This is a genomic window from Sphingomonas alpina, from assembly GCF_014490665.1.
GTDB lineage: Bacteria > Pseudomonadota > Alphaproteobacteria > Sphingomonadales > Sphingomonadaceae > Sphingomonas > Sphingomonas alpina.
The window spans coordinates 1,717,998-1,775,668 of record NZ_CP061038.1 but is presented as its reverse complement, the minus strand read 5'-3'; the positions used below and the strand labels follow the sequence as shown (position 1 = coordinate 1,775,668).

At 64.2% G+C, this 57,671-nt stretch carries 41 protein-coding genes, 1 tRNA gene and 1 pseudogene (2 of these 43 cut by a window edge); 26 read left to right on the top strand and 17 right to left on the bottom strand.

Annotated features, from left to right (window positions below):
* Both mfd and H3Z74_RS08110 read left to right on the top strand, forming a co-directional pair.
* Window positions 1-2,882 carry the 3' portion of a transcription-repair coupling factor gene (gene mfd / locus H3Z74_RS08115; protein WP_187763392.1) on the top strand. It extends 574 nt beyond the left edge of the window, so only the last 2,882 of its 3,456 coding nucleotides appear in the window; the start codon falls outside the window, past its left edge; its stop codon occupies window positions 2,880-2,882.
* A 352-nt stretch (window positions 2,883-3,234) separates the two neighbouring features.
* Entirely contained in the window at window positions 3,235-11,160 is a 7,926-nt protein-coding gene (locus H3Z74_RS08110; protein ID WP_187763391.1) for a hypothetical protein, read from the top strand.
* A gap of 34 nt (window positions 11,161-11,194) precedes the next feature.
* On the opposite strand, the gene H3Z74_RS08105 is transcribed toward H3Z74_RS08110, so the two are convergent.
* A complete protein-coding gene (locus tag H3Z74_RS08105; RefSeq protein ID WP_229726971.1) occupies window positions 11,195-12,481 on the bottom strand; it encodes an aminotransferase-like domain-containing protein in 1,287 nt (428 codons plus the stop codon).
* Window positions 12,482-12,651: 170 nt separating this feature from the next.
* On the opposite strand from H3Z74_RS08105, the gene H3Z74_RS08100 reads away from it, so the two are divergent.
* A complete protein-coding gene (locus tag H3Z74_RS08100) occupies window positions 12,652-13,974 on the top strand; it encodes an alpha/beta hydrolase family protein (RefSeq protein WP_187763389.1) in 1,323 nt (440 codons plus the stop codon).
* Window positions 13,975-14,017: 43 nt separating this feature from the next.
* Here H3Z74_RS08100 and H3Z74_RS08095 read toward each other — a convergent pair whose 3' ends face one another.
* The 6 genes from H3Z74_RS08095 to H3Z74_RS08070 form a co-directional block, all read right to left on the bottom strand.
* Window positions 14,018-15,529, bottom strand: a complete 1,512-nt coding sequence (locus H3Z74_RS08095; protein WP_187763388.1) for a tryptophan halogenase family protein — start codon at window positions 15,527-15,529, stop codon at window positions 14,018-14,020.
* Window positions 15,530-15,646: 117 nt separating this feature from the next.
* On the bottom strand, window positions 15,647-16,975 hold the full coding sequence (locus tag H3Z74_RS08090; protein ID WP_187763387.1) for a cation:proton antiporter: 1,329 nt from the start codon (window positions 16,973-16,975) through the stop codon (window positions 15,647-15,649).
* Window positions 16,976-17,499: 524 nt separating this feature from the next.
* On the bottom strand, window positions 17,500-17,823 hold the full coding sequence (locus H3Z74_RS24860) for a UrcA family protein (RefSeq protein WP_390901788.1): 324 nt from the start codon (window positions 17,821-17,823) through the stop codon (window positions 17,500-17,502).
* A 112-nt stretch (window positions 17,824-17,935) separates the two neighbouring features.
* A complete protein-coding gene (locus H3Z74_RS08080; RefSeq protein WP_187763385.1) occupies window positions 17,936-20,014 on the bottom strand; it encodes an ABC transporter permease in 2,079 nt (692 codons plus the stop codon).
* Window positions 20,015-20,360: 346 nt separating this feature from the next.
* On the bottom strand, window positions 20,361-21,041 hold the full coding sequence (locus H3Z74_RS08075) for an ABC transporter ATP-binding protein (RefSeq protein WP_187763384.1): 681 nt from the start codon (window positions 21,039-21,041) through the stop codon (window positions 20,361-20,363).
* Window positions 21,042-21,051: 10 nt separating this feature from the next.
* Window positions 21,052-22,305 carry an efflux RND transporter periplasmic adaptor subunit gene (locus H3Z74_RS08070; protein WP_187763383.1) on the bottom strand — a complete coding sequence of 418 codons (1,254 nt, stop codon included), beginning with the start codon at window positions 22,303-22,305 and terminating at the stop codon, window positions 21,052-21,054.
* A gap of 235 nt (window positions 22,306-22,540) precedes the next feature.
* On the opposite strand from H3Z74_RS08070, the gene H3Z74_RS08065 reads away from it, so the two are divergent.
* The 4 genes from H3Z74_RS08065 (at window position 22,541) to H3Z74_RS08050 (ending at window position 26,263) form a co-directional block, all read left to right on the top strand.
* The gene (locus tag H3Z74_RS08065) at window positions 22,541-23,062 is read left to right on the top strand and encodes a response regulator transcription factor (protein ID WP_187763382.1); all 522 of its coding nucleotides are present in this window, start codon (window positions 22,541-22,543) and stop codon (window positions 23,060-23,062) included.
* Complete coding sequence (locus H3Z74_RS08060; protein ID WP_187763381.1) at window positions 23,052-24,389, top strand: sensor histidine kinase; 1,338 nt, start codon at window positions 23,052-23,054, stop codon at window positions 24,387-24,389. Before H3Z74_RS08065 ends, H3Z74_RS08060 begins: the two co-directional genes overlap by 11 nt.
* 142 nt (window positions 24,390-24,531) lie before the next feature.
* Window positions 24,532-24,924 (top strand): hypothetical protein, encoded by a 393-nt coding sequence (locus tag H3Z74_RS08055; RefSeq protein WP_187763380.1) that lies wholly within the window; start codon window positions 24,532-24,534, stop codon window positions 24,922-24,924.
* 403 nt (window positions 24,925-25,327) lie between these two features.
* Window positions 25,328-26,263 carry a retropepsin-like aspartic protease gene (locus H3Z74_RS08050; protein ID WP_187763379.1) on the top strand — a complete coding sequence of 312 codons (936 nt, stop codon included), beginning with the start codon at window positions 25,328-25,330 and terminating at the stop codon, window positions 26,261-26,263.
* A 137-nt stretch (window positions 26,264-26,400) separates the two neighbouring features.
* Here H3Z74_RS08050 and H3Z74_RS08045 read toward each other — a convergent pair whose 3' ends face one another.
* Window positions 26,401-26,832, bottom strand: coding sequence for a YybH family protein (locus tag H3Z74_RS08045; protein ID WP_187763378.1), 432 nt, complete (start codon window positions 26,830-26,832; stop codon window positions 26,401-26,403).
* A gap of 242 nt (window positions 26,833-27,074) precedes the next feature.
* Here H3Z74_RS08045 and H3Z74_RS08040 point away from each other — a divergent pair, with 242 nt between their 5' ends.
* On the top strand, window positions 27,075-27,689 hold the full coding sequence (locus H3Z74_RS08040) for a DedA family protein (protein WP_187763377.1): 615 nt from the start codon (window positions 27,075-27,077) through the stop codon (window positions 27,687-27,689).
* Window positions 27,690-28,022: 333 nt separating this feature from the next.
* Here H3Z74_RS08040 and H3Z74_RS24760 read toward each other — a convergent pair whose 3' ends face one another.
* Window positions 28,023-28,922 carry an EAL domain-containing protein gene (locus tag H3Z74_RS24760; RefSeq protein WP_326838808.1) on the bottom strand — a complete coding sequence of 300 codons (900 nt, stop codon included), beginning with the start codon at window positions 28,920-28,922 and terminating at the stop codon, window positions 28,023-28,025.
* Entirely contained in the window at window positions 28,897-30,018 is a 1,122-nt protein-coding gene (locus tag H3Z74_RS24755; protein WP_326838807.1) for a diguanylate cyclase domain-containing protein, read from the bottom strand. Before H3Z74_RS24755 ends, H3Z74_RS24760 begins: the two co-directional genes overlap by 26 nt.
* A gap of 172 nt (window positions 30,019-30,190) precedes the next feature.
* Here H3Z74_RS24755 and moaA point away from each other — a divergent pair, with 172 nt between their 5' ends.
* From moaA to H3Z74_RS08020, 3 genes are all read left to right on the top strand, one after another.
* The gene (gene moaA / locus H3Z74_RS08030) at window positions 30,191-31,201 is read left to right on the top strand and encodes a GTP 3',8-cyclase MoaA (protein WP_187763376.1); all 1,011 of its coding nucleotides are present in this window, start codon (window positions 30,191-30,193) and stop codon (window positions 31,199-31,201) included.
* Window positions 31,198-31,977 (top strand): NAD kinase, encoded by a 780-nt coding sequence (locus H3Z74_RS08025; RefSeq protein ID WP_187763375.1) that lies wholly within the window; start codon window positions 31,198-31,200, stop codon window positions 31,975-31,977. Before moaA ends, H3Z74_RS08025 begins: the two co-directional genes overlap by 4 nt.
* A gap of 51 nt (window positions 31,978-32,028) precedes the next feature.
* Window positions 32,029-32,103: transfer RNA gene (locus H3Z74_RS08020), tRNA-Asn, on the top strand.
* Between the two features lie 64 nt (window positions 32,104-32,167).
* Here H3Z74_RS08020 and H3Z74_RS08015 read toward each other — a convergent pair.
* Window positions 32,168-32,992 (bottom strand): LysR substrate-binding domain-containing protein, encoded by an 825-nt coding sequence (locus H3Z74_RS08015; RefSeq protein ID WP_187763374.1) that lies wholly within the window; start codon window positions 32,990-32,992, stop codon window positions 32,168-32,170.
* 187 nt (window positions 32,993-33,179) lie between these two features.
* Between H3Z74_RS08015 and H3Z74_RS08010 the strand changes: the two genes are divergently transcribed.
* The 5 genes from H3Z74_RS08010 (at window position 33,180) to H3Z74_RS07990 (ending at window position 35,933) form a co-directional block, all read left to right on the top strand.
* The gene (locus H3Z74_RS08010) at window positions 33,180-34,025 is read left to right on the top strand and encodes a TolB family protein (RefSeq protein ID WP_187763373.1); all 846 of its coding nucleotides are present in this window, start codon (window positions 33,180-33,182) and stop codon (window positions 34,023-34,025) included.
* Window positions 34,026-34,029: 4 nt separating this feature from the next.
* Window positions 34,030-34,473, top strand: a complete 444-nt coding sequence (locus H3Z74_RS08005; protein WP_187763372.1) for a RidA family protein — start codon at window positions 34,030-34,032, stop codon at window positions 34,471-34,473.
* A gap of 23 nt (window positions 34,474-34,496) precedes the next feature.
* Window positions 34,497-34,907, top strand: coding sequence for a GFA family protein (locus H3Z74_RS08000; protein WP_187763371.1), 411 nt, complete (start codon window positions 34,497-34,499; stop codon window positions 34,905-34,907).
* Window positions 34,908-35,248: 341 nt separating this feature from the next.
* Window positions 35,249-35,428: a hypothetical protein gene (locus H3Z74_RS07995; protein WP_187763370.1), complete on the top strand. Its 180-nt coding sequence runs from the start codon at window positions 35,249-35,251 to the stop codon at window positions 35,426-35,428.
* Between the two features lie 13 nt (window positions 35,429-35,441).
* Window positions 35,442-35,933 carry a methylated-DNA--[protein]-cysteine S-methyltransferase gene (locus H3Z74_RS07990; protein WP_187763369.1) on the top strand — a complete coding sequence of 164 codons (492 nt, stop codon included), beginning with the start codon at window positions 35,442-35,444 and terminating at the stop codon, window positions 35,931-35,933.
* 11 nt (window positions 35,934-35,944) lie between these two features.
* Here H3Z74_RS07990 and H3Z74_RS07985 read toward each other — a convergent pair whose 3' ends face one another.
* Complete coding sequence (locus H3Z74_RS07985; RefSeq protein WP_187763368.1) at window positions 35,945-36,370, bottom strand: GNAT family N-acetyltransferase; 426 nt, start codon at window positions 36,368-36,370, stop codon at window positions 35,945-35,947.
* Window positions 36,367-36,930 (bottom strand): TetR/AcrR family transcriptional regulator, encoded by a 564-nt coding sequence (locus H3Z74_RS07980; protein ID WP_187763367.1) that lies wholly within the window; start codon window positions 36,928-36,930, stop codon window positions 36,367-36,369. Before H3Z74_RS07980 ends, H3Z74_RS07985 begins: the two co-directional genes overlap by 4 nt.
* A gap of 82 nt (window positions 36,931-37,012) precedes the next feature.
* On the opposite strand from H3Z74_RS07980, the gene H3Z74_RS07975 reads away from it, so the two are divergent.
* Complete coding sequence (locus H3Z74_RS07975; protein WP_187763366.1) at window positions 37,013-37,921, top strand: SDR family oxidoreductase; 909 nt, start codon at window positions 37,013-37,015, stop codon at window positions 37,919-37,921.
* A gap of 59 nt (window positions 37,922-37,980) precedes the next feature.
* On the opposite strand, the gene H3Z74_RS07970 is transcribed toward H3Z74_RS07975, so the two are convergent.
* Complete coding sequence (locus H3Z74_RS07970) at window positions 37,981-38,880, bottom strand: SDR family NAD(P)-dependent oxidoreductase (protein WP_187763365.1); 900 nt, start codon at window positions 38,878-38,880, stop codon at window positions 37,981-37,983.
* Window positions 38,881-38,927: 47 nt separating this feature from the next.
* Window positions 38,928-39,668: an SDR family oxidoreductase gene (locus H3Z74_RS07965; RefSeq protein WP_187763364.1), complete on the bottom strand. Its 741-nt coding sequence runs from the start codon at window positions 39,666-39,668 to the stop codon at window positions 38,928-38,930.
* Window positions 39,669-39,795: 127 nt separating this feature from the next.
* Here H3Z74_RS07965 and H3Z74_RS07960 point away from each other — a divergent pair, with 127 nt between their 5' ends.
* The 9 genes and pseudogenes from H3Z74_RS07960 (at window position 39,796) to H3Z74_RS07920 (ending at window position 55,948) form a co-directional block, all read left to right on the top strand.
* The gene (locus H3Z74_RS07960; RefSeq protein ID WP_187763363.1) at window positions 39,796-40,698 is read left to right on the top strand and encodes a LysR family transcriptional regulator; all 903 of its coding nucleotides are present in this window, start codon (window positions 39,796-39,798) and stop codon (window positions 40,696-40,698) included.
* 195 nt (window positions 40,699-40,893) lie between these two features.
* Window positions 40,894-42,192, top strand: coding sequence for a hypothetical protein (locus H3Z74_RS07955; RefSeq protein ID WP_187763362.1), 1,299 nt, complete (start codon window positions 40,894-40,896; stop codon window positions 42,190-42,192).
* Window positions 42,193-42,204: 12 nt separating this feature from the next.
* The gene (locus tag H3Z74_RS07950; RefSeq protein ID WP_187763361.1) at window positions 42,205-43,089 is read left to right on the top strand and encodes a FecR family protein; all 885 of its coding nucleotides are present in this window, start codon (window positions 42,205-42,207) and stop codon (window positions 43,087-43,089) included.
* 125 nt (window positions 43,090-43,214) lie between these two features.
* Window positions 43,215-44,876, top strand: coding sequence for an acetolactate synthase large subunit (locus H3Z74_RS07945; protein ID WP_229726969.1), 1,662 nt, complete (start codon window positions 43,215-43,217; stop codon window positions 44,874-44,876).
* 141 nt (window positions 44,877-45,017) lie between these two features.
* On the top strand, window positions 45,018-46,451 hold the full coding sequence (locus H3Z74_RS07940; RefSeq protein WP_187763360.1) for an aldehyde dehydrogenase family protein: 1,434 nt from the start codon (window positions 45,018-45,020) through the stop codon (window positions 46,449-46,451).
* Window positions 46,452-46,650: 199 nt separating this feature from the next.
* Window positions 46,651-47,997, top strand: a complete 1,347-nt coding sequence (locus tag H3Z74_RS07935; RefSeq protein WP_187763359.1) for a multiheme c-type cytochrome — start codon at window positions 46,651-46,653, stop codon at window positions 47,995-47,997.
* Between the two features lie 173 nt (window positions 47,998-48,170).
* Window positions 48,171-50,129 carry a heme-binding protein gene (locus tag H3Z74_RS07930; RefSeq protein ID WP_187763358.1) on the top strand — a complete coding sequence of 653 codons (1,959 nt, stop codon included), beginning with the start codon at window positions 48,171-48,173 and terminating at the stop codon, window positions 50,127-50,129.
* Window positions 50,130-50,131: 2 nt separating this feature from the next.
* Window positions 50,132-51,964 carry a hypothetical protein gene (locus tag H3Z74_RS07925; protein ID WP_187763357.1) on the top strand — a complete coding sequence of 611 codons (1,833 nt, stop codon included), beginning with the start codon at window positions 50,132-50,134 and terminating at the stop codon, window positions 51,962-51,964.
* Window positions 51,964-55,948, top strand: a pseudogene (locus H3Z74_RS07920) (LVIVD repeat-containing protein). The gene H3Z74_RS07925 and the pseudogene H3Z74_RS07920 overlap by 1 nt, the downstream one beginning before the upstream one ends.
* Before the next feature lie 21 nt (window positions 55,949-55,969).
* On the opposite strand, the gene H3Z74_RS07915 reads toward H3Z74_RS07920, so the two are convergent.
* Both H3Z74_RS07915 and H3Z74_RS07910 read right to left on the bottom strand, forming a co-directional pair.
* A complete protein-coding gene (locus tag H3Z74_RS07915; RefSeq protein WP_187764227.1) occupies window positions 55,970-56,818 on the bottom strand; it encodes a phosphodiesterase in 849 nt (282 codons plus the stop codon).
* Between the two features lie 14 nt (window positions 56,819-56,832).
* A protein-coding gene (locus H3Z74_RS07910) for a cytochrome c3 family protein (RefSeq protein WP_187763356.1) crosses the window boundary here: on the bottom strand, window positions 56,833-57,671 show its final stretch. Its footprint extends 973 nt past the window's final position; only the last 839 of its 1,812 coding nucleotides appear in the window; its start codon lies off the right edge, out of view — the gene reads right to left on this strand; its stop codon occupies window positions 56,833-56,835.

Here is a 57,671-nt window from a genome sequence, read left to right as displayed (position 1 = left end):
TCCGCACTTTCGATCCCGCCGATCAGCGTACCACCGGCCGCATCGATGGCTTCACGTTGCTTCCCGCCTCGGAAACCCTGCTCGACGAAGACAGCATCAAGCGCTTCCGCAGCCGTTATCGCGAGCGCTTCGGCGCGACCGCGACCGGCGATCCACTCTATCAGGCGATCAGCGATGGCCGTCGCCTCGCCGGGATGGAGCATTGGCTGCCGCTGTTCGAAGAAAAGATGGCGACCTTGTTCGACCATCTCGGTGACGAAGCCGTCCTGGTCCGCGACGCTGGTGTGATCGGCGCGGCGGAGCAACGGTTCGAAGCGATCACCGACTATCACGCCAACCGCGTCCGCGCCCAGTCAAGCGACCCGGGCAGCTATCGCCCGCTTCCGCCCGACGCGCTGTATCTGACTGCCAAGGACTTCGCCGAACGGCTTGAACAAGCCCCGACCCATCTCACCACGCCATTCCATGAACCGGAAAGCGCCACCGTGCTCGACTTCGCGGTCGACGGGCCGCGCGATTTCGGGCCGGAACGCAACAGCGGCGTCAATATCTACGAAGCGGTGGTCCATCACCTCAACACGCTGAAAAAGGACGGGCGCAAACCGATCCTCGCCAGCTATTCGAGCGGATCGCGTGAACGCTTTGCCGGGCTGCTCAAGGATCATGGCGCATCGCATCTGTCGCTGGTCGATACCTGGCAGCAGGCGCTTGGTGTCGGCACCGGTGGTATCGCGCTGATCATCCTGCCGCTCGACCACGGCTTCACCACCCCCGATGTCGCGCTGCTCACCGAACAGGACATGCTCGGCGACCGGCTGGTGCGCCGCGCCAAGCGCAAGAAATCCGCCGATGCCTTCCTTGCCGAACTGGCGATGCTTACGCCCGGCGATCTCGTCGTCCATGTCGATCACGGCATTGGTCGCTATGAGGGCCTGACCTCGATTCCGGTGGGCCAGAGCCCGCATGACTGCGTCGCCTTGAGCTATGCCGGCGGCGACAAACTGTTCGTGCCGGTCGAGAATATCGACGTGCTGTCGCGCTACGGCTCGGACAGCGAAGGCGCGAGCCTCGACCGGCTCGGCGGCGAGGCATGGCAGCGGCGCAAGTCGAAGATGAAGGAGCGCATCCGCGAGATCGCGGGCGACCTGATCGCGACCGCGGCCGAACGTGCGCTCCGTCCAGCCGATGTGATCGAACCCGATGGCGGCGGCTATGCCAGCTTCGTCGATCGCTTCCCGTACGAAGAGACCGACGATCAGGACCGCGCGATCAACGATGTGCTCGCCGATCTTGCCAAGGGCACACCGATGGACCGGCTGGTCGTCGGCGATGTCGGCTTCGGCAAGACCGAGATCGCGCTGCGCGCCGCCTTTGCGGCAGCGATGGCCGGGCTGCAGGTCGCGATCGTCTGCCCGACCACATTGCTCGCGCGCCAGCATTTCAACAATTTCACCGCCCGGTTCGAAGGCTTCCCGCTCAATGTCGGGCGCCTCTCCCGCCTCGTCACCGCCGGAGAAGCCAAGACCACGCGCGAAGGCCTTGCCGCCGGCACGATCGATGTCGTGGTCGGCACCCATGCGATCCTCGCCAAGTCGGTCGAATTCAAGCGGCTCGGCCTGGTCATTGTCGACGAGGAGCAGCGCTTCGGCGTGACGCACAAGGAACGGCTGAAGGCGCTCAAGACCGACGTCCATGTCCTGACCCTCACCGCGACGCCGATCCCGCGCACGCTGCAGATGGCGATGTCGGGCCTGCGTGAGCTGTCGGTGATTCAGACCCCACCGGTCGATCGCCTCGCGGTGCGCACCTATATCATGCCCTGGGACCCGGTGGTGCTGCGCGAGGCGTTGCTGCGCGAACATTATCGCGGCGGGCAGAGCTTCTTCGTCACGCCACGCGTCGCCGATGTGCCCGATATCGAGCAATTCCTGCGCGAACATGTGCCGGAGGTGCGCTACGTCACCGCGCATGGACAAATGTCTCCGACCGAGGTCGAGGAACGCATGTCCGCATTTTACGACAAGAAGTTCGAGGTGCTGGTCTCGACCACCATCGTCGAAAGCGGGCTCGATATTCCCAGCGCCAATACGATGATCATCCACCGCGCCGACCGTTTCGGCCTTGCCCAGCTCTACCAGCTGCGCGGCCGAGTCGGACGCGCGAAGACCCGCGCCTATGCCTATCTGACGACGCCGGCCGGCCGCATTCTGACCGAGGCGGCGGAAAAGCGCCTCAAGGTGCTGAGCGATCTCGACAGTCTTGGCGCTGGCTTCCAGCTCGCCAGCCACGACCTCGACATTCGCGGTGCCGGCAATCTTCTGGGTGATGAACAATCCGGACATATCAAGGAAGTTGGCTACGAACTCTATCAGTCGATGTTAGAAGAGGCGATTATGGAAGCGAGGGCCGGCGGCGCCCTTGCACGCCCGCGCGACTTCAGCCCGCAGATCACCGTCGACGCGCCGATTCTCATCCCGGAGGACTATGTCCCCGATCTCGACCTCCGCATGGGCCTGTACCGCCGCCTCAACGAGATAGAGGAGACCGACGGAATCGAAGCCTTCGCCGCGGAACTGATCGATCGCTTCGGCCCGATCCCCGATCCCACGGCGAATCTGATCACGCTGCTCGAAATCAAGCTCCACGCAAAGAAAGCGTGCGTGGCGAAGATCGATGTCGGCCCGCGCGGCGCACTGGTCACCTTCCACGACAATAAACCGCCCAATATCGACGGCTTGCTCGCCTGGGTCGCGCGCCTCGACGGTGTGGCGAAGCTTCGTCCCGACAGTAAGCTGGTGGTCAACCGCGTCTGGGGCGATCCCAAATCGCGACTGAACGGCGCACTGCAATTGTCAAAAGGGTTGGCCAAAGCGGCAGGATAAATCTCGCTACACCTTGAAAAGATGGGCTAAAGACCGGCAAGTAGCGCTGTTTGTCCGCCCTTCGGGTGTGTCGCGAACTATTCTTGGCATCTTCTGCGCCATCTCGCGGTGGGCAGCTCCCTGTTGACTCATTTCAAGGCCGGGCACATAGGAGCCGCAAATAAACATCGCTCCGGCTTGAACCGGGGGGTCGCACCAACTCGCTGCACTAAAAAGGGGCAGGTTCATGGTGTGCACTTACAAGTCCGTAGCTCGTTCGACTTCGATTGCCGGACAGACTTCCACAAAATCAGCACTTCGGAGGAACCTGCGCTCGCAGGCGAGCCGGCTTGCGCTGCGATCGACCATCGCAATGGCCGCCCTTGCAGGCGCGAGCCTGCTGGCTCCGGGACAGGCCTGGGCAGATTGCCTTGTCGGCGGCGTCACGGTCACCTGCGACACGACCGTCACCACCGACACCCTTTATCCCGCCAGCCCGCCCACTGATCGCGGTTATTCCGGCCCGATCGCCACGCCGATCATCCTCAATGTGGATGCGGGCGCTGCGGTCAGCGGCAATGGCCTTTCGCTCGTCAACACTGCGGGCGGTGGCCTTACGGTGACCAATAATGGCTCGATCAGCGTCGATGCCGGCAACACGCCGACTGTCGGCGGCACCGCAGCGCTGTCGCTTTCGGCGGCCGGTGGCGTGATCACCTATACGGGCGGGAGCATTACCAACAACGGTGCCGGGAACGGGTTCGATGCGGTGCAGACCGGCGGTGTCGGTTCAATCAACATCAACATAGGCAATGTTTCCGCAGCGACAGGCGAAGGCATTACCGTCCGCGACGTCGCCGGCAGCACCGGCATTTCGGTAACGACCAACGATGTCACCGCACTGACGGGCGGCAAGGACGGGATCGACGCCCAGAGCCAATCGCTGACCGGCAATGTTACGGTGGTCGCCAATGGCAATATTCAAGCCGGCAATGCCGGCATCGTCGCTGCGATCTTCCCGGCTGCGGGCACCGGCAACATCAACGTCACCGCCAACGGCGCGATCGATGCGCGGTTCGGGGTCGATGCCGAGAACTTCGGCACCGGCTCGACCAGTGTCACCACGGTCGGCCCGGTCAATGTGACCACCGGCAACGGCATCTTCGCGCTGGCGACCGGCGGGAACGTCACGGTCAATGCCGGTGATGTCACCGCCGCCAGCAACACTGCGATCATCGCACGGCAGACTTCGGCAGCCGGCGCAGGCGCGATCGATGTGACCGCAGGCAATGTCTCCGGCACGACCGGTATCGAAGCCACCAACAGTGGCACCGGCGCGACCACCGTCACCGCCAACGGCACAGTCACCGGTACATTTGCCGAGGGCATCAAGGCGGCCGGTAACGGTGCAGTGACCGTGACGGTCGCCGACACGGTGACCGGCGCGACGCGTGGCCTGGGTCTGATCGGCGGCACCGGAGGCGCAGGCAACATTTCGGTGACCGGTGCTGGCGGGTTCGTCGGTGGCACCGGCGATGCCGCGAATATCCTCAACAATGGCTCCGGCACGGTCACGGTCAACATCTCCGGCGCGAGCAGCTCAGCCAGCGGCGAGGGTATCGTCGTACGCGACACCGCGGCGGGCGGCGCTATCAGCGTGACCACCGGCGCAGTGACCGCGCTGGGGGTTGGCCGCGACGGCATCGACATCCAGACCCAATCGCTGACCGGCGATGTCACTGTCGTTGCCAATGGCAATATTCAGGCAGGCAATGCCGGCATCGTCGCGGCGATCTTCCCGGCTGCGGGAACCGGCAATATCAACGTCACCGCCAACGGCGCGATCGATGCGCGGTTTGGCATCGACGCGGAGAATTTCGGCACAGGCTCGACCAGTGTAACCACGATTGGCGCAGTCAATACGACCACCGGCAACGGCATCTTCGCGCTGGCGACGGGCGGGAACGTCACCGTCAATGCCGGTGATGTCACCGCCGCCAGCAACACTGCGATCATCGCACGGCAGACTTCGGCAGCCGGCGCGGGCGTGATCGACGTGACCGCGGGCAATGTCTCCGGCACGACCGGTATCGAAGCCACCAATAGCGGCACCGGCGCGACCAGCGTCACCGCCAACGGCACAGTCACCGGTACATTTGCCGAGGGCATCAAGGCGGCCGGTAACGGTGCAGTGACCGTGACGGTCGCCGACACGGTGACCGGCGCGACGCGTGGCCTGAGTCTGATCGGCGGCACCGGAGGCACGGGCAACATTTCGGTGACCGGTGCTGGCGGGTTCGTCGGTGGCACCGGCGATGCCGCGAATATCCTCAACAATGGCTCCGGCACGGTCACGGTCAACATCTCCGGCGCGAGCAGCTCAGCCAGCGGCGAGGGTATCGTCGTACGCGACACCGCGGCGGGCGGCGCTATCAGCGTGACCACCGGCGCAGTGACCGCGCTGGGGGTTGGCCGCGACGGCATCGACATCCAGACCCAATCGCTGACCGGCGATGTCACTGTCGTTGCCAATGGCAATATTCAGGCAGGCAATGCCGGCATCGTCGCGGCGATCTTCCCGGCTGCGGGAACCGGCAATATCAACGTCACCGCCAACGGCGCGATCGATGCGCGGTTCGGCATCGACGCAGAGAATTTCGGTGCCGGTTCGACCAGCGTGACGACGGTCGGCCCGGTCAATGTGACCACCGGCAATGGCATCTTCGCGCTGGCGACGGGCGGGAACGTCACCGTCAACGCCGGAGATGTCACCGCCGCCAGCAACACTGCGATCATCGCGCGACAGACTTCGGCCGCTGGTGCGGGCGCGATCGATGTGACCGCAGGCAATGTCTCCGGCACGACCGGCATCGAGGCCACCAACAGTGGCACTGGTACGACCACTGTGACCGCCAATGGCACGGTCACCGGCACTTTTGCCGAGGGTATCAACGTCAGCGGCAACGATGCGGTGACGGTGAACGTCGCCGATACCGTGACCGGCGCGACACGCGGTTTGAACCTGATCGGCGGCACTGGGGGCGCAGGCAACATCTCGGTCACCGGCGCTGGCGGCTTTGTCGGCGGCACTGGTAACGCAGCGAACATCCAGAACAATGGCTCGGGCACAGTCACCGTCGACATCTCCGGTGCGAGCAGCTCGGCCAGCGGTGAAGGCATCGTGGTGCGCGACACCGCGGCGGGCGGCGCTATCAGCGTGACCACCGGCGCAGTGACCGCGCTGGGGGTTGGCCGCGACGGCATCGACATCCAGACCCAATCTCTGACCGGCGATGTCACTGTCGTTGCCAATGGCAATATTCAGGCAGGCAATGCCGGCATCGTCGCGGCGATCTTCCCGGCTGCGGGCACCGGCAATATCAACGTCACCGCCAACGGCGCGATCGATGCGCGGTTCGGCATCGATGCCGAGAACTTCGGCACCGGCTCGACCAGTGTGACCACCGTCGGTCCGGTCAACACGACCACCGGCAATGGCATCTTCGCGCTGACCACCGGCGGCAACGTCACGGTCAATGCGGGTGACGTGACGGCTACTGCCAATACCGCGATCATCGCGCGGCAGACTTCGGCAGCCGGCGCGGGCGTGATCGACGTGACGGCGGGCAATGTCTCGGGCACGACCGGCATCGAGGCCACCAACAGCGGCACTGGCGCGACCAGCGTCACCGCCAATGGCACGGTCACCGGCACGTTTGCCGAGGGTATCAACGTCAATGGCAACGATGCGGTAACGGTGAATGTCGCCGATACCGTGACCGGCGCGACGCGCGGCCTGAATTTGATCGGCGGGACCGGCGGCGCGGGTGACATATCCGTCACCGGCGCCGGCGGGTTCTTCGGCGGCACCGGTAACGGGGCGAACATCCAGAACAACGGTGCCGGCACGGTCACGGTCAACATCTCCGGCGCGAGCGGTTCGACCAGCGGCGAGGGCATCGTGGTGCGTGACACCGCAATCGGCGGCGACATCAGCGTGACCACCGGCGCGGTCACCGCGCTGGCAGGTGGCCAGGACGGGATCGATATCCAGACTCAGTCGCTGACCGGCGATGTCACGGTGGTTGCCAATGGCGATATCCAGGCGGGCAATGCCGGCATCGTCGCGGCAATCTTCCCAGGTGCTGGAACCGGCAATATCAACGTGACCGCCAATGGCGCGATCGATGCGCGGTTCGGCATCGACGCGGAGAATTTTGGCACCGGCTCGACCAGTGTGACCACCGTCGGCCCGGTCAACACGACCACCGGCAATGGCATCTACGCACAGACCAATGGCGGCAATGTCACGGTCAATGCTGGCGATGTCACATCCACCGGCGCCGCGGCGATCGTGGCGCAGCAGACCTCGGCCGCTGGCGCGGGCGTGATCGATGTGACCGCGGGCAATGTCTCCGGCACGACCGGCATCTTCGCGAACAATTCCGGTACCGGCGCCACCATTGTGACCGCCAACGGTACGGTGACCGGCACTTTCGCCGAGGGCATCAACGTCAGTGGCAACGATGCGGTAACGGTGAACGTCGCCGCTACGGTGACCGGCGCGACGCGCGGCCTGACCCTGATCGGTGGCACTGGCGGTGCGGGTAACATCTCGGTCACCGGCGCCGGTGGCTTTGTCGGTGGGACCGGCGATGCGGCGAACATTCAGAACAACGGTTCGGGCACGGTTACGGTCGACATCTCGGGCGCGAGCAGCTCGACCGCCGGCAACGGCATTGTGGTAGGCGATACCGCGCTCGGCGGCGACATCAGCGTCACCACGGGTGCGGTCAGCGCGTTGGCGGGAGGGCAGAACGGGATCGACGTCCGAACCCTGTCGACCGGCGCCAATATCACGGTGGTCGCCAATGGCGATGTCGGGGCAGGCAATGCGGCCATTGTCGCGGCGGTCTTCCCGGCCGCTGCGACCGGCAATATTGACGTGACGACCAATGGCGCGGTCAACGCGCGGTTCGGCATCGATGCCGAGAATTTCGGCAGCGGCTCGACCAGCGTGACCACCGTCGGTCCGGTCAACACGACCACCGGAAACGGCATCTTCGCGCTGACCACCGGCGGCAACGTCACGGTCAATGCGGGCGACGTCACATCCACCGGCGCGGCGGCGATCGTCGCTCAGCAGACTTCGGCCGCCGGCGCGGGCGTGGTCGATGTGACCGCGGGCAATGTCTCGGGCACGACGGGTATCTTCGCGCTCAATGCCGGCACTGGCGCAATCAACGTGACCGCCAACGGTACGGTCACCGGCACTGCCGCCGAGGGCATCCTGGCAAACGGCAACGCCGCGGTGAGCGTGAGCGTCGCCGATACGGTGACCGGCGCGACGCGCGGCCTGACCCTGATCGGCGGCACTGGCGGCACGGGCAACATCTCGGTCACTGGCGCTGGCGGATTTGTCGGCGGCACCGGCGATGCGGCGAACATCCTCAACAATGGTGCGGGCACGGTCACGGTCGATATCTCGGGCGCGAGCAGTTCCACTGCCGGCAACGGTATCGTCGTGGGCGATACCGCGCTCGGCGGCGATATCAGCGTCACCACCGGTGCGGTCAGCGCGCTGGCGGCAGGCCAGAACGGCATCGACATCCGGACCCAGTCGACGACCGCCGATGTCACGGTGGTCGCCAATGGCGATATCGGGGCGGGCAATGCGGCCGTTGTCGCTGCGGTCTTCCCGGCCGCTGCGACTGGCAATATCGACGTCACCACCAACGGCGCGGTCAATGCCCGGTTCGGCATCGATGCGGAGAATTTCGGCACGGGAGCGACCCGAGTGACCACGGTCGGCGCGGTCAATGTGACCACCGGCATCGGCGTCTACGCGCTCTCGACCGGTGGCGCCGTCACCGTCAATACCGGCGCTGTGACATCGACCGGTAATGCGGCGATTATTGCCGAGCAAAGCTCGGCCGCCGGAACTGGCGCGGTCAACGTGACCGCCGGTGCCACCTCCGGCACGACCGGCATCATCGCGACCAATCGCGGCAGCGGCTCGAGCACGGTGGCGGCATTTGGCCCCGTCACCGCAACCACCGGCAACGGCATCCTGGCGCAAGCGAATGGCGGCAACATCGTCGTGGCGGCGGGCGATGTGAGCTCGACCGGTACGACGGCAATCGTCGCACTCAACACGGCTGCGGCGGCCAATACCGGTACGATCGACGTCACGCTGACCGCCGGCCATACCGTGACCGCCAACGCGGTCGGCGCATATGGTATCTTCACCGATAGCGGCCAGTCCTCGGGCACCACGACCATTAACGTGGACGGCACGATCAATGCCGCGGCTGCGGGTGTCGCGAGCATCTCGACCGTTGGCGACATCGTCACCAATATCAGCGCGACCGGTGTGATCGATCCATTGATCGGCATCGACCAGTCGACCGTCTCTGGTGCGATCACCGTCAACAATGCCGGTCTGGTCGAAGGCGACAATATCGGCGTGCAACTGACCTCGACGGGTGCCGGCGCAGTTGGCGCCCTCACCGTCAACCAGGCCAGCAGCGGCACGATCGCCGGCATCATCGGCGTCGACTTCGCCAGTGTCGATGCTGCGATGGCCGTCAATAATGCCGGGTCGATCTCAGGCGCGGCCGGTATCTGGATTGAGGCTACCGGTACCGGCAGTGCAGCCATCGGCAATTCCGGGACGCTCACCGGCACCAGTCGAGCCGTGCAGGCAACGCTGAACGGCGGCAGCTTCACGCTGACCAACACCGGCACGATGAACGGTGCGCTCAATGTGGCCGGTTCGGCTGTCGCGACCTCGACCGTGACCAATGCGGCCGGCGGAATCGCGAACTTCGGGTCCGGCGCATCCAGTGTCTCGGGCAGCTTCGTGAATGCGGGCATCGCCAATATCGGCGCCGGCGGGACGATCCTGTTCCTCGGCAACACCAACAACTCGAACCGGATCAACTTCGCCGGAGCGGGCACCTTCACCACCAACGGGGCGATGACCAACACCGGGATCATCAACGCGCAGAACAATTTGACCAGCAACGTCGTCACGGTCGGCGGCGCCTATACCGGCGGCGGGCAGTTCTTCGCCGATTACAGCACGGTCACCGCGACCGCGGATCGCCTGAACATCGGTGGCGCGGCGTCGGGCAATACCAATGTGACGATGAACCGCGTCGGCGCACGCAGCTTCGTCGCCGGCGGCTTCCTGCCGGTGGTGACGGTAACCCCGGGCGCCGCGGTCGGCACCTTCACGTCGAATACGATCTTCCCGAACACCGGGTTCATCCTCGAAAGCTTCGGGCGCAATCCGGCGAGCAATACCCAGTTTGGCCTGATCCAGCAGATCAACCCGTCCTCGACGGCGCTCGGCGGCCTGACCTATATCGCCGAATCCGCTTCGATGCTGCTCGACGCGCCGATCAGCCCCTATATCACGCCACGCACCGATGCGGCGGCCGGCGACAAAAGGTTCAGCCTGTGGATGCGCGGTTCGGGCGGACATACCAAACAGAGGATCGCATCCTCGATCAGCGGCGGCGGGGTCACGTTCAACTCGGTCAACCGGTTGCGCACCGACCATCAGGCGATCCAGCTGGGCGCCGATCTGGGCCTGTACTTCGGCGGCAACTGGGTCGCGCATCTGGGGGTCACCGGCGGCTGGTACGATGGCGTCGCCCATCCGTCCGCGAACGAAAGGCTGGCGGTCGATACAGGCTTTGTCGGCGGCTATGTCGCGATCAGCAACGGGGCGCTCACCATCGACGGGCAGCTCCGTCGCGAATGGCGCAAATACGACATGGTCCTGCCGACCTTGTTCGGCAACACCAAGAAGGACGTCGACGGCCGGGCAACCGCCGGATCGATCCACGCTTCCTACCGCGTCGGCGGCAGCAGCGGCTTTGCGGCAACGCCGTTCGTCGGCTTCAACTATGCCGACAGCCGGATCGACAACCTGACGATCGACGCGATCAGTGCCTATTCGCCGGGCGGCGACAAGACCAAGGTCGGCCAGGCCGGATTGCGGCTGTCCTATCGCGCCGGCAGCGACGATAAACTGGTGGTCGAGCCCTTCGCCAGTGCGGCGGCGATGAAGAACTGGTCGCGCGGCGACGCCGGGACTTTCAGCTTCGGTACGCCGGCAACCAACTTCGCGCTGACCACCACAAGCTGGGACGACGCCGTACGCTATTCGGTTGGCGTCATCGGCCATGCCCGGGGTGGGCGTCTCTCGGCCTTCCTCGTCGGCAACCTCGACGACGGCTCGGGCCTGCGCGCCTTCACGGTCAATGGCGGAATCCGGCTCAACTTCTGACCGGTGCCGGCAGGGCCTGGCAGTCGCGAGATGATCATCTCGCGACTGCCAGGTCCAGCACGGCATCAAGACCCGTCGTCGAACTCGCCGCGTTGAACCGCGCGAAGCTGGACTGGCGCGGATCAGGGAAGAAAAGGCTGCCTGGCGCGACCAGCAGGCCCTTTGACCGGGCCCGCACTGCAACTTCGTCGGCATCGCATGCCAGATCGACCCATAGGAACATGCCGCTCTCCGGCTCTCCGCAGACGCGAAACCCGCGTGCTTCGAGCCGCCGTTGCAGGCTCGCGCGGGCATCCGCGACGCGGCGACGCAATTCGGCCGCCCGCTGGGCTTGCCCGCGCGCTGCAAGTATCTTGTGGATCAGCCGCTCGTTGATTTCCGGCGTGGTAAAGCCCGAAAGAATCTTTCGCTCGGCCAGCATCGCTGCATGGTCGCGGCGGCACGCAAGAAAACCAACCCGAGCGTTGCCCAACAGCGTCTTGGAAAAACTGCCGGCATAGATAACCTGATTCAGCCCGTCCCGCGCAGCAAGGCGGGTGGCCCCTTCCGCACCGAAATCGGAATAAATATCGTCTTCGAACACCAAAGTGCCGTGCTGCCGCGCCATGGCCAGGATGGCGTCGATCGCCGACATGGAGAGGGTGAAGCCGATCGGATTCTGCGCGGTCGCGCTCAGCACCAGCATCCGCGGCCGTTCTTCGGCGATCAGGCGCGCAAGCTGGCTTAAATCAGGTCCATCCGCGGTACAGGGAACGGCGATGACACGGGCCCGATGCGCGGCCAGGATGGCAAAGGCACCGAACCAGCTCGGCGCCGGCACCAATATGGTGTCGCCAGGCCTGACCAGCGTCCGAAGCACCAGATCGAGTCCATGGGTGACGCCCGTGGTCAATATGATCTGGCTGGCATCGGCCTCGATCTCGAGTGCTGCCAGCCGATATTGCAGCATCAGCCGAAGCGGCTCGAATCCCTGCGCCTTGCCTGCTTCCAGCAGCCGTGCGGGCGGCTCGCGGCCGATGGCCCGAAGCGCGGCCGCGGCGGCCGATCCGTTCAGCCAGCCCGCTGGCAGCACACCCATACCAGGCCCCTTCGCGGCAGCGGAGGCGAGCATGTTGTGCATCAGCCAGGCGAGATTGACCTGCGGCGGCTCAACCGTCGTCGGCTCCGCCCGCTGTGGTGCGCGCACATAGCAACCGGATCCGCGACGCGCTTCGATCAAGCCCGCGACGGCGAGGTTTTCAAACGCCGCGGCAACGGTGAACGGTGACACGCCGAGGAGTTGCGCTAGTCGACGCACCGAAGGGATGCGCTTGCCCGGCAAGAACAGCCGATTGCCGATCCGCTCTTCCACCCAGGCCGCGACCATCTCGGTACGATTGTGCGAAGCAAGCATCGGCGCGATCCAGTGTACCGGTGGAAACGATACAAAGTGTATCGGGACTGTACCGGAATGACCAGGTACCCACTCGAACGATGCAGTATGCGAAGACAATGGGAACGTTGATCCTGGCCGGGCTGGTGACGCCGCTCTGCGCTCTGGCCCAGCCCTCGCCCAAAGACCAACTCCCGACGCCGGCCGCCCAATGCGCACCGGCCTATTACCGGCTTGCCGACGGTTCCGGCGTCGATCTCGCGCCATCCGACGACAGCCATTATCGCTGGCGGAGGCTGGACGGCACCTCGGGATTGTTATCCCGCAAGTTGGACGGTGCATGGTCGAGCACGCTGGGCTGGACCGGGCGTGACGACGGAAAGACCGTCGACCTGTTGCGCTGCGACCGCGGCGAGATCCGCTTTGCCGACATGGTCGGCAAACGTCTGCCGCTCACAACGACGGAAAAGCGCTTCATCAGCGACGGCGCCGAACTTGCCGGTCGCCTCATCTTGCCCCTGGGACGGCGCGCGGTTCCGATCGTGGTGCTGGTCCATGGATCGGAAGACAGCTCTGCACTGCGTACCTATGCACTGCAGCGGATCCTTGCGGCGCAGGGCATCGGTGTGTTCGTCTATGACAAGCGCGGCACAGGATCCTCAAAGGGCGCGTTCACCCATAACATCCATCAACTGGCCGCGGATGCGCACGCCGCGCTCGAAACCGCCCGGTCGCTGGCCGGCGCGAGGGCTGGCCGCATCGGCTATTACGGCACCAGCCAGGGCGGCTGGACCGCACCGCTTGCCGCAACGCTTGGCCAGGCCGATTTCGTGATCGTCGGATATGGGCTCGCCGTGTCGCCCATCGACGAGGATCGCGAAGCGCTGAAACTCGACATGAGCCGGCACGGCTTCGGCGCTGCGGAGACCGCCAAGGCGCTCGAGATCGGCGCAGCCGCGCAGGCTATCGCCCGCGACAAATTCCAGTCCGGCTATGACGCGCTTCGCCTCGTGGTCGAGAAGTACAAGGGCGAGCCCTGGTTCCGCTTTGTACGCGGCAACATCACCGGGATCGTATTACAGATGCCCGAGGCCAGGTTACGTGAACAGGGGCCCCGCCTGTTTGCCGGGATCATTCCCGACTATGACCCGATGCCGGTTCTGCGCACGCTGAAGACGCCGCAGCTCTGGATCTTGGGCGCAGACGACATCGACGCACCCTATCTGGAAACCTATCGCCGCCTCATCGCCTTGAAGAAGGCGGGCCGCCCGCTCTCGGTTATCGTTTATCCCGGTGTGGAGCACGGTCTCTACGCCTTCGAAACCAGGGGTGAGGAGCGGCTGTCGACGCGACAGCCCGCATCGCTTCAACATCTTCTGACCGGTTTTGCGCGCGGAGAACCACTTGGCGGGAGCTATGGCGATGCGCGGGTGGATCGATAATTCGTCCGGAACAGACGCATTTCCAGGCAAGATCCTTGCGGGGTCAGATCGTAACCCGTTTCTGCGGTGATGCGACGCGACAATATTGTTCGACATAGGCCTGATGCGCCGGCAGCGTCGCGACGGTTCGCGCGACATTGTCGCGCAGAGTCGAGAGCAGCCTGTCGAGTTCATCCTCGCCCAGCTTCTCCGCAATCGGGTGATAGGCCCGCGGCATGATCCCCTGCCCCATCATCACCTGCACCCAGCTGTTTTCCGCGAACAGTTCCTCGTTCTTGCGAAACACACGACCGGTCTCACGGAACAATTCGATCTTCTGAGCAAGCGAGTCCGGGATTTCCATGTCGGCGCAATGCCGCCAGAACGGGCTGTCGCGGCGTTCGGTTGCCTTGTAATGCAGGATGATGAAATCGCGGATCTGCGTGATGTCCTGCAACTGCTGTTCGTTGAATTCGACGGCATCGCGTTCGCTGACCCGCCCGTTCGGCATCAGCCGGATAACGCGCAGCACGGCGCGCTGGATGAGGTGAACGGTAGTCGCCTCCAGCGGCTCGACGAAACCGCCCGCCAGCCCGACCGCGACGCAATTGCGGTACCATTGCCGCCGCCGCACACCGCCCTTGAAGCTCAGATAGATCGGGTCGATCAACGGCTCGCCGACACTTGAAACCAGGCGATCGAGCGCCGCATCGCGCGACAGGTAGCGGCTGCAATAAACGATGCCGCTGCCCATGCGGTGCTGCAGCGGAATGCGCCATTGCCAGCCCGCGTCATGCGCGATCGCCTGAGTATAGGGCTGCGGCGGCCCGAGATGCTTGGTCTGCAGCGCGATGGCGGAATCGTTCGGCAGCCAATGGGTCCAGTCCTCGAACCCGGCATGGAGCGCGCCTTCGATCAGCAATCCGCGAAAGCCTGTGCAATCGACGAAGAAATCGCCTTCGATCCGGCGCTCATCCTCCAGCACCAGCGCCGCGATGTCGCCGCTTTCCCCGTCGAGTTCGACACGAGCGATCTTGCCCTCGACGCGCGTCGTCCCCTCCGCCTCGGCCAGCTTGCGCAGATACCGGCCATAGAGCGTGGCATCGACATGATAGGCATAGTTCATCCGGTTCTCAGGCAGATGCGCAAACTTGCCCTGAAGCCCGGCGACCAGTTCAAGGCAATAATCGTCATAGGATTGCTGATGTCCACGCGTCTGGCCATGAAGCCAGAAATGCTGGAAGCCCGCCGACCAATGATCCTTTCCCGACGAGCCGAAGCTATGAAAATAGCGATCGCCGTCCTGCTTCCAATTGTCGAACAGAATGCCCAGTTTGAAAGTCGCCTGCGTCTCCCGCATGAATTCGGGTTCCGGAATGCCCAGGATGCGGTTGAAATTCACCAGCGGCGGGATGGTTGATTCGCCGACTCCGATCGTGCCGATCGCCTCCGATTCGACAACGGTCAGGTCGACCGCACGGCCCAGCGTCCGTGAGATTGCCGCCGCCATCATCCAGCCTGCGGTACCACCGCCTGCGATCACGATCCTGCGTGTTTGCCTGCCTGCACTGGTCATTGCTTGACAGATCCCTGGGCCATGGCGGCGTCTCTGCCGTCGAGGATATGGTTGCCGAACATATCGAACCGAACTCCGTCACTTGGTTTGAAATCCACGATCCTCCATGACCGTGCTTCACGCATCCCGCTCCCGGACCGAAGGCCAGGCGGCCGGGGCGCCGGATCGCGCGACGGTCTCCTCCTCTTCGTTCAGTGCACCGAGCATACCGCTGGCCCGCGCCTTTCGACCATAGACCAGTTCGAACAACGGCGACGCCATCAACGTCGTGACCAGCGCCATGATCACCAGCATAGAGAACAATGCGGGCCCGATGATCCCCTTTTGCAGGCCGATATTGATGATGATCAATTCCATCAGCCCGCGGGCGTTCATCAATGCGCCGACCGCCATCGCAGTCGGATTATCCTGGCCGGTCAGGCGAGCGGCCGCCCAGCAGGCGCCGCCCTTGGCAAGGATCGAGCCGGCAAGAATCACACCGGCCACCGCGGCGAGTTCGATACTGTTCACCATCGAGAGCTGGGTGTTCAGGCCCGAAAAGGTGAAGAACATCGGCACCAGCAGCGCGACCGTGAATGGCTCGAGCTGCTTCTTGAGCTCATGGCTCAGCATGCCGCGTGGCATCGCCACGCCGAGCAGGAAGCCACCGAATACAGAATGGAGACCCGCAGCATCCATCGCCCAGGCGCTCAGCATGAACAATGCGATGACCGTGGCGAGCAGGGGCGGCGTGATCCGGCCTTCGCGCTCGGCCCAGCGCGCGAGCGGCGCCAGCACCCTGGGCCCCATAGTCAGCATGAAGAAGGCGAACAGGCCGCCGCCGATGACTGCCTTCATCGCCAGCGGTGCTCCGCCGCCAAAGCTCGCCAGCACGATCGCCAGCACCGTCCAGGCACCGGCATCGTCGATCGCGCCTGCCGAAAGGGACAGCGAACCCAGCGGTGTCTTCGACAATCCGCGCTCCTGAACGATCCGCGCGAGCACAGGAAAAGCCGTGATCGAGATCGCCGCGCCCATGAACAAGGTCGCCTGCCCTGCGCCGATGCCCGTTCCGAACAGGCCGAGGTTCAGCAGCCACGGCGTGAGTCCAATCGCCACCAGAAACGGCGCGATCATGCCCGACAGCGAAACCGCCACCGCGCTGCGCGCGTTGGATTTGAAATGGTCGGTGCGAAAGCCCAGGCCGACCAGGAACATGTACAACCCGACGCCGAGTTGGGCGCCGACATACAGGACCGATTTGGTATCCTTGGGAAACAGCAAATGCTGCAGATCGGGCGCCAGCAATCCGAATAGCGATGGGCCCAGGACGATGCCGGCGATCATTTCGCCGATCACCTGCGGCTGATCGAAAAAGCGCTTCATCAGCCAGCCCATCACCCGGCAAGCAGCGACGATGACGAACATCTGCAGGAAGAACGCGACGCTCAATTCAGTCGGGCTCATTTCCCCCTCTCCCGGCTCGCCGCCCGGCTTGCGCGGGTGGTTCTGAGGGTCAGAGGAACAACGAACCTGTCATGGGACAAGCCATTTTTTGGCTCAGCCACGGCAAGGCAGTTCGATTTTCGCCATTCTCCCGCGATCTGTTGCCAGCAGGGCACAATGTAGTGATGTACCTACATGAGAACGTTATCAATCTACTCGGCCGAATCTTATGAAGACGTCTTTTACTGCGGAAAAAACCCGCCCCTGTCAGGCGATTCGCGACCTACGCACCCAGACGGACCGTCATGGATCCGATTGGAAGTCATCCAACGCTGGTTTTCATTTCGGCAAAGGGAAACTCGGCACGATCGACAGCCTGGCTCGCCCGCCTCGCGCCAGCGATATGGGACAATAGGGTGTAACATATCTCCCGCCGTCCCTCCTGTAGCCCCGTGGTCGCAGCGATCGACCATCAGGGAGGTCGAGCATTACATCGCTTGCCGGACGGATACCGGCGTACGCTTTCTCAGTTTACCTTGAGATCGCTACTCACCTCGCCTCCCCGCCTGATAGGCCCGGCGTACGCGTGCGGGCATGCGTCGTGCCAGCATGATCCCAGCCACACCCGGACAATTGCCGCTATTGGCAAGTCCCAGAGCAAATATCCGCTCGTAATCCCGCGGATCATAGGTCCGGCAGAAAGACGCGGCCGACTGGGCGACACGTGCGGCCAATGCGGCACGTCCGGCCGCCGTCTCCAGTGCCAGGTCATGATAGACAAGTCTCAAATCCGGCGCTTGCCGATCGAGTTGTCCGCGCCCCACGCACGCTGTCAGGAGCAATATCGGGAGGAATACAGGACACTTCATGGGTCATCCTTTTTTGTTTTCGGGCAAGCCAGGGGCGTCGCGCGAAACACGCTGAAATCTGTGTGGAAGGGTCGGAAGAGTGGCGGTCGGTCGAAACGGCTACACCACCGCCTCATTCATAGCGCAGGGCATCGATCGGTTTTGCGCGTGCCGCAGCGAGCACGTTCACCAGCACCGCGGAGATTGCGAAGACCGCCGTGGCCGCAACCACAGCACCGAGCAGCCATAGCGGCACATCGACCCGCGACGCGAACTGCTCCAGCCAATGGCGCATGATGACGGTGCTCAGCAGGATCCCTATCGTGCACGCCACCAGGAATGGCGTGAGGAACTGCCACAGGAGGAGATGGACGATTGCGCCGGTCGAAGCTCCCATTGCCCGGCGAACGCCGATCTCCTTGGTGCGCCGGTCCGCGGTGAATGCCGACAGCGCGAACAGCCCCATTGCGGCGATGACCAGCGCGACCAGCGCACAGGCGCCGGTCACCCACCCTTGGACGATGGCGGTCCGGTAGCGATGCCGCTCAAGCTGCGAGAGCAGTTGCGCTTCAAGCGGAGCGCCGTCGCCTATGGCGCGCCAGAGCCGTTCGAGGCGACGGCGCACATCGGGGATCATCTCCGGGCGGGTTTCGACGGCCAGGATGCCCGCTTCGGGCGAACCCGCATTGTAGACGAGTTCGCCGGCCGGGCTCAGCACGCTTGCGGCGACATCCGGCACGACTCCGATGATCGTGTGAGGGACGGGTGCCGGGTTGACGCCGACCTGCAGCGAGATCCCGATCGGCTGGCCGATCGCGGCACGCGGAGATGCGAAGCCGAAGTGCCGGGCGGCAGTCTGGTTGAGAACGACCTCCCGCTTCGCATCTCCGCTTCCATGGTCAGGCGAAAAGACGCGCCCCGCGAGCGGCCTTACCCCGAAGGTACCGAAGAAATGCGCGTCGACATCGACGAATCCCGGCGTGAAGCGCTGCCCGTTGCGGTTGATCGCGGTGACCGCGCCTTGTGGTCCCATGTTGAGCGCGCCCACCGATGCGCAGCTGGCCTCGCGGACCCCTGGCAACTCACGCGCCGCCTGCGCGAAGCCGGAGCGGCAATTGGCCGCGACCGTGAGTATGGGTCCGCGACCGGCGCCAAGCGCGCTTGCGATGGCCAGATGCGTCTGCCGATAAATGGTGATCGTCGCCACCAGCAGGCCGGTCAGGATGGCGAACTGGACGACCACCATCGCGCGTCCGATCCACACCGTTCCACCGATCCCTGCAGGCCCGCCGCGCAGCGCCACCGATGGCGTGAACGACGACAGGACGAGCGCCGGATAGAGGCCCGATGCCACCCCGATCACCAGCCAGGCGGCCAGCAGCGGCATGAGAAGCAGCGGCTCCCGCGTCAGGTCGAACGAGAGCGACAGGCCAAGCACGCCGTTGACCGCGGGCAGCACCAACTCGACCACGCCCATCGCCGCGACGAGTGCGATCAGGGTCAGGGCCAGGCTCTCGCCCAGAAACTGCGCCAGGAGCTGGCCTCGGCCGGCGCCGCATGCCTTGCGCACCGCGACCTCGACCGCACGACGACCGGCGCGGGCCGTCATCAATGCGACATAGCTGGTCGATGCCATGATCAGGATGAGAGCGCCAACTGCACCGATCGCGACGACGATGGCGGGGTCTACGCTCGGCTTGCCGTGCGGACTATCGTCCGCCGGCCCGAAATGTATATCGGCGATCGGCAGCGCATAACCGCCGACCTTGGTGCCGCTCGCCGCCGCCATCGCCTGAAACGGGCGGATGATCTCGTCGAGCACGGGCTGCAGGTCCGCGCGCGTCACGCCGGGCCGGGCCCGCACATAAGTGACGATCGGCGCCTCGATCGTCGGCACCGGGCTCGCATCCGCCCGCCCGAGCGGCGAGGTCGCGCCACGCCCCGAGGCGATGAACTGCAAGTCGAGATGCGTTTCGGGCGGCAAATCCTCGATCACGGCGGTGATTTTGAGCCGCCGTGCGGCCCTTTTGGACTCGACGATCTCGATCGCTGCGCCGATCGGCGCGTCGCGCCCGAACAGGCGCAGGGCAGCACTGCGGGTGACCACGATCGTATCGGGCTCGGCCAGCGCGGCGTCGAGCGCACCTGCAATCGCGGGGATCGGCAAGACCCTGAAGACGGAGGGGTCGGCCCAGACAGAATCCGCTCGCACGCGCAGCCCTCCGATCGCTGCCGGCGCGAATGACCGGCGCATCCTGATAAAGCCGCGCCACGGCTTCGACCCGGTCGGTTCGTACCGCCAGCGCGCCGGCCAGGACCGAGGGCGTCACCGCCGAAACCCGTTCCGGCTGGCCCGGCTGCGCGACCGTGGCGGTCATCCGGAACACGCGCTCATATCCCGGGATGAACTGTTCATAGGCATATTGCTGCCGCACGAAGAGCCCGATCAGGATCGCCGCGGCGAACGCCAGCGCGAGCCCGACCAGCGTCACCACCGCATAGAGACGGTTCAACGCGAGCGCGCCGAAGGTTGCGGCGAGAAGGTTGCGCAGCATCGCTCAGGCCCCGAGCTGAGTCTGGCTGACGATCCGACCATCGAGCAGCTGGATTCTGCGATCCGCCTGGTCGGCTTGCGCGAGCGAGTGAGTAACCATCACGACCGTGGTGCCGCGTCCGACCGCATCCTTCAGCAATTGCATCACCGCCGCACCATTGGCGCTGTCGAGATTGCCGGTCGGTTCATCAGCAAGGATCAGGCGGGGAGCACAGACGATTGCGCGCGCCACCGCCACGCGCTGTTGCTGGCCGCCCGACAATTGCTTGGGGACATGGCGTGCGCGATGCCGCATGCCGACCTGGTCGAGCGCCGCCTCGATTCGCTCACGCCGCTCGCGTGCGCCGAAGCCGCGATAGAGCAATCCGAGCTCGACATTCTGCACGACCGTCAGTTCGTCGACGAGGTTGAAGCTCTGGAACACAAAGCCGATTGTCGAGCGCCTGACCCGGGTGAGGTCGCGGTCGCTCGCCTGGCTGAGGTCTTCGCCGAGCAGTTCGGTGCGCCCCGTATCGGCGCGGTCGAGCAGGCCGAGAATGTTGAGCAAGGTCGATTTGCCGCACCCCGATGGCCCCATGATCGCGACGAACTCGCCCTCGGCAATGTCGAGCGACACGTCGCTGATCGCGTGCGTACGAACATCGCTGGTCTCATAGGCCTTTGAGATCGCCTTCACTTTCAGCATGGTCCCGCTCCTATCGAAGATTGATGTGCTGATATTGCTGCCAGCCGTCATAGCTGGAGCTGATCACGCGCTCGCCGGGGATCAATCCGGCCAGTATCTCGACCTGATCGGCATTGCGCCGCCCGATCCGGATCTGTCGCCGCTCGGCGGAGCGACCGTCCTGCGCCACGACGAACACCCATTGCCCGCCCGAAGCCTCGAGAAAGGCACCGGCAGGAAGCAGGATCGCCGCGTGGTCCGCACCCAGCGACAACCGGCCGCGCACAGCCTCCCCGGCGACCAGGTCGGCGGGTTGCTGGGCGTCGAATTCAAGGTCGGCAACAAAGGCACCGTTCTTCACTTGCGGATAAAGCCGCGTCACGACCAGTGCCGTCGGGCGGCCTTTGACATCGACTTCGGCGCGCTGCCCGACCCGAACCCGGCCGAGATAATATTCGTCGATGCTGGCGGTGACGCGGAAACCCGTATCGAGTGCGATCTCGCCGAGCCGGTCACCGCGGTTGCGGTTCTCGCCGAGCTTGAGATCGAAGGCCGACAAGCGCCCTCCCATCGGCGCACGGACGATAAGGTCCCCCAGCTTCGCCCGGGTCACTGCAAGACTCTTGTGCAAGGTAGCGAGTTGCGCCTCGATTTGCGGCTGCTGGAGCGCGCGCAGCCCTTCCTGACGCCGGCTGCGGGATATCTGGATCATTTGCCGGTCGTCGACCGACCGCAATTCGTCCTTGAGCCGGTCCATCGCTTCGCCGGTGACGAAACCACGCGCGGCGAGCGGCAGGCGACGGCGCAAGGCGCGATCCACCCGCGTGCGGTCGTAACGGATCAGGGCGAGTGCCTGCGCATTGTCGCTGCGATTCTGTTCGAGTTGCTGCTGATAGGCCTGGAGCTGGGTGATCGATTCGATCAGGCGTCCTTCCTGGGACAGGATGTCGAGCTCAAGTGTGGTGTTGGTGAATTCGACCAGTGGTTGCCCGGCCACGATCCGGTCGCCCGAACGGGCGAGCACGCGCCGCACGCGCCCGCCTTCCACCGCGTCGAGATAGATCGTGTCGCGTGGCACGACGCTGCCCAGCAGGCTGGTGGTGTCGCGAAACATGCCCCGCGCCACGCGGTCGACTGCGACCTGCCCGGCAGGCACGGTGAGCGAAGGCGTGGCGAAGCGCCGGACGCTGATCGTGGCCACGCTCATCAGCACCACCAGCCCCGCGGCCACCGCCACGACGCAACGGCGGCGGTGCAGCCAGGATTGCCGAAGCGGCTCGTCCATTGCGTCATGATCTCCTCATGACGGTCAGTATCGCTCGGGCCGGGATGAATTTGAAATCTGGTGAATAGAAAGACTTAAGCGAGATCACGCGCCAAACGGGCGCCGCCGGTGTCCGACTTCGGACAGTCCGCCAACGCGATTCGGATTGTTGTGCGCGCAAGCCCCTGCTTTTGCTGTGGTTCCGCATCGTCTCCGCATCCGATACACTTTGGCGATGGAACCCGTTGGTCGAATATTGCTGATTGAGGACGACGCGGCGATTGCGCAGGCGATCCGTCTCGCGCTGCGTAACGTTGCCGAGGTCGCGTGGTTCGCCGCGCCGGCGGAACTGCCTGCGCCCCTTCGGCTCGACGGTTACGACGCCGCGCTGCTCGACATGAATTTCACGCCGGGCGAGCGCGATGGGGAGGCCGGACTGGACGTGATCGACACAATCCGCCGTACAGACCCCAGCCTGGCGATCGTCATGCTGACCGTGTTCGGCGGCGTCACGCTCGCAGTCGAAGCCCTGAAACGCGGTGCCTCCGACTTCCTGCTCAAACCATGGCGTAACGACCGGCTGGTCGCAGCGATCGGGACCGCCGTCGCGCTGACCGCCATGCAACGAGCAGGCGCCGCGATGAGCCTTGAGGCGATCGAGCGGCACGCGATCGCACAGGCGCTCGAGCGCAATGACGGCAATATCAGCAGGGCGGCTGCGGCGCTGGGCCTGACCCGGCCGGCGCTTTATCGGCGCATGGAAAAACATGGCCTTTGAGCTGAGACGCCGTTGGACCTTCACGGCGCAGCTTGCCGTGCGCGGGCTGATCGCCGGATGCCTTGGCGCCGCCGGCCTGACCCTGATCGCTACCGGCCGTCCGGTCCTCGGCATCATCGCCTGGGTGCTCGCCATCCTGGCCGCGATCGATCTGGTGCGCGTCGCGGCGATCGCCGAGCGCGCGACACGCGACCTGATCGATCAGCTATCCAGCGGGGCCGACGACCTTCCCGCCGGACTGCCGCCCAGCTTCGCCCACCTCGAGGCGTCGATCATCCGGGCGATCGATGCGCGGCACGATCGCGAGACATGCCTGCGCGCGCGGATCGACGCTGACCTGGCGTTGCTCGATACGGTCTCCGCGGCGATCTTCGTGACGGGCGACGACGGAGTCATCGTGCAGAGCAATCGCGCCGCGCGCGCGCTCGCCACGTCGTCGCCGGGCCGTTTTGCCGACCATCCTTCCCTGCTGCCGGAGGACGTTCGGGCGCTATTGAGCGGCCGGCCCGAAGCGGGGCGGGTCATTCGCCTGGCCGATGGCCGTGCTGCCCATGCCTCGGTCGCGCTGTTCGACCTGCCCGATGGCACGCGCCGGCGCCTCATTGCGCTGCACATCATCGCGGAATCGCTGGGTGCGGTGGAAATCGACGCCTGGCATCGCCTCAGCCGGGTGCTCGCGCACGAAATGATGAATTCGCTGAGCCCGGTCATCTCGCTTGCCGACAGTCTTGTGTCGCTCGCGCGTGATCCGGATGCCGACCCCGATCGCAGCCAAAGCGCTGCCGCCGCGGCGACAATTGCGCGCCGCGCCCAGCATCTGATGGGATTCGTCGAGCGCTATCGGCAATTGCTCGCCATGCCCGAACCCGAACTGGCGCAGGTGCCGCTCGAGGAATTTGCCGAGGACCTGGCAGTGCTCACGCGGGCGCTCGACACGCGCGTATCTGTCCGCACGATCATCGAGCCACCCGATCTGACGGCGCGGATCGATCGCGAACTGATCGAGCAGGCTCTTCTCAATCTGCTCAAGAATGCTGTCGAGGCGTGCCGGGAGTGCGAACAACCCGTCGTCATTCTTCGCTGCAGCGCCGACACTGGCGAGGTCGAGATGGCGGTCGAGGACAATGGCGTCGGTCTGCCGGACACGGTCGAGGACCTTTTCCTGCCCTTCTTCACCACCAAGGCAGACGGCGCCGGCATCGGCCTCGCCATCGCCCGGCAGATCGCTGTCGCACATAATGGCAACCTTCTCGCCAGGCGTCGGACGAAGGGCTGTATCTTCGCGCTGCGCGTTCCAGCTGACGCGCCCCGCCACGACGCCTCCTGATCAGGGTTTCGTTTCATGCGCCGCAGGGTCAAGGATTGAAGACCTCGCAAATGCCTTCCCACTGCCGCGAGCCATATCGAAGGCGCATATTGTCGTCCGCCCGTTCATTTTGCGGTCAGGCTTATCCGGTCTATAAGAAGGCATGACCCATTTGACGCTGCGGCACTTTCGAGCCCTCCCGACCGCACTTGTCCTTGTCGCGGGAACTTCCTTCTGGTCGACGGCCTCGCTGGCGCAATCGACGCCGGCCGCGACCACAGCACAGCCCACACCATCCACAGCCACCGATGAAATTCGCCTGACGGACGCGCAGCGAATGGAGATACTGAATAATAATACCGAAGACAGCGCTGCTGCTGCCCGCGGCGAGCGGCTGGGATCGGGAATTGCCGGGCGGGGCATTCATGGAGAGGTCGGCGTCATGATCGGATCGCATGGCACGCGCAGCGTCTATGGCGTCGCGGAAATTCCTCTTGGCGATAACGCGGGAGCCATCGTCTCGTTCGAAAGCAGCCGCTTCGGCTATCCACGCTAACGTCCGTTTCCACTCTAATCTCTCGATCACCCGGCCATACTGGGCCCGGGCATCCGGCGCTATCCGCCGCACCGAAGGCCTGCTTGTCCTCACCATCTGGCGTCGCTGCGATTAGCGCGGCCGGGGTACGACGCGGCTCCTGCCCCGATCATCGACAGCCATAAGCGGCGCGCAATGCGCCGATCGCGTTGCTGATTGATCAGTCCTCCACTGGACGATGCCCGCTGTCCGATTTCGTACAATCGCTGTCCGAAACTGGACAGTTGCGATGTGTGCTGCGCGCCAGCGAGCCCCTCGCGCTTGACCTGCCAATTGGCACGTTTCCTGCTCAGCTCAAGGCCTATGTCGAAGTAGCGAATACGGATCAGGCCGCGACGAAATATCTCTCGAGGAAGGTATCGCGTTGCATAGGCGACCGCACTTCCGACCATCAACGCTTGATACCGAAAGTGAAGGGTTTTGCATGAGATTCGGTTTTGCCGTTGCTGCTTTTGGCGTGGCCTTCTTTGCCGCAGCGCAATTTTACGCGGGTCCCGCCGTTGCCCGCTCGCCGGACGCCGTTATTCCTGACAGCGGCAATATCACCCTGTTCCAATCGCCCGGGCGCGTATTGATCATGATGCGAATTGGCGACGGCGAACTCGTGCCCATGGTGTTCGATACAGGATCAGACGGGCATTCGGTCGATCGCCTGCTCGTGAAGCGTCACAAGCTGAAGCGGATCGGAGCGGCTATCGAGCTCGACGGCACGACCGGCAAGACACGCAAACTGCCGCTGGTTGCCGTCAACGACATCACGCTTGGCGGACTGAAGGTGGGAAGGATCGACGCGACCGCGCTCGATTATGACCGGAGCGACGCGATGGGGATCATTTCTTCGGAGATGTTCACGGGCAGCCTGGTCTATCTCGACCTCGCCAATTCGCGTGCTCGTCTAACACCTCGCGGGACCAGCCCGGTGCCTCCGGGGCCGGCGACCGACTATGTGGAAGGCATTCCCAGCATCCAAATGGTCATGCCCGACGGATCGTCGCTGCCGGCGCATTTCGATACGGGATTCAATGGCGCGCTGAGCTTGCCGGTTTCCATGATGAACAAGGTGCCATTGATGGCGCCTGCGCGCGTTGTCGGGCGCTTCAAGTCGATCAACACCGAAGGAGAGGTCTTTGGTGGCCGCATCCGCGGCAAGATCCGCATCGGGCCCGTCGAGCTTGAGAACCCAGATGTGACGTTCCTTGGCGATCTGGCCAATATCGGTCTGCCGGTCATACGGCAGGTAACGTTGGTGATCGACCCACTGCAGAAGCGCAACTGGGTCCTGAAATCTGGTGCCGATTGACGCTCGCAGGCCGTTTTCAAGCCTGTGGCGGGCGTTCGTGGCCCGTTTGCTCGCCCGGCGTTACGCAACGTCCCAGCCAAGGAAACATCGCTGTCACCGGCAGGCGCGGCGAGCAATGCCGGGCCATTTTCCGCTCTCTAGGAACTATGATCCGCCACGATCTGCCACCCTTTTCCCGCTACCCGCTCGAACACCAGCGACGTCGGCCCGCTCTGATCCCTCGCACCGTCGAACTTCAGCGTGTACCGCGCGATCAGCAGCGCATGGGCGGGGTCCAGCAGCCGGAAATCCAGTTGCTCGAACGCCAGTGTCCCGCGCTTGGCATCGGCCGCGAATCGCGGCGCGTAACGCGCCATGATCGCCTTGCGCCCGCGCACCAGCCCGTCGCTCGCGACGAAGCTCGCCTCGTCGGCATAGATCGACGTGAAGCGCACCAGGTCACCCTGGTTCCAGCCCTTGGCGCTCTCCCCCATCGCCGCCATTACCCCGGCCTGGGCTTCGGTCGCGGAGGACGCGGCGTCGGGCGCGACCAGCATGATCACTGCCAGTCCGAATGCGGGATTCAACATGCTCGCCCTCTCATTGATCGCTACCGTAATCGCCCTGCTTAACCCTGCCGTCGTGGCGAGTCATTGGCGCACTTTCCCAATCAGTGGCGCGACCCGCGCGAATATCCGCGATTGGCGGACGCGATTCCGCCGCTTACAGCGCATGGCACGCTCCGTGCTTCGCGCACCGCGCAGCAACGGGATCAGGAAAAGAGAATGCCAGGCCGATCGACAGGACAGACCGCGCAGTCGGAGCGCCGCATATGACCCACGCGATCGAGGGCATCATCCCCATCGCCAGCATCGCCTCTTATGGCCTGCTCGGCGCGGCCTTGCTCGCCCTGGCGGAACGGCTGATCCCGGTGGTGCCATCCTATGGCTTGTTCATCTTTCTCGGCAGCTCGATGGTTGCCACACCGATCGACCTGGTCCCCCTGATCATCGCCACCACGCTCGCGTCCAGCCTCGGTGCGGTGTGCTGGTACGGCCTCGGCCATGCCTTGGGTGAAGAACGCACGCACAACCTCGTCAAGCGCTTCGGCCGCTATGTCTGGCTGCGCGAGCCGGTCTATCTCTCGCTGTCCGATCGCTACAGTCGCAACGCCTTTGTCGCGACGTTCATCGGCCAGACCATTCCCGTCGTGCGCGTCTATCTGTCGCTCCCGGCCGGCATCCTCGCATTGCCGCTCGTCACCTTCACGCTCGCAGTGCTCTCGGGCAGCGCCCTGTGGGTGGGCGCCTTTATCAGCCTCGGCTATGGTCTGCATGTGCTCGGCTGGAACCCGTGGATCGCGACCTTGGTCGCGGTGTGCGTGCTGATCGTGCTTGAATGCTGCATCCTGTGGCTGGTCCGGCGACGCAAGGACACCCTCGCCTAGGGCGACGCCTTCAGCGCCGATTCAACGATGACATCGATCATGACAAGGTCGAGCCGGACGGAGCTCCATCACGTTCCGGCCCGCTCTTTCGCATGGTTGAGACCAGAAACCGGCACGTCTTTCATGCTGTTTCACCGGAAAACAGCATCCTGCCGCTGCTGTTATGTGCTGTTTTCATGCTGTTATCGAATAACAGCATGAGAAAGCAGCAAGCACATGAGAAACAAGCGGAATTTTTCGCCGAAAATCCAACATAACAGCATCGGAAAAAATCACGCGCACAACAGCGTGGAACAGCAACGATTGCCCGGCGCGACTCCGCCGATTTTGTGTTCAGATCTTCGCCTGTGCCTCGACCAGCCGGAGCAGGGTCACGACATCCACCGGCTCGGAACACAGGAAGCCCTGGTAATATTGGCACCCTTCCTTGGCCAGCAAGTCGAGCTGCTCGGTCGTCTCCACGCCCTCGGCGATCACCGACAGACCGAGCGAGCGCGCCATGTCGATCACGCCGCGCACCACCACCCGGTCGCGCACCGTTCCGGTGATGTCCTGCGACAGCTTCTTGTCGATCTTGAGATAATCGAGCGGCAGGGATTTGAGATAGGCCAGGCTCGAATAACCGGTGCCGAAATCATCGATCGCGATCCGGCACCCGGCACTGCGCAAGGTGGCGAGCAGCGTCGCGGCAATGCCGAGATCCTCGATCAACCCGCTTTCGGTGATCTCCAGCGTCAGGCGACGCCGCGGAAAGCCGCTCGCATCGATCCTGTCGAGGAACAGGTCGGCAAAGCCCGGTCGTGCAATGTCCCCGGCGGTCAGGTTGAGCGACAGCCGCAATCCGCTCAATGCGGCAGGCCAGGCGGTGGCGCGCGCCATCACGATGCGCTGAATATGGTCCGACAGCCCGATCTCGAGGTCGGCCCGCGCTGCCGCGGCGAACAGGGCGTCGGCGCCAATCATGCCGAGCATCGCATGATCCCAGCGCGCCAGTGCCTCGACCCCGACGATCGCTCCGGTCGATACCGACACCTGGGGCTGGAACAGGATGTCGATATCACCATGCTCGATTGCCTGGCGCAGTTCGGCCGCCAGGCGGTCGACCGGTGCGTCCTCCTCGCCGGCCTCGGCGACACGCACCGTAGCACTGTCGGAAGCCTTGGCATCGGCCAGCGCCTCGCTGGCCCGGCGCAACAGGGTTGCGGCATTATCCTCCTCGCCGCGCTCCGCCATGCCGATACGGCAACCCAGCACTGCGATCAGAATCGCCGACCACGAAGGGTCGCGCCAACGCGCTGGCGATATGCTCGACCGCCAGGTCGATGCGCTCGCGCACGCCCTCGCTCGCGACGAGATATTCCGAACCGCCCATCCGCGCGACCAGGGCGCCGCGTTCGAGCGTCTCGCGCACGATCTCCTCGATCCGGCGAAGCGCGGCACGCAACAGGCCGTCCCCCGCCGCGCGGCCATAGGCGGTGTTGACGACTTCGAATCGGTTGAGCGCGACAAGCAGGACGGTGAGCGGCCCGCCCTCGGTCTGCACCAGCCGCCGGTCGATCCAGCGTCGCGCCCCGCCGGCGTCGCGCGTACCGGACAGCGCATCGCGCATCGCCGCAACCGAATCGGGGGCGCTGCCGAGCGGCTCTACCAGCGCATCGATCCGCCCTGCCTTCGCATCATGCTGAAGGTGCTGCACCACCCGTCCGACGCTGTGCAGGTCATGCGCAAAAGCGGTCGCATGGCGCGCGGGCGATAGCCTGCGTAGCGCGGTCAGCGCCGCGCGGCGCTCCGGTGCATCCAGCGTCCGCAGCAAGGCGCGCGGCGAAGGTTCCTCGTCGATGTCGAGCAGCCGGGCAAAGGCCGGGGTCAGCACCATCGTGCGGCTGCGCAGGTCGAGCCGCCAGCCAAGCGGATCTGGCGGCGCACTCGCGCGCCATTCTCCCGCCATGCGTTCGGCATGTCGCGAAGCAAAGCGCAGTGCCTGCACGAACTCAGCCTCGGTAAAGGGACTGGCGAGAAAATGCGTCGCGCCGGCATCGTAGAAACGCCCGATCGCATCGACATCGCCACGCGACACCAGTGCCAGCATTGCGCCGCCATTCGAGCCGATCATGCCGCTCAGCGCCGCCGCCGCATCCAGTCCTTCGCTCAGCGACCCGCGCGCATCGATCACCGCGACCGGCGCGCCGCTTCCCAGAAAGCGCCGCCCTACTCCTGCGGCGCGGCGCGCGGCTACCACGCGCCAACCGGCGGCGGCGGCGATCGCGGCGAGTTCGTCGCGCTGGCGGAACGACAGGATGAAAAGCGGGGTGGGCGATGTATCGGTCACGGCACGCACCCCTCCCCTTCGTCCCGCGCCCGTTCGCAGTACAGCCCCTGCTCTTACCGACGTTTATAAAGGAAGAACAAGGCTTCCCCGAGCATTACCACGCGCTTCCTGCACACCGCATAAACGGTGAACGCCCTTGTTCCCGGCTCGACGAAGGCCTAGCTCTTGCCGCATGACATGCGCGCCCGCCCTGAAGGACCGCCACGGCCGCACGATCAGCTATTTGCGGATCTCGGTCACCGACCGCTGCGACCTGCGCTGCCGCTATTGCATGGCCGAGCAGATGACGTTTCTGCCCAAGGCAGCGTTGCTCAGTCTGGATGAGATTGCGATCATCGCCGAACGCTTCATCGCACGGGGCATTACCAAGATTCGTCTGACCGGCGGCGAACCCCTGGTGCGCCGCGATGTCGGCGACCTGGTCAAGCGCCTCGGCCGGCATATCGGTGCCAAAGGAGCCGAGGGTGGTCTGAACGAACTGACCATGACCACCAACGGCAACCGGCTCGCCGAACATGCGCCCGCGCTGGTCGATGCGGGCATGCGCCGCATCAATGTCAGCCTCGACAGCCGCGACCCCGACCTGTTCCGCCACATCACGCGTCATGGCGATGTGGCCCGCGTAATCGACGGGATCTTTGCCGCACGCGATGCGGGACTCGCGGTGAAGATCAACATGGTCGCGCTGAAAGGCTGGAACGAGCATGAGATCGCGCCGATGCTCGCCTGGTGCAGTGATGAAGGACTCGACCTGACGCTGATCGAGACGATGCCGCTCGGCACGGTTGACGAGGACCGCACCGATCGCTTCCTGCCGCTGACCAAAGTGCTGGACGAGCTGAAAGCGCAATTCCCGCTCGTCCGCGACACGCACGACAGCGGTGGGCCGGCGCGCTACTGGCGCCGAGCCGACAGTGGCACCCGGCTCGGCCTCATCTCGCCGCTCACCGCCAATTTCTGCGACACCTGCAACCGCGTGCGCCTGACCACGGAGGGCATTCTCTACACCTGTCTCGGTCATGACGATCAGGTCGATCTGAAGGCGATCCTGCGCGCCGAGGGCTTGCCGGGGCTCGACGCAGCACTCGATGCGGCGTTGCTTTCCAAACCGGCGCGGCATGATTTCGACATCGCCGCCGCGACTCCCGCGGTCGCGCGCCATATGAGCGTCACTGGCGGATGAGCGACCTGCAACGGCGTGCACTGGTTGCCTCGCCCACCCCGCAAGCCCAGGAGGCGGCCAGGGAGCTGGCCGACGCGCATGACTGGGTCCATCCCGAGGATGCCGACCTGATCGTCGCATTGGGTGGCGACGGGTTCATGCTGCAGACGCTCCATGCGATGCTCGAACGGCGCAAGCCGATCGTGCCGGTGTTCGGCATGAACCTCGGCACGGTCGGTTTCCTGATGAACGAATGGCAGCGCCACGGCCTCAACGACCGACTTGCGCGGACCAAGCCGTTCAAGGTCACGCCGCTCGCCATGACTGCAGTCACGGTCAGCGGCGACACCTATTCGCTTCCCGCGATCAACGAAGTCTCGCTGCTGCGCGAAACGCGCCAGACCGCGAAGCTGGAAATCACGCTCAACGACCGGATCGTCATGCCCGAACTGGCCTGCGACGGCATATTGGTTGCCACACCGGCCGGATCGACCGCCTATAATTTCTCCGCGCAGGGGCCGATCCTCCCGCTCGGCTCGAATCTGCTCGCGCTGACGCCGATCAGCCCATTCCGCCCGCGCCGCTGGCGCGGCGCGATCGTGCCCGACAAGGCGCGAATCAGCATACGAGTGCTTGAGCCCGGCAAGCGCCCGGTCAGCGCGGTCGGCGACCAGCGCGAAGTGCGCGATGTTGCCCGTGTCGACGTGGTCATCGACCGCTCGCGCGAGCTGACCTTGTTGTTCGATCCGGAGCACGCGCTCGACGATCGCATAACGATGGAGCAATTTGCTGCCTGAATGGTCTTGCATCCTCAATTCAGCCAGTTATAGAGCCGCCCTCCGCTTCGTTCCCTGATAGCTCAGCGGTAGAGCTCTCGACTGTTAATCGAGCGGCCGTTGGTTCGAATCCAACTCAGGGAGCCATTTTCCGGATCTCGGGGCAAAGCGCCCCGGCTGGTCAACGCAATTGCCCCGAGGGCGCGTTCAGCTAGCCTATCGTTTCCATCAGCCAGTCGCAAAACGCGGTCACGTGCGGTCGCGCCTCTCCCTCCGCCGTCAGCAGCCAATATGACTCCGGGCCGTTCAGCGTGATATCGAACGGTCGAATCAGCCGGCCGAGGGTGATGGCGTCGGCGAACAGCCGCGGCGACAATAATGCCACGCCTGCGCCTTCAAGTGCCGCCGCACCTGCGAGATCCTGTGTCGGGTAACGCGCATTCGAATAATGCGGGCCCTGCGCCGGCACCGGGATACCGGCAAGCGTGAACCAGGCGTCCCATTCGTCGCTATGAACCAGTTCGCAGGTCAGCAGGCCGGCGGGGCTCGACAGAATACCGGGATCATAGAGATGCGGATTGTAGAGCGGCGTTCCCTCGACGGCGAACAGCCTGGTCGAGGCACAGCCTCGCCACCGCCCCCGTCCACTCCGAATCGCCACGTCGAAACTGCCCTGCGGGCGAACGTCGATCGCCGCATCGACCACGATCCGCACCGGGTCGTGCGCCTTTCTGAAGTCCGCGAGCCGCGGCGCCAGCCAGCGCGCCGCGAAGGTCGGCGCGGCGCTGATACGGATCACCCTGCTGTCGCTGCACTCGTCGATGCCGGCGGAGAGAATCGCCAGCGCATCGCGAACCCGCCCGGCCAGACGCAAGCCCTGTTCGGTAGGTGCGACCCGCGGGCCATGCCGTTCGAACAGGCTCACCCCGAGTTCGGCCTGCAGGTCACGCATGCGCTGGCTGACCGCGGCCGGGCTGACGCCCAGCTCATCTGCCGCACGCGAATAGCTTGCATGACGCGCGCATGCCTCGAGCATGCGCAGCGATTCAATCGAAGGCCGGCGTTGTCTCATGCGGCACATTGTAAGCACAGGTTGAAATCGCTGCCACAATGATCGTTTTGGCGAGCCGCTGCGCCTCGGTAGCGTGTTGCCAATGACTCTTCGCATTCTTCGATTTAAAGCGCCTCGCGCAGCTCTGGCGTGCGCTACGATTGCAGCGACAATGCTCCCAATCGCCAATGCTCCCCGAACGCCGCGCCACTGGACGCCGCCCGCAATTTCAACCGATGACTACGAATCGACACCCACCTTCTCGCCCGATGGACGCGAACTCCTCTATCTTTCCGCCGACCGCTCCTTCGCACGGTGGCGCCTGTTGATGTCACGCTGCATCGATGGCCGCTGGAGTTCGCCGGCCCCTCCTCCGTTCGCTGCGCCCACCCCAGTGATCGAGGCCGATCCCGGATATACGCCCGACGGCAAGGGCCTGTATTTCCTCTCCGCACGGCATGATCCTGCGAATGAGGATTTCGACATTTGGTATGTCGAGCGCCACGCCGATGGCAACTGGGGCCAGCCGCGACGTCTGCCCTCGCCAGTGAACTCACCGCATGCCGAATTGCTGCCGCGCGCCGACCTTGCAGGACGACTCTATTTCGGATCCAGCCGGCTCGGGGGCCACGGGCAAGGCGATATCTATGTTGCCGAGCGCGATCGCCAGGGTAGCTGGCAGGTGCGCAATGCCGGCCCGCCCATCAGTACGGCGGCCAATGAATATGAAGCGGAGATTTCGCGCGATGGCCGCACAATGATCGTCGTTGCGGATCGTGGCGATCGCTCGCACCTCTATCGCTTCGTGCGCGATGGAAGCACATGGCGTGAGACAGGACGCGTACCGACCGACCTCACCGTCTTCCAGGTCGGTCCATTGCTGTCACCCGACGCCCGCTCGCTGCTCTTCGCTCAGGCCGATCAAAAACGCTCCGGCGAGATTTTCCAGGCCGATCTGCAGCCCGACGGAGCACGCGGCTGGCCGAAACCATGCGAAAACCAGGGGCGCGAGCAATGAGGCGATGCTGATCAACCGCCGCGAGGCCGCCACGACCTTGTTGTCGCTGACTCAGGTTAACCCCGTATCCGTGTCGGGAGGCACCTTGCGACCGATCGAGCCGACACAGGCCAGTTATGCATCGGCCTTTCTGGTCGAGCGAGCGACGCGGCTATTATTCGTCAGCGGCCAGACCCCCACCGATCGTGAGGGCCGCGCGCCGAAGGGGTTCGGAGCACAGGCACGACTGGCATGGCGCAATGTCGAGACTCAGTTGCGCCTTGCCGACATGACGCTGGCCAACCTCGCCAAGGTCACGATATTCCTCGGCGATCGCTTGTACCGCGCCGAGAATACGGAGATCCGCCGGCAGATTCTTGGACCACTCTCCCCCGCGCTTACCGTAATCATCGTCGACATTTTCGATGAGGATTGGCTAATTGAGATTGAAGCGATCGCTTGCGCTTGACCTTCTTCAAAGGGGAACATCGTATGACGACAACCTATCATGGCAGCTGCCATTGCGGCCGCGTTGCGTTCGAAGTGGACGTCGATCTCGCGGGCAGCAGCAAATGCAATTGCCGTTACTGCTGGAAACAACGCAACTGGAATGTCACCGGCCTGAAGCCCGACCAGTTCCGCCTGGTACAGGGCGAGGAGCATCTCGGAGATTATGCCCGGTCCGGCGAGGGATTCGAGACGCATCACCGCTTCTGCCTGCAGTGCGGCACGGCGACGCACGGACATGGCCGGATCGATGCGATGGGCGGTGATTTCGTCGGCGTTCGCGTTGCCGCACTTGACGATCTGCCGATCGACGATCTGATGGCGACCCCGATCACCTATTGCGACGGGCTGAACGACAATTGGTGGAATCCGCCGGCGGATATACGGCATCTATGATGTCGCGGATGCGCCCTCAATCCATTGAGTTTTCGGGTTGAACTGGTCGCCAATCGCGATTCAACCGCGCGGCGGCATGCGGCATTGTCACAGTCGGACGAGAGCCGGCCAGACGCTTCTTGTCCCGCTCTTTCACATGGCCGCGAAGCGCCGGGCGACACTCGCCCCTGTTTCGATCGAACCGGCCCCTGTTATTGCCCCTGTTCCACCCCTGTTTCCATAACAGGGGCGGAACCAGCCATACTGCTGAAAACAAACGCGTAATCCGGCGCTCCAATCCAACATAACAGGGGCGAGAAAATACAATGTCGAAAACAGGGGATAACAGGGGCGGAAAGCCGATGGCATGGTCAATCATCGATGATGGCGGAAGCGCCCAGCGTAGCGGCATCATAGCCTTTAAGCGCAATAATCAGGAAGCTGAGCGCTCCTCCGGTCGATACAAACCCGGCATCGAGCATCTCGCGGTCAGTGCCACGATTGCGACAACAATTCCGTTGGACGAGCCGCCGAAAGAATGAAGAGACCCACACCATGACCTATTCGTACAAGATCATCCCATCGCCGGTCGGCCTGCTCAAGCTGATCGCCAGCGACACGGGCCTGGCAGCGATCCTGTGGGAGAATGATGATCCGAACCGGGTCCGGCTCGGGCCGCTCGCCGAACAGCCCGACAATCCCATCCTCGCCGAAACCGAACGCCAGCTTGCCGCCTATTTCGCGGGAAAGCTCAATGCCTTCACCGTGCCACTCGATTTCAAGGGCACCGATTTTCAGAAAAGCGTCTGGGTCGCTTTGCTGACAATCCCGTTCGGTGAGACCCGCAGCTATGCCGAGATCGCGCGACAGATCGGCAAGCCGACCGCATTTCGCGCAGTGGGCGCGGCGAACGGTAAGAATCCGATCTCGATCATTGCACCATGTCACCGCGTGATCGGATCTGGCGGTGCGCTGACCGGCTTTGCCGGTGGTCTCGCGGCAAAGGAGCTGCTGTTAGACCTGGAGGGCGCGCACCGCGCCGCATAACTTCAGCTTGTTCACCGTTCGCGGCGATACCAGAACGCATCGGGCTGGCGCGCCATACCGATACGTTCGTAAAAGCCGACCGCTTCCGGCACCGAGGCCAGGATGACGCTGACCGTCTGCCCGAGCTGCCGGCGGGCCTCGTCGAGCAGACCCCGGCCGACCCCCAGCCCCTGCGCAGCGGGCGTCACCGCCAGTTCGGAGACGTAGCATGACCAGGAAAAGTCGGTGATCGCGCGCAGAACGCCGACCAGTGCGCCGTCCGCCTGATCCAGCCGCGCGGTCAGCACCAGATCGGCCTTGGCCAGCATGGTCGCCAGCCGTGGCGCGTCGTCGATCGGGCGAGTCGCGCCCAGCCCGGAGTCGATCAGCACATGACGAAAATCAGCCAACGCGAGAGCAGGGTCGGCGGCGTAGAAAATGCGACGGGTGCCAGTCATGAGATCTCCAGCGCGGTCAGAAATCGGTCGAGATGCGAGCGAATAAAGGCATCGAGCCGGCTTCCGGGCGAAAAACCCCAGAGCAGCAAGGCGCCCTGCCACTGGCCAACCATCAATATACCGATATCGGCCGGGGCGCCCGGCGTCCCGGCAAAGCACTCACCGATCCGCGCGGCGAGTGTCTCGATCCAGCGACGCCCGCGTTCGCGCAGATCGGGATGGCGCAGATCCTCGCGCAGCACATGGAGCTGATCGGCATAGCCCTCGATATCGCCATAAGTCTGCGACAACCGGCCAAGCATCGCAATCGCGCCGGCCGGCGTCCGTGACTCCTCTGCGGCAATCTGCTCATTGAGCAGTTCGAACCCGTCCCAGGCGTGAAGCATCGCGGCATGGATCAGCTTCGGCTTGCTGCCGAAACGCTGCACTAGGGTCGACCCCGCCAATCCGCTCCGTTCGGCCAATGCGGCAAAGGTCAGAGCCTCCGATCCGCGTTCCTGCATCAGCACCAGGGCATGCGCGAAAATCGCTTCGTCGGTGGTGGTTTTCGGTCTTGGCATCTTGCCCGGTCGTTTATAAATGAATATTCGTTTATATATTGGAAGCTGGACAGACACAAGACGAGTCGGAGCAGGATCTGGCATGCAGTTGACAGGAAAAGTGGCACTGGTGGCGGGCGCAACTCGCGGTGCCGGGCGTGGCATCGCTGCCGAGCTTGGTGCGGCTGGAACGACGGTCTATGTGACGGGGCGTTCCACGCGGACACAGCGTTCCGATTACGATCGACCCGAGACAATCGAGGAAACCGCCGAACTCGTCACGGCGCTCGGCGGTACCGGCATCGCCATACAGGCCGACCATCTGGTGTCCGATCAGGTGCGCGAGGTGGTTGCACGGATCCGCGCCGAACAGGGGCGGCTCGATATTCTGGTCAATGACATCTGGGGCGGCGAGATCCTGATGGAATGGAACAAGCCGGTATGGGAGCATGATCTCGACAAGGGGCTGCGCCTGTTGCGGCTGCAGGTCGAGACGCATTTGATCACTGCGCACCACGCCCTCGCGCTGATGATCGAGCAGCCCGGCGGATTGCTGATCGAGGTCACCGACGGACCGGCGGACTATAATGCCGGTCATTACCGCATCAATCCATTCTATGACCTCGCCAAGGTGTCGGTGAACCGTATGGGCTGGTCGCATGCCCAGGACTTGGTCCGTCATGACGCCACATCCGTGTCGCTCTCGCCCGGCTGGCTGCGGTCGGAACTAATGCTCGAAACATTCGGTGTGCGTGAGGAGAATTGGCGCGATGCGCTGGCTACAGTGCCGCACTTCGCCATTTCCGAAACCCCGCGCTTCGTCGGACGTGCAGCCGCGGCATTGGCCGCAGATCCGGACCGGGCACGGTGGAACGGCCAGTCGCTGACCAGTGGCCAATTGGCCAAGGTGTATGGCTTCACCGACCTCGACGGCTCGCGCCCCGACGCCTGGCCCTATGTCGTTGAGGTGCAGGACGCCGGCAAACCCGCCGACGTGACGGGCTATCGATAAAACGCATCGGTCCCGGAAAACGCAGAGCGCTCCGGGACCGACATGCGATCGAGCAGGGATCAGACCAACACTCTCGGCTTCAACAGGTCGGACAGGCCAACACGGTGCAGCATCTCGGCCCGCAGCCGGTCAAGCACGGTGAAGCCGACATCGGCGCCGTCCTGGGTCGGGTCGATATGGACGCGGAACGGGCGCTTGCCGAAATCCATGTCCACCACATCGACGATCGCGGTGGCAACCGACCCGGCATCGGCATCAGGCGGTACGATCGCACCGAACGCCTTTTCCAGCTGTGCCGGGAAACCGGCATAGGGCCCGGCATCATATTCAGCCGCACGTGCTGTATCGGCGGGGTGGCCGGCGTGGGCGAAATGGTTGGTGCCGCCGGTAAAGGCGCCGGGCACGATGATCGAGGTCTCTATGCCCCAGCGCGACAATTCGCGGGCATATTGCACCGCCATCGCATCCATTGCCGCCTTGGCGGCGAAATAGGGCGCGAGATAGGGCGGCGTGCCACCAGCCGAGCTGCTCGACGAGATCCAGACGAGCAGACCCTGCTGCTGCGCGCGCATATGCGGCAAGGCCGCGCGGTTCACCCGCTGTGCGCTCAGCACATTGATATCGTAGAGCTGAGCGAACTGCTCGGCCGTGAACGCCTCGGCCGGACCCGACGACATATGGCCGGCATTGTGGATCAGCACATCGATCCGGCCGGTTTCGGCAATCACCTGAGCGATACCGGCGTCGACCGAGTCCTGTGACTGGACATCGAGTTCGACGCTCCGCAGATCGACGCCATGCTGCTTCGAGAAAGCGGCGACCTTCTCCACCTCGACCGCATTGCGGCCAGTGGTTTCGCGCATTGAAGCGTAAACAATGTGCCCGGCGAGTGCGAGGGCCTCGGCGGCGAGACGGCCAAAGCCGCTGGACGCGCCGGTGACGATGATGGTCTTGGTCATGATATATGCTCCTTCAAGAGATTGAAAAATTGATGTGATTGTGAGGATCAGATGATGCCGCCATTGGCGCGCAGGATCTGGCCGTTGATCCACGCTCCGTCGGGACCGGCGAGGAAGGATATGGCGGCGGCGATGTCGTCGGGCTGGCCGAGGCGTTCGAGCGGCGCGAGCTTGGCCAGCCGGTCGATCACTTCCTGCGGCTTGCCGTCGAGGAACAGGCTGGTTGCGGTCGGCCCCGGAGCCACGCTGTTGACCGTGATATTCCGGCCGCGCAGTTCCTTGGCCAGCACATGAGTCATTGCCTCGACACCGGCCTTGGTCGCGGCATAGACGGCGTAACCCGGCTGATAGAGGCCGACCACGCTCGACGAGAGATTGACGATCCGCCCGCCGTCGCGCAGTCGCCGGGCGGCCTGGCGCAGCATGTTGAAACTGCCCTTCAGATTGATCGCGATCTGGGTGTCGAACAGGGCGTCGTCACTGTCGGCGAGCGGCGCGAGGGTCATGATGCCGGCATTGTTGACCAGGACATCGACGCCGCCATAGGCCGCCCCCGCTGCATCGAACATCCGTGCCACCGCATTGGGGTCGCTGATATCAGCCTGGGCGGTCACGGCGCGACCGCCAGCGCTTTCGATCTTGCCAACCAACGCTTCCGCTGCAGCCGCGCTACCGGCGAAATTGACCAGCACAGTGAAGCCGTCGGCCGCGAGCCGCTCGGCGATCGCAGCGCCGATGCCCCGCGAGGCACCGGTGACGATTGCGACCTTGTCATTGAATTGAGTCATTTGCTGTCTCCCTTGTCGTGTCCCGCCACCGCGGCAGGGCATGGAGGCTATTTGGACCTCGCCCTCACAAAGATAATCAGCCTATAATCGGCATCACTATTCCAAATATTAGAACAATGAGAATCTGATGGACCGGCTTGATGCCATGCAGCTCTTTGTCCGCATCGTGGAGCGGCGCAGCTTCACCGCCGCCGCGTACGATATCGGCGTGCCTCGATCGACCGTGACGCAAGTGATCCGGCGCCTGGAGGAACGGCTCGGCGTCCGCCTGCTCCAGCGCACCACCCGCGTGGTGCGCCCGACGCTCGACGGCGAGGCCTATTACCGCCGCTGTCTCTCGATCATCGACGATATCGAGGATGCCGAAGGCGCATTTGGCAGCACCTTGCCCAAGGGAACATTGCGCATCGACGTCCAGGGTACGCTGGCGCGGCATTTCCTGATGCCGGGGCTGTCCGATTTCTTCGCGCGCTATCCCGATATCGAGCTGGTGATGAGCGAAAGCGACCGTTGGGTCGACATCGTGCAGGAGGGCGTGGATTGCGTGCTGCGCTTCGGTAAATTGCCGGACAGCGATATGATCGCGCGTGCCGCCGGCACGCTTGCCCGCCATACCTGCGCGTCGCCCGATTATCTCGACCGTTTCGGACTGCCGGAGTCGATCGACATGCTGGACGGCCACCGCATGGTCGGTCTGCGCTCACTGACCACCGGCAGCCTGAGGCCGCTTGAATTCGTGATCGGGCCCGATGTGCAAAGCGCGCCGCTGCCCGCGATCATGTCGGTTACCGGTCCGGAAAGCTATCTAGCAGCCACCCGGCTCGGCCATGGCCTGGCGCAGATGCCGCTCTTCCATATCGCAGAGGATCTACGCCGCGGATCGTTGATCGCATTGCTGAGCGACACGCCTCCTCCATCGGTCCCGGTCTCGTTGCTATACCCACGCAATCGCCAGCTCTCGCCGCGCGTCCGCGTTTTCCTCGACTGGGCGATCCGGGAATTCGCCGAGCGCAACAAGCCCTTCACCTGACCGGCCGGAAACCGCTCCCGGCCAAGCCGGATCGACTGCGTAACGATATTCGTCCACCAATCTTTACGGACTTTGCCGCTAGGCGTATCGTCGTGACAGGGCGCTTGGACTGGAACGGCCATAATGGCCGCCGGTCCGCTGGCTGCAGGGCCAGCTCTTTTCCGTTGCTGCATATAGCGCGCAAGGACGCCTCAAATGGGGGATATGATGAATAATGGCTTCTTTTTCAGGAGCTTGCGTGCGAGCGTGATCGGCGGAACCTTGCTTGTTGCCGCAGTCGGGCCCGCTCTTGCCCAATCATCGCCCGAAACCGAGATCGACGCGCTGATCGATTCATCCGCGAGCCCTGCCGGCACGTTGGCGGCAGCACGCGGCCAGGCGGATGCCGGCGACCTGCTCGGCGCCGCAGCGACGCTGGAGGGCGCGTTGCTCGCCGAACCCTCTGATGAATCCGCCGATGTCCGGCGCTATTACATCACGATCCTGTGCCGACTCGACGACCGCCAGCGCGCAGGGGTTGAACTCGCCAAGCTCGATGGCGCGACCTTGTCGGACACCGGCTGGGCCGAGATACAACAGGCATGCGGCGCCCTACCCCGCCCCGCCGCGATCGACGGCAACCACCGGCCGAGCCGGCTCTCGGTCGAACTGTCGACCGGCATCGCTTATAATAGCGACGCTTACGGCGCGGTCGCCAACCAGTTCGATCTGCCCGGCGCCATCGACCTGAGCGACGACGGCCTGTCCTTCACTGCCTCGGCCAGCATCGACGGGCATGCACCGCTCGGCGGCAATGGCCATGTTTATTACGGCTTGGCGGCGCAGACCAACAACCCCATCTCTGGTCCCGGATTCGACTATCAGTTCGGCAGCGCCTGGCTCGGCTATGGCTATCAGGGCGAGGCAATCGGCGCGTCGTTCGGCGGCGTGCTGCGCCATGGCCGCATTGCGGGATCGCCCTACGTCACAGAATATGGCGGGCAGGCAGAGTTGACGGCGCGGGTCGCCGAAACCGGCCGCGTCGCACTGCGCGGCGAGGCGGTGAAGCAGGACTATAATTTCGCCCTGCCCGCGTATTCGCGCGACGGTGGACGCTATGATCTGGCACTGGAATATCAGGGTCGGCCGGGGACAGGCACCAGCTATGTCGTCGGCGCAGCCTATGAGTTGAAAGACGCCGACACGCATGTCCTCGGCTATCGCGGATTTCGCGGCTATCTCGGCCTGCGCACGCCGATCGTCGCCAACGGCACCTATGCTGCGCTGAGCGCGATCGTGCGCCATGTGAATTACCGTAACGCCCCGCTCATCCCCGACCGGATCGAGACGCGCTATTTCGCACGTGGTGCGATCGGCGTGCCGATCGGCGACAGCGGCTTCGCGATCGAGGGCGCGGCGAGTTACACGCGGCGCAACTACAACGCTGCCAGCCTCATTCGCGATTATGACAGTGTCGGGGCCGAACTTCGCCTGATCTACAACTTCGGCCACTGAGGGAGCGGAAAGATGACCCGATATATCAATTCGATCGCCCCCCTGATGGCGACCTCGTTGCTGGCCATGACCGCCATTCCGGCGACGGCGCAGACGGTCGGAATCAATGCACGCGTGCTGAACCAGGTACGTATGACGACCCAGGCGAATCCGACGCCGCACCAGGCGGTGATCAAAGAGCGCGTCTCGCTCGGCAATGACATCGAGACTGGCAAGGGCAGCGGGCTGCAGGTGCTGCTGCTTGACCGCACCAGCTTCACGATCGGCGCCAATGCCCGGATCAAAGTCGACCGGTTCGTCTATGATCCGGCGCGCAGTGCCAGCGCGGTCGGCCTGTCGGTGACCAAGGGAGCATTCCGCTTCATGTCGGGCAAGGCGCTCCACGCCAATCCCGGCCAGTCACAGATCCGCACGCCGATCGCCTCGATCGGTATTCGCGGCACAATCATCGACGCCGTGATCGGCGCGGACGCAATCCGCATCGCGGCGAAGGAAGCGGGGATTCCCAAGAGTTACAAGGCGGATCCCGCAACTGCATCGCTGATCCTGCTGCGCGGTCCCGGTGCCAATGCGCAAGGCGAACAGCGCGGTGCGATGGATGTCACCGCGGGCGACAAGACCGTCCCGGTCGAAACCGCTGGCTATGCGGTGTTCGTGCCCGCCCCGGGCCAGGCGCCGATCGGCCCATTCCTGCTGTCCGATGCCGGATCGGGTGCGCTGGCGGCATTGCTCGGCTCGGGCCGGGCGAGAAATGGCGCATCGGGACCGGATATCGATCCGCTTGAGTCCAACCCGACAGTCGATCAGTTCTTCGAGCGCGATCCCGGCCCGCGGCAGGATACGCCCAACCCCAACAACCCGAACAATCCCAACCCGAACAACCCCAACAACCCGTGATCGATGGCGGTTGCGCGCCGTCCCCACGCTCAAGCCACTGACCGTTTCGAGTCGCAGCCTTTCATGCCGGATGAGGCCATGCCATGCCGTGGATGAGCGCTGCGGACAGCATTGGAGATCGATCGATGAAAGCTTCGGACATCTTCATAAAATGCCTCGAAGACGAGGGCGTGGAATATGTCTTCGGCGTCCCTGGCGAAGAGAATCTCGATTTCCTCGATAGTCTGTCGCGCTCCTCCATCAAGTTGATCCTGACCCGACACGAGCAGGGCGCGGGGTTCATGGCCGCCACCTATGGCCGTCATACCGGCAAGACCGGGGTATGCCTGGCGACGCTTGGTCCCGGTGCGACCAATCTGGTGACGGCGGCGGCCTATGCCACGCTTGGCGGCATGCCGATCCTGATGGTCACCGGACAGAAGCCGATCCGGAAATCGAAACAGGGCCGTTTCCAGATTCTCGACGTGGTCGACATGATGCGCCCGATCACAAAATACACCCATCAACTCGCCAGCGCCGACAATATCCCGAGCCGGGTGCGCGAATGTTTCCGCCTCGCCGAGGAAGAAAAACCCGGCGCGACCCATCTCGAATTCCCCGAGGATGTGGCCGACGAACAAACCGAAGCCAGGCCGATCAGATCGAGCCTTGCGCGCCGCCCCTCGGCGGAGCCCAAGGCGGTCCGCGCAGCGGTCAAACGGCTCGAACAGGCCAAGGCCCCGGTGCTGGTGATCGGCGCCGGCGCCAACCGCAAGATGACCGGGCGGATGCTGCTGCAGTTCGTCGAAAAGACCGGCATTCCCTTCGTCACCACCCAGCTTGGCAAGGGCGTGATCGACGAGACGCATCCCAAATTTCTCGGCTGCGCGGCGTTGTCGGCGGGCGACTTCGTCCACCGCGCGATCGACGCGGCTGACCTGATCGTCAATGTCGGTCATGATGTCATCGAAAAACCGCCCTTCTTCATGAAATCGGGCGGCTGTGACGTCATCCACGTCTCGAGCCGCACCGCCGAGGTCGACCCGGTCTATTTCCCGCAGATCGAGGTGATCGGCGATATCGCCAATGCGATCTGGCAGATGAAGGAGGATATCGTACCCCAGCATTGGGGCTGCGAAACCATGCTCGCCGCGCGTGCCGCCGAGCTGGCGCACACCGCCACGCTCGACGGCGATACGCGCTTTCCGATCTTCCCGTCCTATCTGGTTCGCAAAGTGCGCGAGGCGATGCCGAATGACGGCATCATCTGCCTCGACAATGGCATCTACAAGATATGGTTCGCGCGCAATTATGCCGCGCGGCAGCAGAACACCGTGCTGCTCGACAATGCGCTCGCGACGATGGGCGCCGGCCTGCCCTCGGCGATGGCGTCGGCGATGGTCTATCCGGAGCGCAAGATCATGGCGATCTGCGGCGATGGCGGGTTCATGATGAACAGCCAGGAAATGGAGACCGCCGTCCGGCTGAAGCTCAACCTGACCGTGCTGATCCTCAATGACGGCGGTTACGGCATGATCCGGTGGAAACAGGCCAATATGGGCTTTGCCGATTTCGGGCTGACCTATGGCAACCCCGATTTCGTGAAATATGCCGAGGCATTCGGCGCCCATGGCCACCGCGTCGAGAGCGCCGCGCATCTGCCAGACTTGCTCAAGCAGACGCTTAACGCGCCGGGCGTCCATCTCATCGATTGCCCGGTCGATTATGCCGATAACGACCGGATATTGAACCACGAGATCAAGGAACTCAGCGCGACCGCGTCGACATCGACATCGACATCGACATAACCATCGCAACCTTCCCATGAGCCAGTCATGGCATTGGTCAGGCACGAGGTGAATCGGACGCGGCGAACCAGTCCGGGAGAGATATGTTACACCCATATGTAACATATCTCGCGGTGACGGCGATGATGTTGGGAGCCAGTGATGACAATGTTGAAACAGGTTTATCCGCTCTATCTCAACAACAAGGCTCTCCAACCTAACACAGACTTGGAAGTAACCGACAAATTCACCGGAGCGGTCGCGTTTCGCGTCGCCCAGGCCGATGCGGCCACGATCGATGAAGGCATTGCCGGCGCGGTCCGGGCGGCCGAACCGATGGCACGCCTGGCCAGCTATGAGCGTCAGGCGGTGCTGCAGCACTGTGTCGATCGCTTCAAGCAGCGCTTCGACGAACTGGCCTATGCCCTGTGCGTCGAGGCCGGCAAGCCGATCAAGGACAGCGAGGGCGAAGTCGGCCGGTTGATCGACACCTTCCGCATCGCCGCCGAGGAATCGGTGCGCATGACCGGCGAGGTCCAGCCACTCGACATCTCGGCCCGCGCGAAGGGCTATCAGGGGATCTGGAAACGCGTGCCGATCGGCCCCTGCTCGCTCATTTCGCCGTTCAACTTCCCGCTCAACCTCGCGGCGCACAAGATCGCCCCGGCGATCGCGGTCGGTTGCCCGTTCGTGATGAAGCCGGCCAGCCGCACCCCGCTCGGCGCGATCATCATGGGTGAGATTCTCGCCGAGACCGATCTGCCCGAAGGCGCCTTCTCGATTCTGCCCGCGCACCGTGAAGGCGCGGACCTGTTCACTGAGGACGACAGGCTGAAATTGCTCAGCTTCACCGGATCACCGGCAGTTGGGTGGGAGCTGAAGGCCAAGGCAGGCAAGAAGAAGGTCATCCTCGAACTCGGTGGCAATGCCGCGGTGATCGTCGATCATGACGCAGATCTGGACGATGCGCTGGAACGGATCATCTTCGGCGCTTTCTACCAGTCGGGACAGAGTTGCATCGGGGTGCAGCGGATCATCATCCATGCCGATATCTATGACCGGTTCCGCGACATGCTGGTCGCCCGGACCCGCACTCTGGTCGCGGGCGACCCGAAGGACCGTGCGACCTTTATCGGCCCGATGATCTCCGAGGGTGAGGCGCGCCGGCTTGACGGCTGGATCCAACAGGCCGTGACGGGCGGCGCGACCCTGCTCTGCGGCGGAAAGCGCGATGGTGCGATGCTCGAGGCCACATTGCTCGACCAGGTCGACCGCGACACCGCATTGTATCGCGAAGAAGCATTCGGGCCGGTTGCGGTCCTTAGTAAATTCAGTGACTTCAATGATGCTCTTGCCGAGGTGAATGACAGCAAGTTCGGGCTGCAGGCCGGTATCTTCACCCGCGATCTGTTCAAGATGTTCGATGCCTGGGACCGGCTTGAGGTCGGCGGCGTGGTGATCAACGACGTGCCGAGTTACCGCGTCGACAACATGCCTTATGGCGGCGTGAAAGACTCCGGACTGGGCCGCGAAGGCGTTCGTTTCGCGATGGAGGACATGACCGAGATTCGTAACCTGGTCATCCGCCGGCGCTGAGCCGGCAAGCCCGCTGAATCGTCCCATCCGCCACCAAGATTTTTCTGTTCCGACGCGGCCATTTCGGGCAGGATTATCAGGAGGGTTGCGTGCGTAAGTTGCGTTGCCGAGATGCACAGCATCCGGTGGCCAAAGGGGAATAGCTCGCAGCATGGCGATCGCTGGCCATATCATTGGATCACGTCTGGCCGCGCTCACAATGGGCGTAGCGAGCCTGAGCTTATTGACGCTGGCCCTACTGGTCGGATCCCCCGGATCGCGCGCCGATGCCGCCGACCGGGATCAGGGCAGTTACCAGGGGGTTGCGAGTTGCGCCGGATCGACCTGCCACGGCCGGATGGAGGCCGATGGCGCCGTGGTCCGCCAGGACGAGCTGATGCGCTGGCAGGAACCCTCCACCCCGGGCGGCGCACATAGTCGAGCTTTCTCCGTCCTGTCCGGCGCACGTGCGCGCCAGATCGCGGCGACGCTTGGCCTCGGCGATCCAACCGCGTCGCAGAGTTGCACCGGATGCCATGCCACACCAACCGGCGGATCACGCGGCGCGCGCTTCCAGCAGGGCGACGGTGTTGGCTGCGAGGCGTGCCATGGGCCCAGTTCTGGCTGGATCGCTTCGCATTATGCGGTCGGCGCGAGCCATGCCGCGAATGTGTCGCGCGGTATGGTGGCACTCGATCAGCCCGCAACACGCGCCGCGGTATGCCTCGATTGCCATTTCGGTAGCAGCAGGCCGGGTCAGTTCGCTTCGCACCGGCTCTATTCGGCGGGCCATCCGCGCATCTCGTTCGAACTCGACCTGTTCTCGACGATGCAGCAGCATCATGACGAGGATGCGGATTATGTCCGGCGCAAGGGGCGGCCGGATAGCGCGCGAACCTGGGCGGTCGGCCAGGCCATGGCGGTCAATCGCGCACTGACCCTTTATGCGACCCCGCGCGGCAGCGAAGGTGCTTTCCCCGAATTCGCCTTTTTCGACTGCCATAGCTGCCACCGCAAGATCTACGATCAGGAAGACCGGGTGAAGACCTGGGAGAGCAATCCCGGCCGGCCGATCCCGGCCGGCATGCCGCCGTTCAACGATGAGAATATGATCCTGCTCGGCGCCGCTGCGCGTGTCGCGGCGCCCGACATGGCTACGCGCTTCGACAGCGACAGCCGCGCCTTCCACACCGCGCTGGGCAAGGATCGCGCCTCGGCCATCGCGGCGGGACAAAGACTGGCGGCTACCGCATCCGGGCTTGCCTCAGCGCTATCGGCAGGGAGTGGCGGCGGCGACACCGCCTTTGCGATGGTCGATGCGATCGCCGGCCCAGCGACCGTGCCACGCTTCACCGATTATGAAGGCTCGGTGCAGGCGGTAATGGCAATCGACACCTTGCTCAACGCGCTGGTCAAGCAGGGCCGGATTACGCTCGGCGCGGCGGCGGGCATCCGCGCCAATATCAACCGCGCTTATGCCGCGGTGCGTGATCCGAACGATTATCGCGGTCCCGCCTTCCGCGCCTCGCTTGCCGAGGCCGTGCGCAGCATCCGAGTGCTGCGGTGATGTCGCCTAGCTACGTTCCTGCGAAACCTTTCGGCTTCCCCGGCGAAGGCCGGGGCCCAGTCGAGAAGGTCGAGGTAACAAAGCGAAGCACCAAGCCAACAAATGCTTTCCATCTGGGCCCCGGCCTTCGCCGGGGAAGCAGGAGGGATAAGTCGGATTCCATGCTGCCCGGCATGAGGCACGGGTCGGCACTGCTCGCCGGTATCTCACTACTGCTCGCCTCATGCGGGGGCGGTGGAAGCGGCAGCAGTGGCGGCGGGAGTCCGACCCCGACGCCCTCTCCTCCTCCCGGCAATCTCTACGCCGTTCCTGCCGCCGAAGCGCTGAGCATCACCGATGTGCAGACGATCATCGCCCGTGCCGCCGCCGAAGCGCGCGCGCGCAGCCTGCCTGCCGTGATCACCGTGGTCGACCGCGTCGGCAATGTGCTGGCGGTGTTTCGCATGACCGGCGCACGTGCCACCGCGACGACCAGCGCAGCACCCAATGGAGCGAATATCGACGCACAGAACCTGATCGTGCCGGCCGAAGCAGGCGCGATCGCCAAGGCGGTGACCGGCGCCTATCTGTCGAGCAGCGGCAATGCCTTTTCGACCCGCACTGCGAGCCAGATCATCCAGCCGCATTTCCCGCCCGCGCCCTCGACCGCCGGCCTGGAAAGCGGCCCCCTGTTCGGCGTGCAGTTCAGCCAACTGCCCTGTTCCGATCTGGCGGCGCGCTATGTGTCGGGCGGCGGCGGTGCACTGATCGGCCCAAAGCGCTCGCCGCTTGGCCTGTCGGCCGATCCCGGCGGCTTTCCGCTGTACAAGAATGGCGTAGTGGTCGGCGGCATCGGCGTCATGGCCGATGGCGTTTATGGCTTCGATCCCGATACCCTGAACGTCGACAACGACCCGGAGGAATATATCGCGCTTGCCGGCACGGTCGGTTTCGAAGCGCCCGAAGGCATCCGCGCCAACCACATCTTTGTCGACGGCACGCAGTTGCGCTTCAGCGATGCAAGCTATGCCGGCCTGACCAGCAGCGGTACGCCGAGTTATGCCGTGACCGATCCGGCGCTCGGCAGCCTGGTCGCGGTGCGCGGCTATTTCGGCACGCCGATGCCAGTGATCCTCGCCGGCACTGCCTATGGTAGTGAAGCCTCAGGCATTCGCGCCGCCACGGCAGCCGAATTCGCCAATCGCGATGCCTTTATCCTGACCGATGGATCAGGCGCCAATCGCTTCCCGGTCCGTGCTGGCACCGACGGCGCAGACCTCGCCCAGCCACTCTCCGCCGCCGAGACCAGGGCGGTGCTGGAGGAAGCTTTCACGATCATGAGCCGCGCCCGCGCGCAGATCCGCCAACCGCTCGACAGCCGCGCCCAGGTCACCATATCGCTGGTCGATACGCGCGGCGCCGTGCTTGGCGTGGTGCGCTCGCCCGATGCGCCGATCTTCGGCACCGATGTTTCGCTGCAAAAGGCACGCACCGCCGCGTTCCTCTCCAACAGCCATGCCGCCATCCAGTTGCTCGGCGATCCAAGCGCCGATGTTCGGGGATCTGCCGGTGCGACGCGCAGCTTCCTCAACGATCCGGCCGCCCTGACCGGCGCCACTGCCTTTACCGATCGCGCCACCGGCCTGCTCGCGCGACCCTATTTCCCCGACGGCGAGGTTGGCAGTCCCAACGGCCCGCTGTCGCGCCCGATCGCGCAGTTCAATCCCTTCTCGACCGGGCTGCAATCGGCATTGATACTCACCAATCTCGGCCAGCATCTCGCCTTCGTCACTGGCGCAAGCCCCACAGATACGCCGCAGCGCTGCAGCTTCATTCCCGACGCGGCGATGGGCCAGAATCGGTTGCAGAACGGCCTGCAGATCTTTCCCGGATCGGTGCCGATCTATCGCGGATCGGTACTGGTCGGCGCGATCGGCGTGTCGGGCGACGGCATCGACCAGGATGACATGATCGGTTTTCTCGGGCTCGACAGAGGTGGCGCGCGGGTCGGTGGCATCGGCAATGCACCAACCGCGATCCGGGCCGATACCCTGGTCGTGCCGATCGGCAGCGGAGTGCGCCTGCGCTACGTCAATTGCCCGTTCGCGCCGTTCCTCGACACATCCGCCCAGAATGTCTGTGCGGGGCTATAGCCATGGCACCGTCGCTCATGCCGATGCTCGCGCTGGCGCTGCAGGCGACAGCACCGCCCCAGGACGTGCCACCGCCACCGCAGGAAGAAGCGAAGGATCCCCTCGCCTCGCCGGTCGACACGATCGAGGGCCGCCGCCGCCCAGGCTATGAAAAGCCGCTGCCCGACCCGGTCACTCAGAACAATATCGGCGCAGTGCGCGCGCCACCGCCCGAAGCCTTTCCGACCGATCAGGTGCCGGTGCCGGATCGCTGGCGGCTGATCGAATCTCTCGGAGTGATCAAAGAGCGCTGGTTCGACCCGTACAACCAGAATACGCTGAAGGGCGATCGCCCGATCAACCGCGCCAAGGTGCCATGGCTGCCGATCCATCACGACGACTGGTTCTTCGTCGCCAGCGCGGTGAGCGACACGGTGATCGAGCCGCGCACTTTCCCGATCCCGGTCGGGGTACAGACCACCGAACGGCCGCAAAGCCTCGATGTGTTCGGCAAGGACGCAAGCTATATCCTGTCGCAGACCTTCATCGTCGGCGCGGCGCTGATCAAGGGATCGACCGCGTTCAAGCCGCCCGAGGTCGAGTATCGCCTCAGCCTCGCGTTCAATGTCAGCCATGTGAATGTGCCCGAGCGCCGCGTGCTGTTCGTCCAGCCGAGCAAGCCGAGCCACCGCACCGACCATTTCCTCGGCGTGCAGGAAGCCTTTGTCGATTATCACCTGCGCAACACATCTGACCGCTATGACTTCAGATCGATCAGGATCGGAATTCAACCTTTTCAGAGCGACTTCCGTGGCTTTCTGTTCAACGATCAACAGCTAGGGCTGCGCTTCTTCGGCAATCGCGACAATAACCGTTTCCAGTTCAATCTCGCAGCCCTCTGGCGGCTGGAGAAGGACACCAATTCCGGCCTGAACAGCGTGGTGCAGCGGCCGCGCGACGATTGGGTGTTCGCCGCCAATCTCTACCGCCAGGATTTCCTCATTCCCGGCCTGACCAGCCAGATCACCGCAGTCTATAACCGCAATCGCGAAAGCGGCCGGATCGAGATCGACGATAATGGCTTCCCGGTCCGTCCAGCCCTGCTCGGCGACCTGCGCGGGCGCGATTATGACGTGGTCTATCTCGGTTATAATGCCGATGGCCGGATCGGGCGGTTCAACCTGACCGCGTCCGCCTATGCCGCTTTGGGCGAGGACCGGAACAGCTTCTTCACCAGCCGCCCGGCGCAGATTCGCGCCTTTTTCGGGGCGGGCGAGTTGAGCTACGACCATGACTGGATCCGCATCCGCGCATCGGCGCTCTATGCCAGCGGCGATACCGATCCCTATGACGACAAGGAAAGCGGCTTCGACGCGATCTTCGAGAATCCGGTCTTTGCCGGCGCCGACACCAGCTACTGGATCCGCCAGACCATTCCCTTTGCCGGCGGCGGCCGTGCCGTGGCGATCAGCGGACGCAACGGCATCCTCAATTCGCTGCGCTCGTCCAAGGAACAGGGTCAGTCGAACTTCAACAATCCGGGTACGGTGCTGGCCGGTGCAGGGGCGGATTTCGACCTGACGCCCGGTATCCGTTTGTCTACCAATATCAATCACCTCTGGTTCGCATCGACCAATGTATTGCAGACGCTGCGCAACGAAGGGAGCATCCCGAGAGATATCGGCTGGGACCTGTCGGCGGCGACGATCTGGCGGCCCAAGGCGACGCAGAACATCGTCTTCCGCCTGTCCGGCGCAGTGCTGGCACCGGGCAAGGGCTTTCGCGACCTGTTCGCCAATAGCGACCGGAACCGGGCGTATTACTCGGTCCTCGCCAATGTGATCCTGAGCTACTGATGCGCGCTTTACCCCGCCTCTCCGCCTCCTTCTGGTGCCTGGCGACGGCGGTGTTGGCTTTTGCCGTGTCCCTGCTGCTGCCCAGCGCGCTTCATGCCAGCGATGAGGAGAAAGCGGTGGCGCGAGTCTATCTCGCCGCGCCGCCGGCGCCGATGAGCCAGACTGCGGCGCAAGTCGCGGAGAAATCCGCCGGCTGTTATTCGTGCCATACCCGCACCGACGAACCGACCATGCACAGCTCACCCGCGGTGATGCTTGGCTGTGTCGATTGCCATGGCGGCAATGCCGGCGTGATCGGTGATCCCGGCAAGGGGTTTGACGACCCGGATTATGTCGCCGCGCGCGACCGCGCGCATATTCTACCGATGTACCCGAAGAGCTGGAATTTCCCGGATTCGGCCAATCCCAAACGCAGCTACACCCTGCTCAACCGCGAAGCGCCGGAGTTTATCCGCTTCGTCAATCCGGGCGACTATCGCATCGCGCGCGAAGCTTGTGGCGCGTGCCATATCGAAGTGATCGAAAAGGCCGAGCGGTCGATCATGGCGTCGGGCGCGATGCTGTTCGGCGGCGCGGCCTATAATAACGGCATCGTCCCGTACAAGAATTACCTCTTCGGCGAGGCCTATACGCGTGACGGCGAGCCGGCGAAGATCGTCTCGCCCGGCGCGCCGCCGGGCACGGTGACGGCGGCGGAGAAGGCGCGTGGTGCGCTTGCCGCCCTGTATCCATTGCCGACATGGCAGGTGACGCCGCCGGGTGACGTGTTCCGCGTGTTCGAACGCGGCGGGCGCAATGTGAACACCCAGTTCGCCGAGGTCGGCCTGCCCAATCCCACCGGGTCGATCCAGCGACTGGAGGAGCCCGGCCGGCCCGACCTGAAGCAATCCAATCGCGGCCCCGCCACCGGCCTGCGCGTCGCGATCCCGATCCTCAACATCCACAAGACCCGGCTCAACGATCCGCTGATGTGGTTCATGGGCACCAATGACCAGCCGGGCGATTATCGCGGATCGGGCTGCACCGGCTGTCATGTGATCTACGCCAATGACCGTGAGCCGCGGCACAGCCTGATCTATGCCGAGTTCGGCCGTGACGGGCAGAGCCAGACGGTCGATCCGACCATCGCCGCCAGTGCCGCCCGGGACGGCCATGGCGATCTGGTCCAGCCGGGTATCAAACCAAGCGGCCATCCGCTCAAGCACGCCTTCACCCGCGCCATTCCCACCGCGCAGTGCATGTCGTGTCACATGCACCAGCCCAACATCTTCCTGAACTCCTATCTCGGCTACACGATGTGGGATTATGAATCCGATGCGCCGAAGATGTGGCCGGAGAAGCAGAAATACCCGACCGCCGCCGAGCAGCGCGAGATCCTCGACCGCAATCCCGAGGCGGCGGCGGTGCGCGGCAAATGGGGCGATGTCGATTTCCTGCGTAGTGTCTATGATCTCAATCCCGAACTGAAGGACACGCAGTTCGCCGATTATCACGGCCATGGCTGGAATTTCCGCGGAGTGTTCAAGCGCGATCGCGAGGGCAATCTGCTCGATGCCGAGGGCAATATCGTCTGGCCCGACGATCCCGAGAAATGGCGCCGGAAGGACGAACCCAAGTTCGTGCCCCCCGGCACCAACCCGGGCAAAGCGGTCCATCTGATGGACATCCATGCGGAGAAGGGCCTGCAATGCGCGGATTGCCACTTTGCCCAGGACAGCCATGGCAATGGCCTGATCCAGGGCGAAGTCGCCAATGCGGTGGAGATTGGCTGCAAGGATTGCCACGGCACCGCCGATGCCTATCCGACCTTGCGCACCTCAGGGCCCGCAGCACGGCCACAAGGCAGCGATCTGACCTTGTTGCGCAACCCCGATGGCCAGCGCCGCTTCGAATGGGTTGCCGAAGGCGGCGGACGGCGCAAGCTGGTGCAGCGTTCGATCGTCGACCCCAGCCTTGAATGGACCGTGCATCTGGTGCGCGACAGCGTCGATCCGGCCAGCCCCTATTTCAATGCCAAGGCAGCACGCGCCAAGCTGATGAGCCGGTCGGGCGCCGATGACGGCCGCTTCGCCTTTGGCCCGGGCGTACCGATCACCGACCGTGCGCACCGCGAGAATGAAGTCGCCTGCTTCACCTGCCACCTGAGCTGGACGACCAGTTGCGGCGGTTGTCATTTGCCGATCGAGGCGAACCAGAAGACCAAAAGCCATCATTACGAAGGCGAGGAGACGCGCAACTTCGCGACTTACAACCCGCAGGTCGCGCGCGACGACATGTTCCAGCTTGGCCGCCACCAGACCACCAAGGGTAACCAGGTGGCGCCGGTGCGCTCGACCTCGGCGCTGGTGCTGTCATCGACCAACGTCAATCGCGAGCGCATCTATATCCAGCAGCCGCCGATCAGCGCGATCGGCTTTTCATCCCAAGCCTTTGCGCCGCATTTCCCACACACTGTGCGCACCACCGAGACCAAGACGTGCAGCGACTGCCACCTCTCGGTGAAGGACGACAATAACGCGATCATGGCGCAGCTGCTGTTGCTCGGTACCAACTATGTCAATTTTGTCGGGCTCAACGCCTGGACCGGACTGGATGGCGGGTTCGAGGCGGTACGGGTGACCGAATGGGACGAGCCGCAGGCGGTGATCGGGTCCTATCTGCAGAAATATGCCTATCCCGATTACTGGCGCATGCATGTCGAGCAGAATGGCCGCGAGCTGCGCAACTGGGTGCGCGGCAAGACCTTCGATCGGAAATTATCAGGCGAGACCCGACCCAAGGAAGAGTTCAGCAACGTCGTGCAGGGCACGTCGGATCGGGTCGGCTGCCTGCAATTGCGCGGCGAATATATGTATGTCGCCGAGGGGCGCGGCGGTTTTCGCGTTTATGACGTCGCGTCGATCGCCAACAAGGGTTTCTCCGAGCGGATCGTCTCGGCGCCCTTCTCGAAGCTCGGGCAGGACACGCATGTCGCCTCGCCCAACGCGACCTGCATGGCACTGCCGACCGACCAGCCGATCAATCCGTTGCGCAATACCCAGGTGATGCGCGACGCCAACCAGGAACAGCCTTTCCTGCCGATCTACAGCTATGCCGCGATCACCGATGCGGTCGAAGGGCTGATCCTCGTCAATATCGAGACGATGGCGGATGGCGAGTTCCGCAACAACTTCCTCAAGCGTGCCGTTACCTGGAACGAAGGCGGTGTGCTGAAGGGCGCGCGGCACATCATCCTCGCCGGCGAGGTGGCCTATATCACTGCCGATGCCGGACTCGTGGTGGTCGATCTGGCCGATCCGCTTCACCCGAAGCTCGCCGCCGTGCGGCCGCTGCGCGATGCGCGGGCGAGCGCGATCCAGTTCCGCTATCTCTGGGTTACCGATGCCGAGGGCGTGAAGCTGTTTGACGTGACACGGCTGCGCGATCCCGTCGCGGTGCCGTCGGGCACGATCCCGCTCGGCGATGCCCGCCGTCTCTATGTCGCGCGCACCTATGCCTATATCGCCGCCGGCGCCTGATGGGCTGGTGATCGCCAATGTGACCAACCCGACCCGGCCAGTGATCTATTCGCGGGAGAGCTTCGGTGGGCGGATGAACGACACGCAGGACGTGATCGTCGGCAGCACCAATGCCTCGCTGTTCGCCTATGTCGCCGATGGCCGCAACGGGATGAAGGTGATCCAACTCACCTCCCCGGCCAGCCAGCCCAATTTCTATGGCTTCTCGCCGGCACCCAGGCCCGAGCTGATCGCCTGGGCGAAGACGCCCACCCCTGCCTTGTCGATGTCGAAAGGCCTCGACCGCGACCGTGCAGTCGATGAGACCGGCGGGCAGATCGCGGTATTCGGGCGGCTGGGCTCGCGCCCCTTCACGCGGGTCGAAATGGAGCGGCTATTCCTCAACCGCAGCGGCGTACCGTACAAGGTCAGCGATGCGGTCGATATGAGTGCCTGGCGACCGCCATTGAAGGTGCCGGCCAGCTGACCTTTCTCCCTGTGAGACTCCTTACGAAGGTCGCTCCGCAAACAGCCCGCGCACCAGCGGCTGCATCGTCTCGTCGAACTGCGCCAGCGTCTCGCGCGGTTGTGCCGTGTCGAAGTGCGTGACCAGCCCGCCACCGCTCCATCGGTGCAGCGCATAGCCGGGCGGGTCATTCGTCACCATCGGCCGACCATCCATCGCCTCGGGATCGATCGGACGCAGGTCGAGTGCCAGCTGCGCCGAGGTCGCCGGGCAGACCGTTACGGGCACGCCGCGCCATGACGCCACGATCGGCCGGTGGAGATGCCCGCACCAGATCGCCTCGATCTGCGTATGCCCGGCGATCACATCGGTAAAGCGTGCAACCCAGGGCTCGTTGCTCTTGGTGCTCATCCAGTCGATGCCGGCATCGAAGGGCGGATGGTGCATGACGATGATCGTCGGCACGTCGCGCTGCTCGAAAAGCTGCTCTGCCAGCCAGGCCGCGCGGATCTCGCAGAAGCCGCCGCCGTGCCGCCCGGGCTCGAGTGTATCGAGAAGGATGATCCGCAGCCCGTCGAGCGCTACGCAATAGTGAGCGAAGCCCGAGGTCATCGGTATTTGTGGGAAAACCCTGGCAAACGTCTCGCGATCGTCGTGATTGCCGAGGCAGGGATAGACCGGAAACGGGCAGGCTTCGAATGCGGCGGCGCAGCGCCGATAGCTCTCCGCATCGCCCTTATCGACCAGGTCGCCCGAGACGATCATCAGGTCGGGCCGGTTCACCCCCTCGGTCAGCAGCGCCAGCACCGCATCGAGCCGTTGGCGGTTGGGCTCGTCCGGATTGCCGGTCTCGAAGCCGAGATGGGTGTCGGTGATCTGGGCAATCAGCACATTGCCTCCCTTTGTCATGGCACGGCACCCCCGCCGGGGTCCCCCGGCCGCATTGCTGCGACGCGCTTCGGGGACAAGTGCGAGACCCAGGGCGCATCGGGACCCGCATGATAGCTATGGCAGGACGCGCAGGTCGAGGGCACTTTCGCCTTTGACCCCTCACCCCCATGGCAGGTGCGGCACGTCGCAATGCCGGGCAACAGCAGGTCGGCCGAGCGCATGGATGAAGGCGCGGCATGGCAGCTGACACAAGTCTCGGTACGGTGCGGTTTATGGTCGAACCAGCCCTTCATCATATAACGCGAAGCCTGATGCACCGGCATCACCGTCCAATCCGCCGCACCGCCGACGCCCGGCGGCGTAACCGTGTGACAATCGAAACATGCGCCGCCGGGCGAGAAGACCGCCCGGATCGCCGCGTCGCCAGCAGCCGGACGGCGCGCGGCAGCGCCGAAATAGATGTTGTAGACTTGCCCCTCGGCATAATGGCCCGGCCGCCGGCGCGCCATCCCGCCAAGCTGGAGCGGACGCGGTGGCGCGGTCGAGCGGTAGAGCGCGCGCAGATCGGCCATCATCTGCGCCGCGTCGCCATGGCGCAGCGTACGCACTGTTCCGCCGATCCGGTCAAAGGCGAGGCTGTGACAGGCCTGGCAATCCTGCTCCATATCGACCGGCAGGAAGCGCACCCCATCGGCGGTCGGGCGGTGACAATCGGCGCAGACCAACGCGTCGCCATAGCCTTTGCGATCCCGGAGCGTCCGCGCCATCTGCGCCGCGCCGCCGCGCGTATCGAGATGGAGCTTGTGCGGGAATTTCAGCCCGCTTTCGTCGAGTGGCCGGGCATCAAGCGACA

Bases quoted from the DNA above. Each gene is read 5' to 3' on its own strand.
- H3Z74_RS07950 (WP_187763361.1), top strand. From the start codon at position 42,205: ATGACCCGATATATCAATTCGATCGCCCCCCTGATGGCGACCTCGTTG.
- H3Z74_RS24860 (WP_390901788.1), bottom strand. From the start codon at position 17,823: ATGAAGTGTCCTGTATTCCTCCCGATATTGCTCCTGACAGCGTGCGTG.
- H3Z74_RS08025 (WP_187763375.1), top strand. From the start codon at position 31,198: ATGAGCGACCTGCAACGGCGTGCACTGGTTGCCTCGCCCACCCCGCAA.
- H3Z74_RS24760 (WP_326838808.1), bottom strand. From the start codon at position 28,922: ATGGCGGAGCGCGGCGAGGAGGATAATGCCGCAACCCTGTTGCGCCGG.
- H3Z74_RS07980 (WP_187763367.1), bottom strand. From the start codon at position 36,930: ATGCCAAGACCGAAAACCACCACCGACGAAGCGATTTTCGCGCATGCC.
- H3Z74_RS08060 (WP_187763381.1), top strand. From the start codon at position 23,052: ATGGCCTTTGAGCTGAGACGCCGTTGGACCTTCACGGCGCAGCTTGCC.
- H3Z74_RS07970 (WP_187763365.1), bottom strand. From the start codon at position 38,880: ATGACCAAGACCATCATCGTCACCGGCGCGTCCAGCGGCTTTGGCCGT.
- H3Z74_RS07965 (WP_187763364.1), bottom strand. From the start codon at position 39,668: ATGACTCAATTCAATGACAAGGTCGCAATCGTCACCGGTGCCTCGCGG.
- H3Z74_RS08005 (WP_187763372.1), top strand. From the start codon at position 34,030: ATGCTGATCAACCGCCGCGAGGCCGCCACGACCTTGTTGTCGCTGACT.
- H3Z74_RS08075 (WP_187763384.1), bottom strand. From the start codon at position 21,041: ATGCTGAAAGTGAAGGCGATCTCAAAGGCCTATGAGACCAGCGATGTT.
- H3Z74_RS08010 (WP_187763373.1), top strand. From the start codon at position 33,180: ATGCTCCCAATCGCCAATGCTCCCCGAACGCCGCGCCACTGGACGCCG.
- H3Z74_RS07935 (WP_187763359.1), top strand. From the start codon at position 46,651: ATGGGCGTAGCGAGCCTGAGCTTATTGACGCTGGCCCTACTGGTCGGA.
- H3Z74_RS08040 (WP_187763377.1), top strand. From the start codon at position 27,075: ATGACCCACGCGATCGAGGGCATCATCCCCATCGCCAGCATCGCCTCT.
- H3Z74_RS08055 (WP_187763380.1), top strand. From the start codon at position 24,532: ATGACCCATTTGACGCTGCGGCACTTTCGAGCCCTCCCGACCGCACTT.
- H3Z74_RS08095 (WP_187763388.1), bottom strand. From the start codon at position 15,529: ATGACCAGTGCAGGCAGGCAAACACGCAGGATCGTGATCGCAGGCGGT.
- H3Z74_RS08070 (WP_187763383.1), bottom strand. From the start codon at position 22,305: ATGGACGAGCCGCTTCGGCAATCCTGGCTGCACCGCCGCCGTTGCGTC.
- H3Z74_RS07945 (WP_229726969.1), top strand. From the start codon at position 43,215: ATGAAAGCTTCGGACATCTTCATAAAATGCCTCGAAGACGAGGGCGTG.
- moaA (WP_187763376.1), top strand. From the start codon at position 30,191: ATGACATGCGCGCCCGCCCTGAAGGACCGCCACGGCCGCACGATCAGC.
- H3Z74_RS07975 (WP_187763366.1), top strand. From the start codon at position 37,013: ATGCAGTTGACAGGAAAAGTGGCACTGGTGGCGGGCGCAACTCGCGGT.
- H3Z74_RS08015 (WP_187763374.1), bottom strand. From the start codon at position 32,992: ATGCTCGAGGCATGCGCGCGTCATGCAAGCTATTCGCGTGCGGCAGAT.
- H3Z74_RS08000 (WP_187763371.1), top strand. From the start codon at position 34,497: ATGACGACAACCTATCATGGCAGCTGCCATTGCGGCCGCGTTGCGTTC.
- H3Z74_RS08090 (WP_187763387.1), bottom strand. From the start codon at position 16,975: ATGAGCCCGACTGAATTGAGCGTCGCGTTCTTCCTGCAGATGTTCGTC.
- H3Z74_RS07940 (WP_187763360.1), top strand. From the start codon at position 45,018: ATGACAATGTTGAAACAGGTTTATCCGCTCTATCTCAACAACAAGGCT.
- H3Z74_RS07995 (WP_187763370.1), top strand. From the start codon at position 35,249: ATGGCATGGTCAATCATCGATGATGGCGGAAGCGCCCAGCGTAGCGGC.
- H3Z74_RS08100 (WP_187763389.1), top strand. From the start codon at position 12,652: ATGGGAACGTTGATCCTGGCCGGGCTGGTGACGCCGCTCTGCGCTCTG.
- H3Z74_RS07930 (WP_187763358.1), top strand. From the start codon at position 48,171: ATGAGGCACGGGTCGGCACTGCTCGCCGGTATCTCACTACTGCTCGCC.
- H3Z74_RS08110 (WP_187763391.1), top strand. From the start codon at position 3,235: ATGGCCGCCCTTGCAGGCGCGAGCCTGCTGGCTCCGGGACAGGCCTGG.
- H3Z74_RS07985 (WP_187763368.1), bottom strand. From the start codon at position 36,370: ATGACTGGCACCCGTCGCATTTTCTACGCCGCCGACCCTGCTCTCGCG.
- H3Z74_RS07960 (WP_187763363.1), top strand. From the start codon at position 39,796: ATGGACCGGCTTGATGCCATGCAGCTCTTTGTCCGCATCGTGGAGCGG.
- H3Z74_RS08045 (WP_187763378.1), bottom strand. From the start codon at position 26,832: ATGTTGAATCCCGCATTCGGACTGGCAGTGATCATGCTGGTCGCGCCC.
- H3Z74_RS07955 (WP_187763362.1), top strand. From the start codon at position 40,894: ATGGGGGATATGATGAATAATGGCTTCTTTTTCAGGAGCTTGCGTGCG.
- H3Z74_RS07925 (WP_187763357.1), top strand. From the start codon at position 50,132: ATGGCACCGTCGCTCATGCCGATGCTCGCGCTGGCGCTGCAGGCGACA.
- H3Z74_RS07990 (WP_187763369.1), top strand. From the start codon at position 35,442: ATGACCTATTCGTACAAGATCATCCCATCGCCGGTCGGCCTGCTCAAG.